The sequence below is a fragment of the Streptomyces sp. NPDC111656 genome (assembly GCF_055656965.1).
Window position 1 is genome coordinate 170,361 of the sequence record NZ_JBVKCA010000010.1, and the last position, 55,847, is coordinate 226,207.

54 protein-coding genes, 1 pseudogene and 1 riboswitch (2 of these 56 cut by a window edge) are annotated in these 55,847 nt (G+C 71.0%); of the genes and pseudogenes, 27 read left to right on the forward strand and 28 right to left on the reverse strand.

The features are described 5' to 3' along the window. Together ACZ7M3_RS28355 and ACZ7M3_RS28360 are read left to right on the forward strand one after the other, a co-directional pair. On the forward strand, positions 1-1,187 hold the 3' portion of the coding sequence (locus ACZ7M3_RS28355; protein ID WP_472066915.1) for a Cmx/CmrA family chloramphenicol efflux MFS transporter. It extends 43 nt beyond the left edge of the window; the window shows 1,187 of its 1,230 coding nt (coding positions 44-1,230); its start codon lies off the left edge, out of view; the stop codon is at positions 1,185-1,187. Between the two features lie 20 nt (positions 1,188-1,207). Continuing rightward, positions 1,208-2,311, forward strand: coding sequence for a GNAT family N-acetyltransferase (locus tag ACZ7M3_RS28360; RefSeq protein WP_472066699.1), 1,104 nt, complete (start codon positions 1,208-1,210; stop codon positions 2,309-2,311). A gap of 33 nt (positions 2,312-2,344) precedes the next feature. Here the strand turns inward: ACZ7M3_RS28360 and ACZ7M3_RS28365 are convergent, their stop codons facing one another. Then, entirely contained in the window at positions 2,345-2,611 is a 267-nt protein-coding gene (locus ACZ7M3_RS28365; RefSeq protein WP_054235190.1) for a DUF4031 domain-containing protein, read from the reverse strand. Continuing rightward, positions 2,608-3,003 (reverse strand): hypothetical protein, encoded by a 396-nt coding sequence (locus ACZ7M3_RS28370; RefSeq protein WP_355305848.1) that lies wholly within the window; start codon positions 3,001-3,003, stop codon positions 2,608-2,610. Before ACZ7M3_RS28370 ends, ACZ7M3_RS28365 begins: the two co-directional genes overlap by 4 nt. Before the next feature lie 55 nt (positions 3,004-3,058). On the opposite strand from ACZ7M3_RS28370, the gene ACZ7M3_RS28375 reads away from it, so the two are divergent. The 4 genes from ACZ7M3_RS28375 (at position 3,059) to ACZ7M3_RS28390 (ending at position 7,173) form a co-directional block, all read left to right on the forward strand. Beyond that, positions 3,059-3,982 (forward strand): MurR/RpiR family transcriptional regulator, encoded by a 924-nt coding sequence (locus tag ACZ7M3_RS28375; protein WP_472066701.1) that lies wholly within the window; start codon positions 3,059-3,061, stop codon positions 3,980-3,982. Positions 3,983-4,137: 155 nt separating this feature from the next. After that, positions 4,138-5,088 carry an N-acetylmuramic acid 6-phosphate etherase gene (murQ, locus tag ACZ7M3_RS28380; protein WP_472066703.1) on the forward strand — a complete coding sequence of 317 codons (951 nt, stop codon included), beginning with the start codon at positions 4,138-4,140 and terminating at the stop codon, positions 5,086-5,088. Between the two features lie 16 nt (positions 5,089-5,104). Next, complete coding sequence (locus tag ACZ7M3_RS28385; RefSeq protein WP_472066705.1) at positions 5,105-6,589, forward strand: PTS transporter subunit EIIC; 1,485 nt, start codon at positions 5,105-5,107, stop codon at positions 6,587-6,589. Further along, positions 6,586-7,173, forward strand: a complete 588-nt coding sequence (locus tag ACZ7M3_RS28390; protein WP_067371811.1) for a hypothetical protein — start codon at positions 6,586-6,588, stop codon at positions 7,171-7,173. Before ACZ7M3_RS28385 ends, ACZ7M3_RS28390 begins: the two co-directional genes overlap by 4 nt. Before the next feature lie 26 nt (positions 7,174-7,199). On the opposite strand, the gene ACZ7M3_RS28395 is transcribed toward ACZ7M3_RS28390, so the two are convergent. The 4 genes and pseudogenes from ACZ7M3_RS28395 to ACZ7M3_RS28410 all read right to left on the reverse strand — a co-directional run bounded on the left by ACZ7M3_RS28395 (position 7,200) and on the right by ACZ7M3_RS28410 (position 11,689). Next, positions 7,200-8,528 carry a phosphoribosyltransferase family protein gene (locus ACZ7M3_RS28395; protein WP_388398194.1) on the reverse strand — a complete coding sequence of 443 codons (1,329 nt, stop codon included), beginning with the start codon at positions 8,526-8,528 and terminating at the stop codon, positions 7,200-7,202. After that, a pseudogene (locus ACZ7M3_RS28400) lies at positions 8,515-9,706 on the reverse strand (CapA family protein). The gene ACZ7M3_RS28395 and the pseudogene ACZ7M3_RS28400 overlap by 14 nt, the downstream one beginning before the upstream one ends. A gap of 9 nt (positions 9,707-9,715) precedes the next feature. Next, positions 9,716-11,236, reverse strand: a complete 1,521-nt coding sequence (locus tag ACZ7M3_RS28405; RefSeq protein ID WP_472066917.1) for a subtype B tannase — start codon at positions 11,234-11,236, stop codon at positions 9,716-9,718. 210 nt (positions 11,237-11,446) lie between these two features. Then, positions 11,447-11,689 carry a hypothetical protein gene (locus ACZ7M3_RS28410; RefSeq protein ID WP_254649461.1) on the reverse strand — a complete coding sequence of 81 codons (243 nt, stop codon included), beginning with the start codon at positions 11,687-11,689 and terminating at the stop codon, positions 11,447-11,449. 146 nt (positions 11,690-11,835) lie between these two features. On the opposite strand from ACZ7M3_RS28410, the gene ACZ7M3_RS28415 reads away from it, so the two are divergent. The 5 genes from ACZ7M3_RS28415 (at position 11,836) to ACZ7M3_RS28435 (ending at position 14,872) form a co-directional block, all read left to right on the forward strand. Continuing rightward, complete coding sequence (locus tag ACZ7M3_RS28415) at positions 11,836-12,675, forward strand: helix-turn-helix domain-containing protein (protein WP_472066708.1); 840 nt, start codon at positions 11,836-11,838, stop codon at positions 12,673-12,675. Then, positions 12,659-12,841, forward strand: a complete 183-nt coding sequence (locus tag ACZ7M3_RS28420; RefSeq protein WP_472066710.1) for a DUF397 domain-containing protein — start codon at positions 12,659-12,661, stop codon at positions 12,839-12,841. The genes ACZ7M3_RS28415 and ACZ7M3_RS28420 overlap by 17 nt, the downstream gene beginning before the upstream one ends. 27 nt (positions 12,842-12,868) lie before the next feature. Then, positions 12,869-13,174: a hypothetical protein gene (locus ACZ7M3_RS28425; protein ID WP_472066712.1), complete on the forward strand. Its 306-nt coding sequence runs from the start codon at positions 12,869-12,871 to the stop codon at positions 13,172-13,174. Positions 13,175-13,301: 127 nt separating this feature from the next. After that, positions 13,302-14,135: a hypothetical protein gene (locus ACZ7M3_RS28430; RefSeq protein ID WP_472066714.1), complete on the forward strand. Its 834-nt coding sequence runs from the start codon at positions 13,302-13,304 to the stop codon at positions 14,133-14,135. Between the two features lie 62 nt (positions 14,136-14,197). Continuing rightward, complete coding sequence (locus ACZ7M3_RS28435) at positions 14,198-14,872, forward strand: Uma2 family endonuclease (protein ID WP_472066716.1); 675 nt, start codon at positions 14,198-14,200, stop codon at positions 14,870-14,872. Here the strand turns inward: ACZ7M3_RS28435 and ACZ7M3_RS28440 are convergent. The 6 genes from ACZ7M3_RS28440 to thrC form a co-directional block, all read right to left on the reverse strand. Beyond that, positions 14,860-16,446, reverse strand: coding sequence for a carboxylesterase/lipase family protein (locus ACZ7M3_RS28440; RefSeq protein ID WP_472066718.1), 1,587 nt, complete (start codon positions 16,444-16,446; stop codon positions 14,860-14,862). The genes ACZ7M3_RS28435 and ACZ7M3_RS28440 overlap by 13 nt on opposite strands. Positions 16,447-16,600: 154 nt before the next feature. Beyond that, positions 16,601-17,725 (reverse strand): NADH:flavin oxidoreductase, encoded by a 1,125-nt coding sequence (locus tag ACZ7M3_RS28445; protein ID WP_472066720.1) that lies wholly within the window; start codon positions 17,723-17,725, stop codon positions 16,601-16,603. A gap of 190 nt (positions 17,726-17,915) precedes the next feature. After that, a complete protein-coding gene (groL, locus tag ACZ7M3_RS28450) occupies positions 17,916-19,538 on the reverse strand; it encodes a chaperonin GroEL (protein WP_095853971.1) in 1,623 nt (540 codons plus the stop codon). A 355-nt stretch (positions 19,539-19,893) separates the two neighbouring features. Next, the gene (locus ACZ7M3_RS28455; RefSeq protein WP_019057200.1) at positions 19,894-20,100 is read right to left on the reverse strand and encodes a cold-shock protein; all 207 of its coding nucleotides are present in this window, start codon (positions 20,098-20,100) and stop codon (positions 19,894-19,896) included. A 460-nt stretch (positions 20,101-20,560) separates the two neighbouring features. Next, positions 20,561-20,836: a MoaD/ThiS family protein gene (locus tag ACZ7M3_RS28460; protein WP_351307986.1), complete on the reverse strand. Its 276-nt coding sequence runs from the start codon at positions 20,834-20,836 to the stop codon at positions 20,561-20,563. 114 nt (positions 20,837-20,950) lie between these two features. After that, entirely contained in the window at positions 20,951-22,279 is a 1,329-nt protein-coding gene (thrC, locus tag ACZ7M3_RS28465; RefSeq protein WP_472066723.1) for a threonine synthase, read from the reverse strand. Between the two features lie 17 nt (positions 22,280-22,296). Then, positions 22,297-22,443: riboswitch (SAM riboswitch) on the reverse strand. 179 nt (positions 22,444-22,622) lie between these two features. Between thrC and ACZ7M3_RS28470 the strand changes: the two genes are divergently transcribed. Then, positions 22,623-23,567: a glucosyl-3-phosphoglycerate synthase gene (locus ACZ7M3_RS28470; RefSeq protein ID WP_351307980.1), complete on the forward strand. Its 945-nt coding sequence runs from the start codon at positions 22,623-22,625 to the stop codon at positions 23,565-23,567. A 139-nt stretch (positions 23,568-23,706) separates the two neighbouring features. Further along, positions 23,707-25,104 carry an alpha,alpha-trehalose-phosphate synthase (UDP-forming) gene (locus ACZ7M3_RS28475; protein WP_472066725.1) on the forward strand — a complete coding sequence of 466 codons (1,398 nt, stop codon included), beginning with the start codon at positions 23,707-23,709 and terminating at the stop codon, positions 25,102-25,104. A gap of 7 nt (positions 25,105-25,111) precedes the next feature. Here ACZ7M3_RS28475 and otsB read toward each other — a convergent pair whose 3' ends face one another. The 3 genes from otsB to ACZ7M3_RS28490 form a co-directional block, all read right to left on the reverse strand. Then, complete coding sequence (gene otsB / locus ACZ7M3_RS28480) at positions 25,112-25,987, reverse strand: trehalose-phosphatase (protein WP_452975645.1); 876 nt, start codon at positions 25,985-25,987, stop codon at positions 25,112-25,114. Between the two features lie 63 nt (positions 25,988-26,050). Beyond that, a complete protein-coding gene (locus ACZ7M3_RS28485) occupies positions 26,051-26,278 on the reverse strand; it encodes a DUF3263 domain-containing protein (protein WP_067371767.1) in 228 nt (75 codons plus the stop codon). Positions 26,279-26,312: 34 nt separating this feature from the next. Next, complete coding sequence (locus tag ACZ7M3_RS28490; RefSeq protein WP_472066727.1) at positions 26,313-27,590, reverse strand: ABC transporter substrate-binding protein; 1,278 nt, start codon at positions 27,588-27,590, stop codon at positions 26,313-26,315. 149 nt (positions 27,591-27,739) lie between these two features. Here ACZ7M3_RS28490 and ACZ7M3_RS28495 point away from each other — a divergent pair, with 149 nt between their 5' ends. The 3 genes from ACZ7M3_RS28495 (at position 27,740) to ACZ7M3_RS28505 (ending at position 30,918) form a co-directional block, all read left to right on the forward strand. Next, entirely contained in the window at positions 27,740-28,696 is a 957-nt protein-coding gene (locus ACZ7M3_RS28495; RefSeq protein WP_472066729.1) for an ROK family protein, read from the forward strand. Beyond that, positions 28,696-29,841, forward strand: coding sequence for an N-acetylglucosamine-6-phosphate deacetylase (gene nagA / locus ACZ7M3_RS28500; protein WP_472066731.1), 1,146 nt, complete (start codon positions 28,696-28,698; stop codon positions 29,839-29,841). The genes ACZ7M3_RS28495 and nagA overlap by 1 nt, the downstream gene beginning before the upstream one ends. 147 nt (positions 29,842-29,988) lie before the next feature. Next, positions 29,989-30,918 (forward strand): 1-phosphofructokinase family hexose kinase, encoded by a 930-nt coding sequence (locus ACZ7M3_RS28505; RefSeq protein WP_472066733.1) that lies wholly within the window; start codon positions 29,989-29,991, stop codon positions 30,916-30,918. Positions 30,919-30,941: 23 nt separating this feature from the next. Here the strand turns inward: ACZ7M3_RS28505 and ACZ7M3_RS28510 are convergent, their stop codons facing one another. Beyond that, positions 30,942-31,928, reverse strand: a complete 987-nt coding sequence (locus ACZ7M3_RS28510; protein WP_472066735.1) for a carbohydrate-binding protein — start codon at positions 31,926-31,928, stop codon at positions 30,942-30,944. Positions 31,929-32,045: 117 nt separating this feature from the next. Continuing rightward, on the reverse strand, positions 32,046-33,770 hold the full coding sequence (gene cdgB, locus ACZ7M3_RS28515) for a diguanylate cyclase CdgB (RefSeq protein WP_472066737.1): 1,725 nt from the start codon (positions 33,768-33,770) through the stop codon (positions 32,046-32,048). A 443-nt stretch (positions 33,771-34,213) separates the two neighbouring features. Here cdgB and ACZ7M3_RS28520 point away from each other — a divergent pair, with 443 nt between their 5' ends. Further along, positions 34,214-34,723 (forward strand): flavin reductase family protein, encoded by a 510-nt coding sequence (locus ACZ7M3_RS28520; RefSeq protein WP_472066739.1) that lies wholly within the window; start codon positions 34,214-34,216, stop codon positions 34,721-34,723. A 33-nt stretch (positions 34,724-34,756) separates the two neighbouring features. Here ACZ7M3_RS28520 and ACZ7M3_RS28525 read toward each other — a convergent pair whose 3' ends face one another. The 3 genes from ACZ7M3_RS28525 to arfB all read right to left on the reverse strand — a co-directional run bounded on the left by ACZ7M3_RS28525 (position 34,757) and on the right by arfB (position 36,646). Then, a complete protein-coding gene (locus tag ACZ7M3_RS28525) occupies positions 34,757-35,731 on the reverse strand; it encodes a sigma-70 family RNA polymerase sigma factor (RefSeq protein WP_472066741.1) in 975 nt (324 codons plus the stop codon). 84 nt (positions 35,732-35,815) lie between these two features. Further along, positions 35,816-36,103 carry a hypothetical protein gene (locus ACZ7M3_RS28530; protein ID WP_067371743.1) on the reverse strand — a complete coding sequence of 96 codons (288 nt, stop codon included), beginning with the start codon at positions 36,101-36,103 and terminating at the stop codon, positions 35,816-35,818. Between the two features lie 114 nt (positions 36,104-36,217). After that, the gene (gene arfB / locus ACZ7M3_RS28535) at positions 36,218-36,646 is read right to left on the reverse strand and encodes an alternative ribosome rescue aminoacyl-tRNA hydrolase ArfB (RefSeq protein WP_054235131.1); all 429 of its coding nucleotides are present in this window, start codon (positions 36,644-36,646) and stop codon (positions 36,218-36,220) included. 204 nt (positions 36,647-36,850) lie between these two features. Here arfB and ACZ7M3_RS28540 point away from each other — a divergent pair, with 204 nt between their 5' ends. Both ACZ7M3_RS28540 and ACZ7M3_RS28545 read left to right on the forward strand, forming a co-directional pair. Further along, positions 36,851-37,426 carry a TerD family protein gene (locus ACZ7M3_RS28540; RefSeq protein ID WP_099942075.1) on the forward strand — a complete coding sequence of 192 codons (576 nt, stop codon included), beginning with the start codon at positions 36,851-36,853 and terminating at the stop codon, positions 37,424-37,426. 131 nt (positions 37,427-37,557) lie between these two features. Then, positions 37,558-37,698: a hypothetical protein gene (locus tag ACZ7M3_RS28545; protein WP_472066744.1), complete on the forward strand. Its 141-nt coding sequence runs from the start codon at positions 37,558-37,560 to the stop codon at positions 37,696-37,698. A 214-nt stretch (positions 37,699-37,912) separates the two neighbouring features. On the opposite strand, the gene ACZ7M3_RS28550 is transcribed toward ACZ7M3_RS28545, so the two are convergent. Continuing rightward, positions 37,913-39,526 (reverse strand): IS200/IS605 family accessory protein TnpB-related protein, encoded by a 1,614-nt coding sequence (locus tag ACZ7M3_RS28550; RefSeq protein ID WP_472066919.1) that lies wholly within the window; start codon positions 39,524-39,526, stop codon positions 37,913-37,915. A 306-nt stretch (positions 39,527-39,832) separates the two neighbouring features. Then, positions 39,833-41,266 carry a M1 family metallopeptidase gene (locus ACZ7M3_RS28555; RefSeq protein ID WP_472066746.1) on the reverse strand — a complete coding sequence of 478 codons (1,434 nt, stop codon included), beginning with the start codon at positions 41,264-41,266 and terminating at the stop codon, positions 39,833-39,835. A gap of 143 nt (positions 41,267-41,409) precedes the next feature. Here ACZ7M3_RS28555 and ACZ7M3_RS28560 point away from each other — a divergent pair, with 143 nt between their 5' ends. Then, complete coding sequence (locus ACZ7M3_RS28560) at positions 41,410-41,910, forward strand: hypothetical protein (RefSeq protein WP_099925574.1); 501 nt, start codon at positions 41,410-41,412, stop codon at positions 41,908-41,910. Positions 41,911-41,939: 29 nt separating this feature from the next. Here ACZ7M3_RS28560 and ACZ7M3_RS28565 read toward each other — a convergent pair whose 3' ends face one another. Continuing rightward, positions 41,940-42,644 carry a pentapeptide repeat-containing protein gene (locus ACZ7M3_RS28565; protein ID WP_355308740.1) on the reverse strand — a complete coding sequence of 235 codons (705 nt, stop codon included), beginning with the start codon at positions 42,642-42,644 and terminating at the stop codon, positions 41,940-41,942. A 184-nt stretch (positions 42,645-42,828) separates the two neighbouring features. Between ACZ7M3_RS28565 and ACZ7M3_RS28570 the strand changes: the two genes are divergently transcribed. Together ACZ7M3_RS28570 and ACZ7M3_RS28575 are read left to right on the forward strand one after the other, a co-directional pair. Then, positions 42,829-43,809 carry a zinc-binding dehydrogenase gene (locus ACZ7M3_RS28570; RefSeq protein WP_472066748.1) on the forward strand — a complete coding sequence of 327 codons (981 nt, stop codon included), beginning with the start codon at positions 42,829-42,831 and terminating at the stop codon, positions 43,807-43,809. A gap of 57 nt (positions 43,810-43,866) precedes the next feature. Further along, positions 43,867-45,375: an MFS transporter gene (locus ACZ7M3_RS28575; protein WP_472066750.1), complete on the forward strand. Its 1,509-nt coding sequence runs from the start codon at positions 43,867-43,869 to the stop codon at positions 45,373-45,375. 29 nt (positions 45,376-45,404) lie between these two features. On the opposite strand, the gene ACZ7M3_RS28580 is transcribed toward ACZ7M3_RS28575, so the two are convergent. Both ACZ7M3_RS28580 and ACZ7M3_RS28585 read right to left on the reverse strand, forming a co-directional pair. Further along, a complete protein-coding gene (locus ACZ7M3_RS28580) occupies positions 45,405-46,814 on the reverse strand; it encodes an NAD(P)/FAD-dependent oxidoreductase (protein WP_472066752.1) in 1,410 nt (469 codons plus the stop codon). A gap of 10 nt (positions 46,815-46,824) precedes the next feature. Then, positions 46,825-47,478, reverse strand: coding sequence for a rhomboid-like protein (locus ACZ7M3_RS28585; protein ID WP_355308737.1), 654 nt, complete (start codon positions 47,476-47,478; stop codon positions 46,825-46,827). Between ACZ7M3_RS28585 and ACZ7M3_RS28590 the strand changes: the two genes are divergently transcribed. Then, positions 47,477-48,478 (forward strand): aminoglycoside phosphotransferase family protein, encoded by a 1,002-nt coding sequence (locus ACZ7M3_RS28590; protein WP_472066754.1) that lies wholly within the window; start codon positions 47,477-47,479, stop codon positions 48,476-48,478. The two genes, ACZ7M3_RS28585 and ACZ7M3_RS28590, sit on opposite strands and share 2 nt — an antisense overlap. A 12-nt stretch (positions 48,479-48,490) precedes the next feature. Here ACZ7M3_RS28590 and ACZ7M3_RS28595 read toward each other — a convergent pair whose 3' ends face one another. Then, positions 48,491-50,272, reverse strand: coding sequence for an HEXXH motif domain-containing protein (locus tag ACZ7M3_RS28595; RefSeq protein ID WP_472066756.1), 1,782 nt, complete (start codon positions 50,270-50,272; stop codon positions 48,491-48,493). 11 nt (positions 50,273-50,283) lie between these two features. After that, the gene (locus ACZ7M3_RS28600; RefSeq protein WP_159064382.1) at positions 50,284-50,454 is read right to left on the reverse strand and encodes a hypothetical protein; all 171 of its coding nucleotides are present in this window, start codon (positions 50,452-50,454) and stop codon (positions 50,284-50,286) included. Positions 50,455-50,649: 195 nt separating this feature from the next. On the opposite strand from ACZ7M3_RS28600, the gene ACZ7M3_RS28605 reads away from it, so the two are divergent. From ACZ7M3_RS28605 to ACZ7M3_RS28620, 4 genes are all read left to right on the forward strand, one after another. Further along, the gene (locus tag ACZ7M3_RS28605) at positions 50,650-50,952 is read left to right on the forward strand and encodes a trypco2 family protein (RefSeq protein ID WP_355308734.1); all 303 of its coding nucleotides are present in this window, start codon (positions 50,650-50,652) and stop codon (positions 50,950-50,952) included. A gap of 3 nt (positions 50,953-50,955) precedes the next feature. Next, positions 50,956-52,071 (forward strand): effector-associated domain 2-containing protein, encoded by a 1,116-nt coding sequence (locus ACZ7M3_RS28610; RefSeq protein WP_472066758.1) that lies wholly within the window; start codon positions 50,956-50,958, stop codon positions 52,069-52,071. Positions 52,072-52,202: 131 nt separating this feature from the next. Next, positions 52,203-52,373, forward strand: coding sequence for a hypothetical protein (locus tag ACZ7M3_RS28615; RefSeq protein WP_177324000.1), 171 nt, complete (start codon positions 52,203-52,205; stop codon positions 52,371-52,373). Positions 52,374-52,390: 17 nt separating this feature from the next. After that, complete coding sequence (locus ACZ7M3_RS28620) at positions 52,391-54,205, forward strand: HEXXH motif domain-containing protein (RefSeq protein WP_472066760.1); 1,815 nt, start codon at positions 52,391-52,393, stop codon at positions 54,203-54,205. Between the two features lie 9 nt (positions 54,206-54,214). On the opposite strand, the gene fxsT is transcribed toward ACZ7M3_RS28620, so the two are convergent. Continuing rightward, positions 54,215-55,847, reverse strand: the end of a protein-coding gene (gene fxsT, locus ACZ7M3_RS28625) for an FxSxx-COOH system tetratricopeptide repeat protein (protein WP_472066762.1). 2,213 nt of this gene lie beyond the right edge of the window; the window shows 1,633 of its 3,846 coding nt (coding positions 2,214-3,846); its start codon lies off the right edge, out of view; its stop codon occupies positions 54,215-54,217.

The window sequence follows — 55,847 nt, forward strand, 5'->3', positions numbered from 1 at the left end:
TCGGGACCAGCGAGTTCATGCTCTCGGGGCTCCTGCCGCCCATCGCCGACGACATGGGTGTCACGATTCCGCAGGCGGGTCTGCTCATATCGGCGTTCGCCATAGGCATGGTCGTCGGCGCGCCGCTGCTCGCCGTGGCCACCCTCCGCCTCCCCCGCCGTACCACCCTCGTCGCGCTCATCGCCGTCTTCGGGCTCGGCCAGATCGCCGGCGCGCTGGCGCCGACGTACGCCGTGCTCTTCGCCTCCAGGATCGTCAGCGCCCTCGCCTGTGCGGGTTTCTGGGCGGTGGGCGCGGCGGTGGCGATCGCGATGGTCCCGGTGACCTCCCGGGCCCGCGCCCTCGCGGTGATGATCGGCGGCCTGTCGATCGCGAACGTGCTCGGGGTCCCGGCCGGTGCCTTCCTCGGCGAGCACCTCGGCTGGCGGTCCGCGTTCTGGGCCGTCGGCGCGGCCTCCGCGATCGCTCTGGTCGGGGTCGTCACCCTCATCCCCCGCATCCCGCTCCCCGACAAGAAGCCGCGGCTCAGGCGGGAAGTCTCCATCTACCGTGACGCACAGATCTGGCTCACCGTCGCTCTCGTGATGCTCGCCGCGGGCGGCGTCTTCTGCACGTTCAGCTATCTCTCGCCGCTGCTCACGGATGTCGCCGGGCTCGACGACGGCTGGGTGCCGAGCGTGCTCGCGCTCTTCGGGGTCGGGGCGCTGATCGGTACGACGATCGGCGGGCGGGTCGCCGACGCGCACCTCTTCGGGGTGCTCCTCTCCGGTACCGCGGCCTCGACCACCGTCCTCGTGGCGCTCGCGCTCCTGGGGCAGTACGCGTTCGCGGCCGTGGCTCTTTCCTTCCTCCTCGGCGTCACCTGCTTCTTCACCGCCCCGGCGCTCAACGCCCGGCTCTTCAACCTCGCCGGGGCCGCCCCCACCCTGGCTGGTGCCACCACCACGGCCGCCTTCAACCTCGGCAACACCGGCGGCCCCTGGGTCGGCGGCACGGTCATCGACGCGGGTCTCGGCTACGCGGCGACGGCCTGGGCGGGCGCGGCCATGACGGTGACGGGCCTGGGGGTGGCCGCGGTCTCGCTGCGCCTCCAGCGCCGTACCCGGGCCTCCCGCGTGGTGGTGTCCATGAACAAGAAGGCCGAAAAAGCCGACAGGACCAACAATCCAGTACGTAACGACGTCTGACCGCGCCTATCCTCAGCCGCATGCGATCCATGGGTGGGGACCAGGTGGAGGAAGCCGTCGCGGGCGCGGTCGCGCTGTTGCGGACGGTGGCCGGGCGGGACTGGGACGCGGTCGGGGCAGGCCGTCTCGAGTGGAGTTGCCGCAGGACCGCCGAGCACATCGCGGACGATCTCCTCGCGTACGCAGGCCAGTTGGCGGGGCGGGCCACCACGGCGTACGTGCCCTTCGAGATCACCCTGGACGACGGCACCGACAACGCGGGCGTCGTCGACGTGATCGAGACGACCGGCGCCCTGCTCGCCGCCGCCGTGCGCACCACGCCGCGCGAGGTGCGCGCCTTCCACCCCTACCCGTTCCGCAGCGCGAACCGCGAGGGCTTCGCCGCGATGGGTGTCACCGAGGTGCTGCTGCACACGCACGACATCGCGCAGGGTCTCGGGGTCGCCTACGAGCCGCCGGCCGAGCTCTGCGCGGACGTACTCTCCCGGATCTTTCCGCACGTCAGGCCGGGGTCCGAGCCGTGGCCCACGCTCCTGTGGGCGACCGGCCGCGGCGAGCTGCCCGGCCGCGCGCCGCTCACCGAGTGGCGCTGGAGCAACAACCTGGTGATCGAGGCCGGACGGCTCACCCTTCAAGGAGTCACCCCGGCGGCCGCCGCCGATCTGCGCGCGGGCGGCACCGGCGGCTTCGAGTGGATCGAGGGCGGCCCCTTCGACGGCACGCGGGACGCCGCCGGAATGGTCATGAAGGCGTACGAGAGCGGGGTGCACCGCCCGGAGTGGGGCATGTTCGTGCTCGTACGGACCGAGGACGGCCGGGCGGTCGGCGCGATGGGCTTCCACGGCGCCCCCGACGAGAACGGCCGCGCGGAAGTCGGCTACGACCTCGCCGAGAGCGCCCGCGGCCACGGCTACGCGACCGAGGCCCTGCGCGCCCTGGCCGCCTGGGCCCTCGCCCGCGACGAGCTCGACGTCCTCTTCGCGGCCATAGAGCGGACCAACGCGCCCTCCCAACGGGTCATCGCGCGCGCCGGATTCACCCGGGTGAGCGAGGACGAGGAGGAGTACGCGTACGAGCTACGCGCGCTGGATCCGTCGCTGCGGGTGTACGCCCGTACGGACTGACCTCCGCCCGCCGGGACGGGCCGACCGGTCCGCCTACCGACCGACGTACTTGCGCCGGCGCAGCCCCGCCCCGTACAACAGCCGCACCACCTCGCGGCTGCTGACCTCCACTGCCCCGGCGCGCACGGCGTCCGCGTACCGGTGGGAGGGCAGGTCGTAGTGATCGCGCTCGAAGGCGCGCGGAGGTACGCCCAAGTCCGCGGCGAACAGGTGCAGTTCGTCGTACGAGACGTCGCTGACCAGGTGCGACCAGAGCCGCCCGTGCCCCGGCCAGGCGGGTGGGTCGATGTAGACGGTCACGAGGACGGCATCTCGCCGGTCGCCGACCCCAGGCATCCCACGGACGCGACCTTCACGCCCGCCTTGTGGCAGACCCAGTGCGGATCGGGCCCGAGCTCCGGCTCGACGTCGAGGGCGTGCGGGTCGCCCGAGCCGCAGACCGGACACAGCGGCCACCGCCCGTACCGCTCCAGCAACGCGTCCTGTACGTCCTGGGCGACGAGCCCGGCCACATAGCCGACGCCCTCCGGCCACTGTTCGACCCACCATCGGCGCTGCACCACCGAGTCCTCGACGAGCGAGACGACATCCGCCTCGGCGACCTCTCCCGCGACGAGATCGGCGAGAACGAGGGCGCGGGCCGCGTGCAACGCCTGCTCCAAGGGGGTGACGGGATGGCTGGTGGGGTCCATGCACCCATTGTGCGCACCCTTGACCGCATACCCCAGCAGAAAATATCTTTCACAAGTGACCCCACACGTGAAGGAAATTTTCGCCGGTGAGGCTCCGCCCGCTCCCGCCGCCCTCGCGGCCAAGGTGCGGACGCTCGCCCCGTCGATGACCCGCTCCATGCAACGGGTCGCCGAGGCCGTCGCCGGCGACCCGGCCGGCTGCGCGGCCCTCACGGTCACCGGCCTCGCCGAGCTCACCGGCACCAGCGAGGCCACGGTCGTGCGCACCGCCCGCCTGCTGGGCTACCCCGGCTACCGCGACCTGCGCCTCGCGCTCGCGGGCCTCGCCGCCCAGCAGCAGTCGGGCCGCGCCCCCGCCGTCACGGCGGACATCGCGGTCGACGACCCCATCGCGGACGTCGTCGCGAAACTCGCGTACGACGAGCAGCAGACCCTCGCCGACACCGCGGCGGGGCTCGACACGGTCCAGCTGGGCGCGGCCGTCACCGCGCTCGCCGCCGCCCGCCGGATCGACATCTACGGCGTCGGCGCGTCCGGCCTCGTCGCCCAGGACCTGGCCCAGAAGCTGCTGCGCATCGGACTCATAGCCCACCCGCACAGCGATCCGCACCTCGCCGTCACCAACGCGGTGCAGCTGAAGGCCAAGGACGTGGCGATCGCGATCACCCACTCCGGCTCGACGGGCGACGTCATCGAGCCGCTGCGGGTCGCCTTCGAACGCGGGGCGACGACGGTCGCGATCACCGGCCGTCCGGACGGGCCCGTCACGCAGTACGCCGACCACATACTCACCACGTCCACGGCCCGCGAGAGCGAGTTGCGTCCCGCGGCGATGTCGTCGCGCACCAGCCAGTTGCTGGTGGTGGACTGTCTGTTCGTGGGGGTCGCCCAGCGGACGTACGAGACGGCGGCGCCGGCGCTGTCCGCGTCGTACGAGGCGCTGGCGCACCGGCACAGCCCTCGGCGCCGTATGCGGTAGCGCTCCGCTGGGAGCCTGTAAGAACTGGATGCCGTCGTCACTCTGCGGGCCCGTTGTGGCTGGTCGCGCCCACGCGGCGGAGCCGCATATGTTCGCAGCCCCGCGCCCCTGAGGGGCGAGCCTTCACCACCCCGCGTTGAAAAGAGCCGTTCGTCATGACCTTTTCCACCGCCGACGCCTCCTCCAACCACCAGTCCCTGCGGGCGGAGTTGGAGACGTTGACCACTGAGGCGTTCCGTCCTGAGCTGTCCCAGATCGACCGGCTGTCGACCCTGGAGATCGCGAAGATCATGAACGCCGAGGACGCGACCGTGCCGACGGCCGTCGCGACCCAGCTGCCCCGCATCGCCGCCGCGATCGACGCCGTGGCCGAGCGCATGTCCCGCGGCGGCCGGCTGATCTACGCGGGCGCGGGCACCGCGGGCCGCCTCGGCGTGCTGGACGCCTCCGAGTGTCCGCCCACCTTCAACACCGACCCGTCCGAGGTCGTGGGCCTGATCGCGGGCGGCCCGAGCGCCATGGTCACCTCGGTCGAGGGCGCCGAGGACTCCAAAGAGCTGGCCGAGGCCGACCTGAAGGAGCTCTCCCTGACCCCCGACGACACGGTGGTCGGTGTCTCCGCCTCCGGCCGCACCCCGTACGCCGTCGGCGCGGTCGAACACGCCCGCGCGCGCGGCGCGTTGACGATCGGCCTGTCCTGCAACGCGCACAGCGCGCTGGCCGCCGCGGCCGAGCACGGCATCGAGATCGTCGTCGGGCCCGAGCTGCTGACCGGCTCGACCCGCCTCAAGGCGGGCACGGCGCAGAAACTCGTCCTGAACATGCTCTCGACGATCACGATGATCCGTCTCGGCAAGACGTACGGGAACCTGATGGTCGACGTCCGCGCCTCGAACGAGAAGCTGCGGGCCCGCTCCCGCCGTATCGTCGCCCTCGCGACCGGCGCCTCGGACGAGGAGATCGAACAGGCCCTCGCGGCCACCGACGGCGAGGTGAAGAACGCCATCCTCACCATCCTCGGCGGCGTGGACGGGCCCACGGCGGCCCGCCTTCTGGAGGAGAGCGACGGCCATCTGCGCGCGGCGCTCGCCGCATCGACGGGCTGACCAGCACCCTCGGGGGGTGCGCACAACCAACGACCTCACCCCCCATGCCGCCACGGCCGCCGCGATCCTCCCCCTGGTCGGCGGCGCCGCGAACGTCACCTCCGTCGCCCACTGCATGACCCGCCTGCGCCTGGGCCTGCGGGACCGGACGCTCGTACGCGAGGACGCTCTGCGGTCCCTGCCCGCCGTACTGGGCGTGGTCGCGGACGACGACAGCTACCAGATCGTCCTGGGGCCGGGCACGGTCGCGCGGGTGACCCCCGAGTTCGAGGCACTCGTCACCGGCACGGCCGGTGCGCCGGTCAGCGGCACGGCCGACGCGCTGGCCGCACGCGGCGCCGAGTGGAAGGCGGCCCGGCAACAGCGCAACGCGACCCCCCTCAAACTCCTCCTCCGCCGGATCGCGAACATCTTCGTCCCCCTGATCCCCGCCCTGATCGGCTGCGGAGTCATCGCGGGCCTGGGCGGCCTGCTGGTCAATCTGGGGTGGCTGCCCTCCCTCACCCCCGCCCTCGCCGCGATCGCCTCCGGCTTCATGGCCCTGATCGCGGTGTTCGTCGGCCACAACACGGCGAAGGAGTTCGGCGGCACCCCGGTCCTGGGCGGGGCGGTGGCGGCGATCGTCGTGTACGCGGGGGTCGCGAAGGTGACGGCCTTCGGCATGACCCTGGCGCCGGGCCAGGGCGGGGTACTCGGCGCACTGGCCGCCGCGCTCCTGGGAACGTACGTGGAGAAGTGGTGCCGCCGCTGGGTCCCCGAAGCCCTCGACGTCCTCGTCACCCCCACCCTCACCGTCCTGCTCACCGGCCTGGTGACGCTCTACGTCCTGATGTACACGGCAGGCGAGCTGTCGACGGCCATCGGGACGGGCGCGAACTGGCTCCTCGACCACACGGGCGTCTTCGCGGGCCTGGTCCTGGGCGGCCTGTTCCTCCCCCTGGTGATGCTGGGCCTGCACCAGGCCCTGATCCCGCTGCACACCACCCTCATCCAGCAGCAGGGCTACACGGTCCTGCTCCCCGTCCTGGCGATGGCGGGCGCCGGGCAGGTCGGCGCGGCACTCGCGGTCTACGTCCGCCTCCACCACGACCAGTCCCTCCGTACGACGATCAGATCGGCGCTGCCCGCGGGCCTCCTGGGCGTCGGCGAACCCCTGATCTACGGCGTCTCGCTCCCCCTCGGCCGCCCCTTCGTCACCGCCTGCGCGGGCGGGGCGGCGGGCGGCGCGTTCGTCGGCTTCTTCTCGATGCTCGGCGACAAGATCGGCTCCACGGCGATCGGCCCCTCGGGCTGGGCGCTGTTCCCCCTGCTCAAGGGCACGGGCGGACTGGCCCTGACGGCGGCGGTCTACGCGGGCGGGCTGCTGACGGGGTACGCGGTGGGTTTCGCGGCGACGTACTTCTTCGGCCTCGCAAGGACGGTCGGGGGCACTGTCAGCGGCGTGTGCGATTCTTCGAAGGAGGGGCAGGACACCGACCCGGGAGGGAATCCACCACCGTGAACCACGCACAGCTGACCGCCCTCGGCCGCGCCCTGCGCGTGCTCGGCGAGCACGGCGACGCGCTGAACGCCGACACGCCCGACGCGAAGCTGCACGAGGTGAAGGCCGACCTGAAGCGGGCGCTGGACCTGCTCGAGGAGACGGTGACGACGGCGGTGCCCACGACGCGCTGCGCCGAGCACCCCAATGGCCCGGTGGACGAGGGCGCCGTCGACCTCTGTCTGCTCTGCGAGACACGGCGGCGCACCGCCCGCCGCACCGAGGTCAACGACGCCTTCCCGCAGGGCCGCCCCGGCGGCGCCGACGAGGCACCCGAGCGCACGATGTCCCGGTACGGCGTGCGGGCCGACCGTCCCCAGCCCCAGCAGCGCTGGCTGCCGGAGGTGTGGACAGGACAGGCGTGGCAGCTGTGCGGCACCCCGCGCCGCGACCGCGTCGAGGCGGAGCGGTATCTCGCCGCGGAGCGCCGCACCCCGCGCCCCGGCATGGCCTACCGCCTGGTCCACGAGTTCACGGACTACGAGGTGCTGCGCATCTGGGGCACACCGGTGAAGGTGGACATCGAGCCGATGGGCAACCTGTAGCCGATCCGGCCCCCTTGGTCCTTGCGTCAGGCGAGATGCCTGCTGAACCAGTCCGTGGCCAGCTCGGTGACCGATTCCAGGGTGCCGGGTTCCTCGAAGAGATGGGTGGCACCGGGGACGACGGCCAGCTGATGCTCACAGCTCAGGCGCGCCGCGGCCTGCCGGTTGAGATCCAGTACGACGTGGTCACGGCCCCCGACGACGAGCAGCGTCGGAGCCTTCACCTCCGGCAGCCTGGCGCCGGCCAGATCCGGCCTGCCCCCGCGGGAGACGACTGCCGCGACGTCCGCCGCGGGCTCCGCCGCGGCCCACAGCGCGGCGGCGGCGCCTGTGCTGGCACCGAAGTATCCGAACTCCATGCCCTGGATGCCGGGCTGCTCACGCAGCCATGCGGTCGCCTGGATCAGGCGGCGGGCGAGCAGCGCCGTGTCGAACACGTTGTCCCGGTTCACCGCCTCGGCCTCGGTGAGCAGATCGAACAGAAGGGTGCCGAGACCGGCGCGGTTCAGCCCGGTGGCGACGAAGCGGTTGCGCGGGCTCTTCCTGCTGCTGCCGCTGCCGTGGGCGAAGAGGACGACCCCGGGGGCGTCGCGGGGTACCGTCAGCCGCCCGTCGAGCGCGGCGCCCGTGGCCGGTATCCGGACCTCCCCGTCATAGGGCGCGGGAGCGTGCTCCGGGGAGGCGCTGCCCGCGGCCGGCGGTGCGTCGGACGTGGCGTGCGCCGCGCGGTTGTGCTCCAGGCAGGCGATGACCTCCTCGTCGCTCGTCTGCCCGAAGTCCGTGTAGAACTGGCCGATCGCGTAGAACAGCCGGGGGGTGTGCAGACAGACGCCTTCGTCCGCCGCGCCTCCGAGGCGGGACGACCAGTCGTGCGGCGCCACGGGAACCGCCAGCACGATCCGTGACGCGCCGCGGGCGCGCGCGATCCGACAGGCCGCGAGCGCCGTGGAGCCGGTCGCCAGCCCGTCGTCCACCACCAGGACCGTCCGTCCCTCGTACCGGGCCGGCTGCCGCTCCCCCCGGTAGCGGCGGGCCCGCTGCTGCAGGACGCCGCGCTCGTGTTCCTCCACCGCCGCCAGCGCACGGTCCGTCACACCCGTCCCCCGCAGCACCTCTTCGTTGATGACGCGGACGCCTTCCTCCCCGATGGCGCCCATGGCCAGCTCCGGCTGGAAGGGCACCCCCAGCTTGCGCACGAGACAGACGTCGAGCGGGGCGCCGAGGGCCTCGGCGACCTGCGCGGCGACCGGGACGCCGCCGCGGGGAAGTCCCACGACCACGAGGTCCTGGCCCTTGAGGTGGTGCAGCCGGGCGGCGAGCTGCCGGCCCGCATCGGTTCGATCAGCGAAGTACATGGTCGCCTCCCGGGGTGAGGTGAGCTCCTCGAGTCCCGAGTGAAGTAGTCGGGTCCGTACGGTCCGGAGCCGGGCGGGCGGTGAGGGTGCCGTCCGGGTCGAGTTCGACCCGTGAGCCGTAGGTCCGGCTGATCCGGCTCAGAACGTCCCGCACCCATCGCGAGTCCTCGACCGTCGCGCGCTCCAGCCGCATCCGCCGGGACCGCATCGGGACGATGCGCACGTCGTGGAACCTGCCGTCGACCGGGTCCACGGTGACGAAGTACAGCAACCGGAGGTCGTCCCGGTACTCCTCGTAGCCGCCGATGCCCTCGTAGTCGTTGATCAGGTCGCCGCAGCCGTGGGTGATGAGCTTTCCCCGGTACGACTCCAACGGCCGCGGATGGTGCGAGGAGTGCCCGTGCACGACGTCCGCGCCGCCGTCGACGAGCGCATGGCCGAAAGCGGACCTGGTCACGCGGGACGAGGTAGCCCCAGTTGGATCCCCAGTGGACCGAGACGACCACGATGTCGCCCGGCCGCTTGGCCGGACGCAGCCGGGTCGCGATCGCTGCCGCGGCGGCGTCCGTCTGCTCGGCGACGAAGTCGACCCCGCTGCGCTGTGCCGTGGCGGCCCAGCCGCGGGGTATACCGCTCGATGCCACGCCCACGGAGAAGACCAGGACGCGCCGGCCGCCGGTGACGGGGACGATCGCGGGACGCCGGGCCTCGTCGGCGTCCCGCCCCGCTCCCGGCGCGCGAAGACCCGCGTCCGCCAGGGTGTCGAGGGTCTCCTCCAGCCCTCGGCGGCCGTAGTCCAGCACATGGTTGTTGGCCAGGACGCACACGTGCGGACGGGCGGCGGCGAGGGCGGGCAGGTTGGCCGGGTGCATCCGGTAGTGGACCTCTTTGCCGGGCGCGGCCTCGTCGTTGCGCGTGACGGCGGTCTCCAGGTTGAGGATCCTGGCGTCGGGGGCCACCGCGGCGAGCACGTCCAGCGCGTCGCCCCAGGGCCAGGTGAAGCCGACCGGGCGGGGAATCACGCCGTTCGCCGCCTCGGCCAGCTCCACATAGGCGCGGGCATCCTTGACGTACGACTCCCGCAGCTTCGGATCGCCGGGGTGCGGAAGGATCTGGTCGACGCCCCGGCCGAGCATCACATCACCGGCCAGGAACAGCGTGACGAGGTCACCGCCCATGCCTCCAGGCTAGGGCCTGTAGCCCGACACCGTCGCGATCCACTTGACGAAGTCGCCCGGGTCGTTGTCCGCGCCGTGACCGGCGTCCCAGTAGTACGAGGTGTCGACGTCGTCGCCGAGGTTCTTCAGGCGGGCGGCGAGGTTGCTCGCGACGGTGAGCGCGGTGTCGCTGTCCTTGGTGCCGAGGCGGATCCACCAGTGCTTCGACCGGTGCTCGTTGACCTTGTCCACGAGGTGGTACATCGGGTTCATCAGATGGAGTTTCGCGGGGATGTCACTGTCGAGGCGCGCACTGGCACCCTCTTCGTGGCGCAGGCTGTAGAGGGTGAAGTGCCGGTTGGCGGTGGTCCCCGTACCGAACTCGTTGTTCTCGGGGGCGGACAGGTCGAAGGCGTCGAACGCCGGGGTGTCCTTCTTGCGGGCGCCCACGTGGGTGAGGAAGTCGGCCCAGGAGAAGGCCGCCCTGCCGCCGGACCACGTGATGAACGAGTTCGCGGCCAGATAGGTCGAGCGGTCCGCGTCCGACAGCGCCGCGAGGTACTGGGTGGCCGACGGCTCCAGGTGGGTCCTGACCAGGTACTCGTCGAGGTTGCGCGCCGTAAGGGTGCCGAAGCCCTTCGCCGTCAGCCTCAGGGAGGCGAGATGGTCGCCGTACGCGCTGCTCAGCGCCTTGGAGATGGTCTGGTCGACGACCGAGCCGCTGCTGAGCAGGTTGGCGCCCCAGTTCCACTCGTACGCCATGTCGGCGTGTTCGAGGTCGGTGATCGGGCACCAGGCACCGGTGGCGAAGATGGCGTCGCTCGCGTCGGCCGCGCCCAGCTCCCGCAGGTAGGAGTCGTAGACCGGACTGTCGCCGGACGCGCCGAGCAGCGAGGACAGCGCGCCACCCGCGCTGACTCCCGCGGAGACGATCCGGTCCACGTTGCCCGGGATGCGCCCCTTGTTGAACTTCACGTACCGCACCGCGGCCTTGAGGTCGACGATGGCGGCGGGCGCGGTGCCGTAGTACGTCCCGCTGGAGTCGACCAGCGACCGCCCGCGTGCGCCCGGCTCCACGACGACGTACCCGGCGGCGAGCGCCAGCTGCTGGCGGCTCGCGGCGGAGTCGGCGGCGGGAGCGGGCCCGCCCGGGCCGCCGGGGCCCATCCCACCGCCCGCGCCGATGCCGGTGGCGTTCGCGACGGACGACGGCATGTAGCCGCCGACCTGGTTGGCGAAGAGGATGGGAGCGCCGGACGCGTCCACGACGCTCCCGTCGATCTTCACCGGAACGCTGACGTTGAGGGACTGATAGGTGGCGTCCACCGGGTTGGCCACGTACGAGGCCACTTTGTAGAAGTGGTAGACGACCTCGTGGGCGGTGCCGGTGGTGTCCGTGATGCTGGTGGTCAACTCCGTGTAGCTGCTCGGATCGAAGACCAGGGAGGAGTCCGTGGACGCCGCGGACGACGCCGCGGACGTTCGGCTCGCCGCCCGAGCACCGGAGGCGAACCCGACCGCCGGCACCGCGGCACCCACGGTGAGCCCCATGACCACTGTCCTGCGCTTCACTGACTTCACGACCGTCTCCTGTCTTCGCGGCTCGTTCGAACAACGAGATCCCAGGACAACAGCCGTTTCTTAAGCCTTCCTTTGCGTCTCCAGTGACGGCACCGGGATCCGGCCACCGCCCTGACCAGCCACAACCACGGCCACCTTGCCGTGCCGGCCTCCAAACCGAAGCAATCGCCCACAAAATTGTCAGCAATTTTGGCGCGATCTCGCACGCTCGGACTCCCGGTTGGCCTCCCTGACCCGCGCCCGCAGCGCCTCCTCCGGCGCACACGCACGCAGCACGTCCGCCAGCCGCACCGCGGTACGCACGTTGCACCGCCCGAGCGCGACCAGCGCGAACGGCTCCTCGCTCGCACCGGTCACCGGGTCGACCCGCAACGAGGGCAGGACGATGCCGACGCCTTCCAGAGCCGCCTGGAGTTGTGCCACCACTTCTCCTGTCGACGTCGCATCCATGATCCCGCCTTCTCCACTCTGAGTGTTCACGTTCACCACACAGAGTGGCCAACTCGCCTCTAACCTGGCCAGAGACGGCGTCCCAACAACGCAGCGTGTGTGACAGGGAGTTGTTGTCCATGGCAGGTCCGAAGGATCTCGACCCCTCCTCGTCCCCCCGTGCCCTCCTGGGCGCCGAGCTGCGCCACGCCCGCGAGAAGGCGGGCCTCAGCCAGGAGGAGCTGGGCCAGCCTCTGTTCGTCAGCGGTTCGTTCATCGGCCAGTTGGAGGCGGGCACGCGGCGGATGCACCTCGAATACGCCCGTCAGATAGACGGGATCCTCGGCGCGAACGGCTTCTTCGAGCGCAACTGCAAGGCACTCGCGAAGTCCAGGTACCCGGACCACTTCGCCGAGGCGGCGGAGGCGGAGGCAATCGCGACGGCGATCAGGGAGTACGCGGCTCTGCTGATCCCAGGGCTGCTGCAGACGGAGGGGTACGCGCGGGCGGTGTTCCGGGCGTACCAGCCGACGGCGACGGAGGATGTGATCGACGAGCTGGTGGCGGCCCGGTTGGAGCGGGCGTGTCTCCTCGCCGATCCAACAACGCCGTTGTTGTGGGCGGTTCTGGACGAGGCAGTGCTGCGGCGGAAGGTCGGCGGTGTGCAGGTGATGGCGGGCGCCCTCCGGCACGTGGCGAAACTCGCCCGGCGGCACCGGATCATCGTCCAGGTGTTGCCGTTCGACGCAGAGGCCCATGCGTCCATGACCGGGGCTCTGACACTTCTGGACTTCGAGGAAGCCCCACCGCTCGCCTTCATCGAAGGACCCAGCATGGGACGGCTGGAGGACGACCCGGCCACGGTCACCCGCCACCAACTCACCTACGATTTGCTGAGGGCCAGCGCGCTGGCGCCGCAAGAATCCCTGGCCCTGATCGAGTCAGTGGCGGAGGATTACGCGCATGAAGATCAACCGTGAGTGGCGCAAGTCCACCTACAGCGGCGGCGAGGGCGGAAACTGCCTCGAAGTCGCCTCCGGTCACCCCACCGTCGTGCCGGTCCGCGACTCCAAGAACCCCGAAGGGCCCCGGCTCGTGTTCCGGGCCGACGCGTGGACGGCCTTCGTCGCAGATCTCAAGCGCTAAAGAGGGCACCCGACGAGGGAGTCGAGGATGTCACGCGCGGCGGTCAGGTCGTCGATCGACGCGGCCACCGCCCACGGCCTGGAGGTGGGCGCGCTGACCGCGGCGAAGGGTGCCGCCGACCGGGCCGTCGCCGCCGGCCACGAACCGGACGGACTCCCACGCCTGGCCACGGTCCTGCGCACCGGGAAGCCCCACGGAACTCAAGCCCCAAGCCCCGAGACCTCTCTGCAAGGAACGGGTGGAGGGCCCCAACCCACCCTCCCACCCTGGCGAGTTGACTTGACGCGACCGACTTGCCACGCACAGTCACCAGGCCTTAGCGTGCCCGAATAACGAACAACCCCCGCCCGGTGCTGGAACACCTGCGGGGGTTTGACCAACGAGACGATCGAGACATCGCCCCATGGCTGAAGCCAACTTTAGTGCTGTACCCCGCCCTGCGCACGCCCTCCCCCACCCAATGGCCAACCCGGGCTACGGAAAACGCAGCGCCCCGGACCAACGCCCCCGCACCAACCACGACTTCGCGCACCTCCCGCCCCGCGAGGCAGCGATCGCCGCGTACGTCGACCGGCTCCCCGACGGCGCCGACATCTCCGTAAAAACGCTGGCCAAAGAGCCTCCGTACGGCCAATGCGCCCTGCGCACCGCTCTCAACAACCTCACTCGGGCAGGCCACTTGCGCCGGGGGCGCGAACACCTGACCGAGTCGGGCGGCTCCCGCTGGGTCACCCGATCGTGGTTCACCCGAACGGCACGCGACGACGGCTGGTGGGCGACGTTCACACGGGGCGCACCGGGCGACGTAGCGCAGGAGCCCCCGAACCGGTCGTCCGCGCCCACCCGCTCCCGCGCCCACATCCTGCTGGCGGCACTGGGTCGCACGACCCCGGCCCTGTCCCTCTCGGCCCGGGACTGCGCCGACCTCGCGCCCCTGCTCACGGAGTGGTTCGCGAGGGGCGCCACCGAAGAGCAGGTACTCCGGGCCCTGTCCGCGGGCCTCCCCGTCCCCGTGCACAGCCCGGCCGCCCTCGTCCGCACCCGCCTGACCGCCAAGCTCCCACCGGAACCCGTACGAGAGACGCCACCACCACGCCCGCCCCTGCGCATCCTGGAGTGCGCGAAGTGCGGGGTCCCGGGCCGCCCGGAGGCCCTGCCCGGCGGCCTCTGCGGCCCGTGCCGGGGCGACACCGCCCCACGGCCCACCGGCCCCCTGACATCCACCGCGGTCCACGCCCACGCCGCCGCGGCTCGTGCGGCGATGGTCGACCGACGAGAAAGGGCACGCGTATGACCGCTCCAACGGTCCGGAAGCACACAGCGAGGGCACCATGGTGGGAAGGAGGCGACACCACCATGACCTTTGGCACCAGGCGCCCGCAGATGTCCGCGGAGGACTTCGAAGAGCTGGCCGGCAAGGCCCCGAAGAACGTTCAGCTCGAATTTCTGGATGGACGGCTGTACGTCAAGGGCGACCACATTGAAGTCGAGGACTTCGAGGAACTCGCCCGGAGGGCCCCTGAGGGCGTCAAGCTCGAACTGATCGATGGAAAGCTAGAGGTCAAGCCGTTGCCGGACAATCGCCACAGGGCCATCGTGGTGTGGCTCGTTCGACTGTTCATGCAACTGCGCCCCGAACTGGCCCTGTACCACGAACAGGACCTCAAGATCGGCACCTACCGCAAAGGGCACGCCACTGCGGACGCCGCATTGGCGCCGTTGGATCATTTCATCGCCCAGGACAACGACTGGGCCGATCCGGATGGCGTCCTCATGGTCGTCGAAGTGACCTCCCGTGATCGCGACACCGACCGGCGCGACCGCATCGACAAGGTCCGTGGTTACGCGGAGGCAGGCATCCCCGTCTACCTCCTCATCGATCGGGACAACGACACCCTCGTCGTGCACAGCGACCTGAAGAACGGGGCGTATCGGCAGAGCCCCTCATACCCGTACGGAGCCGCGGTCGAACTCCCGGTGCCCGTGAACATCACCCTGGAAACCGAGAAGCTCAAGGACTACGCCGACTGACCGATCAGTGGCAGCGCCCCGAAGTCATGGTGCTCCCAGAGCCGGCGCGAGGTCTCGTGCGGATACGCGGTGACGACCGACTCCGTGTCGAAGACCTGGGTCGGCCGCCGCTCGGTGTCGTACGCGGGCCAACCCGGGTCTCCGGTCGTGGCGAACGCCGTCCAGGCCGTGCGGAAGCGGGACGACACGGCCTCGGCCTCCGGGGACGACCCGACCCCGGCGAACAGCATCAGGCCGAGATCGGCGGCGAAGGTTCCGAACAGCAGCGGTATGTCGAGCCCGTGGCAGGCACCGAGCGCGCCTCCGTAGGCGGGCGCGGGCCAGGCCAGCTCGTAGACGTGCACGCGGCCACCGCCCGCGATCTGCGCCTCGGCCAGACGCAACGAGGGCATACGGAACACCGCGTCGGAGTGCACCCACTCGTAGAGCTCCTCGGGAGAGGCGTCGGGAAAGGCGGCGCGGTAGGCCCGCTCGCCGTCAGCCCCGAAGCCCGAACCCGGTCCCAGGCCCATTCCTATTCCCGGTCCCGGTCCCGGTCCCGGGCCGAAGGTGCGCAGTGCCGCCGTCGCCTGTTCATCCGTGATCGTCCCGAGTCGGCCGCCCAGCGCGGCGAACAGCCGGTACTCGTTCCGTGTGTGCCCGACGATCAGTTCCACGTCCCGTGCCGAGCCGGCCGCCAGCGCCTGCCAGGGGGCGGTCGGCAGTACCTCTCCGTCGACGACGGGCGAGAAAGCGGTGAGCGTGTGGGCGACCATGCCCCACCTGTCCTCGAACTCCCGCATCTTGGGCCCCAACGCCTCGCCCACGGCGGTCAGTCGGCGGGGATCCACCGAGGACAGGTCGGCGGCCGTCGGACGCAGACCCGCCTCGGCGGCGATGGCGGCGGCGATGTCGCGGGCGAGCTCGTCGGAGAAGAAGGGGCCGGGCATGCTCTGCGCGATCGCCCGACCGAACAGCCCCGCCGCGCCGGGCATGGCCAGCAACGAGGCGACGGACCCGGCGCCCGCGGACTCACCGAAGACGGTGACCCGGCCGGGGTCGCCGCCGAAGGCCGCGATGTTCTCCCGTACCCATTCCAGGGCCGCGACCTGGTCGAGCAGCCCCCGGTTGGCGGGGGCTCCGTCGATCCGGGCGAAACCCTCCACGCCGAGGCGGTAGTTGAGGGTGACGACCACCAGGTCGCCGTCGCGGGCGATGCGGCGCGCGTCGTATCCGGGGCTGCCGGAGTGGCCGAGCTTGTAGGCGCCGCCGTAGATCCAGACCATCACCGGACGGCGGGCGGCCGGGTCCGGGTCGGGCGTCCAGACGTTCACGGTCAGCCAGTCGTCGCCCATGGGGGCGTCGATCACCCCGGTACGGCCCTGGAATCCCGACTCCTGCGGGGGCGGCGGCCCGAAGGCGAACGCGTCGCGGGTGCCGTCCCAGGCGGTCACCGGACGCGGGGCGGCGAACCGCGCGTCCCCCACCGGCGGTTCGGCGAACGGAATGCCCCGGAAGACCACCAGTCCGTCCTCCCGGCGACCACGCACCGCACCGGCGTGGGTGCGCACCACGCTCGCTCCTGCTGACGTCACGACGGCTCCCCGGGTACAGGTGGAACGGAACGGTTCCTTGAGGGAACAGCGTGCTACGAAACAGCCAGGCGATCACCCCCCGGGGATGGGGAGGCGATCGCCTGGATGCGATTTCGGACAGGTCGGGTCACGTCAGGTCCGACCGGCCCGAGGCTCAGCTGAGCGTGCGCAGCGCCGCCGCGTCGTACGCCTTCAGCTCGTCGAACCGCCCGTCCAGCACCTTCGCCGCCCACTGCGGATCCTGGAGCAGCGCGCGGCCGATGGCGACCATGTCGAACTCGTCGCGCTCCAGGCGGTCCAGGAGTTCGTCGATGCCCTTGACCGGGGCACCCTCGCCCTGGAAGCCCTTGAGGAAGTCGCCGTCGAGGCCGACCGAGCCGACGGTGATGACCGGCTTGCCCGTCAGCTTCTTCGTCCAGCCGGCGAGGTTGAGGTCGGAGCCGTCGAACTCGGGGAGCCAGTAGCGGCGCGTGGAGGCGTGGAAGGCGTCCACACCGGCCTCGGCCAGCGGGGTCAGGATCGCCTCCAGCTCCTCCGGGGTCTCGGCGAGCCGGGCGTCGTACGCCTGCTGCTTCCACTGGGAGTAGCGGAAGAGGACTGGGAAGGAGGGCGACACGGCGGCGCGGACCGCGGCCGCGATCTCCGCCGCGAACTTCGTACGGGCCACGGGGTCGCCGCCGTACGTGTCGGTCCGGCGGTTGGTGCCCGACCACAGGAACTGGTCGATGAGGTAGCCGTGCGCGCCGTGCAGCTCGACTCCGTCGAAGCCGATGCGCTCGGCCTCGGCCGCGGCCTCGGCGAACGCCTCGACGACATCGTCCAGGTCCTGCTGGGTCATGGCCTTGCCGGTGACCTCGGCGTCCGCGGAGCCGATGCCGGACGGGCCGACGGCCGGCGCGTCCGCGAACGGCGGCTGTCCCGCCTCACGCACCATGCCGATGTGCCACAGCTGCGGGACGATCGTGCCGCCCGCCGCGTGCACGGCGTCGGCGACCTTCGCCCAGCCCGCGAGCTGCTCCTCGCCGTGGAAGCGCGGCACGCGGTCGCTCTGCCCGGCCGAGTCGTGGCCGACGTACGTGCCCTCGGTGACGATGAGGCCCACGCCCGCGGCGGCGCGGCGGGCGTAGTACTCGGCCACGTCCTCACCGGGGACGCCGCCCGGGGAGAACTGCCGGGTCATCGGTGCCATCGCGATCCGGTTCGGGACGGTCAGGCCGTTCAGCGAGACAGGGCGGGACAGGATCTCGGCCGCGCGGGAGGCGGGTGCAGTCGTAGACACGTGTGGGGGCTCCTCGGGTACCGGATGGTATGTGCGTATGCATCGATGGTGCGTCAACCACAACTCTCCGGCCGTTCATGTCATTCCGGCCGCCCGGCACCTCGCCCTGTGACCCCGGACACGCCCGAGGGCGGCACCCCCTGTTTCCAGGGAGTGCCGCCCTCGGCAGGAAAACCGATCCTCGGAAGGATCAGAAGTCCATGTCACCGCCCGGCATGCCGCCCGGAGCGGCCGCGGCGGCCTTCTCCGGCTTGTCGGCGATGACGGCCTCGGTGGTCAGGAACAGCGCGGCGATGGAGGCGGCGTTCTGCAGGGCAGAGCGCGTCACCTTCGCCGGGTCGATGATGCCCTCGGCGATCATGTCGACGTACTCACCGGTCGCAGCGTTCAGGCCGTGGCCGACGGGCAGGTTGCGCACCTTCTCGACGATGACGCCACCCTCGAGACCACCGTTGACGGCGATCTGCTTGAGCGGGGCCTCCAGGGCGAGCCGCACGGCGTTGGCGCCGGTCGCCTCGTCACCCGAGAGCTCGAGCTTCTCGAAGACCGAGGAGGCCTGGATGAGGGCCACGCCACCACCGGCGACGATGCCCTCCTCGACGGCCGCCTTCGCGTTGCGAACGGCGTCCTCGATGCGGTGCTTGCGCTCCTTGAGCTCGACCTCGGTGGCGGCACCGGCCTTGATGACGGCCACGCCGCCGGCCAGCTTCGCCAGGCGCTCCTGGAGCTTCTCGCGGTCGTAGTCCGAGTCGGAGTTCTCGATCTCGGCACGGATCTGGTTGACCCGGCCCTGGACCTGGTCGGCGGAGCCGGAGCCGTCCACGATCGTGGTCTCGTCCTTGGTGATGACGACCTTGCGGGCACGGCCCAGCAGGTCCAGACCCGCGTTCTCCAGCTTGAGGCCGACCTCCTCGGAGATGACCTCGCCGCCCGTGAGGATGGCGATGTCGCCGAGCATGGCCTTGCGGCGGTCACCGAAGCCCGGAGCCTTGACGGCGACGGACTTGAAGGTGCCACGGATCTTGTTGACGACCAGGGTCGACAGGGCCTCGCCCTCGACGTCCTCGGCGATGATCAGCAGGGGCTTGCCGCCCTGCATGACCTTCTCCAGCAGCGGGAGCAGGTCCTTGACCGAGGAGATCTTGGAGTTGGCGATCAGGATGTACGGGTCGTCGAGGACGGCCTCCATACGCTCCATGTCGGTGGCGAAGTACGCCGAGATGTAGCCCTTGTCGAAGCGCATACCCTCGGTGAGCTCAAGCTCCAGACCGAAGGTCTGGGACTCCTCGACGGTGATGACGCCTTCCTTGCCGACCTTGTCCATCGCCTCGGCGATGAGCTCGCCGATCTGGGTGTCGGCGGCGGAGATGGAGGCCGTGGAAGCGATCTGCTCCTTGGTCTCGACATCCTTGGCCTGCTCAAGAAGGGCACCGGAGACGGCCTCGACGGCCTTCTCGATACCACGCTTGAGAGCCATCGGGTTGGCGCCGGCGGCTACGTTGCGCAGGCCCTCGCGGACGAGCGCCTGGGCGAGAACGGTCGCCGTCGTCGTACCGTCACCGGCGACGTCGTCCGTCTTCTTGGCGACTTCCTTGACCAGCTCGGCGCCGATCTTCTCGTACGGGTCCTCGAGCTCGATCTCCTTGGCGATGGAAACACCATCGTTGGTGATCGTGGGGGCGCCCCACTTCTTCTCGAGGACGACGTTGCGGCCCTTGGGGCCAAGGGTGACCTTGACGGCGTCGGCGAGCTGGTTCATCCCGCGCTCGAGACCGCGCCGTGCCTCCTCGTCGAACGCGATGATCTTGGCCATGTGAAGTGGTCCTCCCGGACTGGGGTGGATTGCTCCGGACCGCGCTGGCGCCCGCGACGGACGGCCTGCCTGCCCCGTGGTTCCTTGCACCACCTGGCCTGCGGGCCTCACCGACCCGGTCCTTCGTTATCACTCTCACCTTCAGAGTGCTAACGCCAATGATTAGCACTCGCCCCTGCCGAGTGCAAGCGCCTTCCCTTGATCCGCAGGTGAGAAGGGGCGCGCAACCCGCGCGTCGCGCCGGTGCGCGAGCGGACCCACGACGGCGTCATGACAGTGCACGGACAGACCGAAGGGCTCGTACCCCATGGGATACGAGCCCTTCGTCACGTCGAACAGTCAGTCGGCGCGTGCTTCAGCTGGTCGCGAGCCGGACCATGTCCGCCTGCGGCCCTTTCTGGCCCTGCGAGATCTCGAAATCGACCCGCTGACCCTCTTCCAGGGTGCGGTAGCCGTCCATCTGAATCGCGCTGTAGTGGACGAATACATCCGCACCACCGTCGACCGCGATGAAGCCGTACCCCTTCTCCGCGTTGAACCACTTGACGGTGCCCTGAGCCATGCCTAACTCCCCTATTACTGGCCCTTGCACAGGACCGCACTTCGCGGACCCGGGTCAGACCTCACCCCCCAACGGTTGGGGGTGTGCGCCGGAACGCGTCGACCGCGGCTGAATGTATCTGTCCAACTGCCGTCTGCAACAGGTCAATCGGACGAGAATTCCGGGCACGGCTGATCGGGAATATAGGGAGAATTTGCGAAGATTCAGGGCAAGTCGGGCCCCATAAAAGCCGTATAAGGCTCAAAAGCGCGGGACACTTTGGCTACTTCTTGTCGGACTTCGGGCGCGAACTCATATGCGCCCGGCATGCAAAGTGGAGCCGGTTCCCCAACTGTACCCCGCTCAACCATACAGAATTGCCCCCTCCGCTTCTCTCACGGAGGGGGCAATTCGATGAACTCTCGGTAATTGGCATTACCAAGGGTAACTATCTCACCCTGGGTAACGGCACGCGAGGAGGTCAGCCACCGGCGACGGCGGGGATGATCGAGACGCCCACGCCGTCCGGCGTCGCCGTCTCCAGACCCTGCTCGAAGCGGACGTCGTCGTCGTTCACGTAGACGTTGACGAACCGGCGCAGCTTGCCCTGGTCGTCCAGGACGCGCGCGGCGATACCCGTGTGGTTCTTCTCCAGATCCGCGATGACCTCACCGAGGGTCCCACCCTCGGCCGTCACCTCGGCCTGACCACCGGTGTAGGTGCGCAGGATGGTGGGGATGCGGACGGAAACGCTCATTCTTGTGACCTCCGGTCAGGTAAGGGCTTTTAGGGGCGCGGGGTGTTGCTAAATATGCGGCTCCGCCGCGTGGGCGCGACCAGCGCCCACCGGCCCGCAGACGAACAACGACGCTTACGCGAGCCCAGCTTCCCTGAAGGACTCAAGGCTGGGGCGGATCGTCGCGGTGAGCCCGGTACCCGCCACCGCGTCCAGCGTCTTCAGACCATCACCGGTGTTCAGGACGACGGTGGTCAGACTCGGGTCGAGGAGCCCGTTCTCGATCAGCTTCTTGGTGACACCCACGGTCACCCCACCCGCCGTCTCCGCGAAGATCCCCTCCGTACGCGCGAGCAACTTGATCGCGTCGACGACCTGATCGTCGTTCACGTCCTCCACGGCCCCACCCGTACGCCGCGCGATGTCCAGCACGTACGGCCCGTCGGCCGGGTTGCCGATGGCGAGCGACTTGGCGATGGTGTTCGGCTTCTGGGGCCGTACGACGTCGTGGCCCGCCTTGTAGGCGACGGACACCGGCGAGCACCCCTCGGCCTGGGCACCGAAGATCTTGTACGGCTTGTCCTCGACCAGTCCGAGCTTGATCAGCTCCTGAAGACCCTTGTCGATCTTCGTGAGCTGGGAGCCGGAGGCGATGGGGATCACCAGCTGGTCGGGGAGCTTCCACCCCAGCTGCTCGCAGATCTCGTACGCCAGGGTCTTGGAGCCCTCCGCGTAGTACGGCCGCAGGTTGACGTTGACGAAGCCCCAGCCCTCGCCGGCCGGGTCGCCGATCAGCTCGGAGCAGAAGCGGTTCACGTCGTCGTAGTTGCCCTCGATGCCGACGAGCTCACCGCCGTAGATCGCGGCCATGACGACCTTGCCCTGCTCCAGGTCGTGCGGGATGAACACGCAGGAGCGGAAACCGGCCCGGGCGGCGGCGGCGCCGACGGCGCCGGCGAGGTTGCCGGTGGAGGAGCAGGAGAGGGTGGTGAAGTTGAAGGCGCGGGCCGCTTCGATGGCCTGGGCGACGACGCGGTCCTTGAAGGAGTGCGTCGGGTTGCCGGAGTCGTCCTTGACGAAGAGCTTGCCGGCCTCGACGCCCAGCGCGCGGGCGAGGTTGTCGGCCTTGACGAGCTTGGTCCAGCCGGGGTTGATGTTCGGCTTGTCGGCGACGTCGGCCGGGACGGGCAGCAGCGGCGCATAACGCCAGATGTTCGCGGGGCCCGCTTCGATGCGCGCCCGGAGCTCTTCGGTTTCGTAGGCCGAGAAGTCGTACGCGATCTCCAGCGGGCCGAAACACTCCTCGCAGGCGAAGACCGGGCCGAGCGGCACGCGGTGCCCGCACTCGCGGCAGGAAAGCGCGGCGGCGGGTCCGAGATCCACACCGACTACGGTGGTGGTGTCGCCCGCGACAGGGTTCGTGGTGCTTGCAACAGTCGAACTTGCAACAGTCTGCGCAGCCATGGAGGCGAGGCCCTTTCTCCTCATCTTCCTCACGACGCACTTCGCCGTGAGACGGATTTGGCACCTTCCCTAGCCGGGAGCCTCGCCACATCAATGTGACAGGACCAGCTGGAGGGTTGCCGGGGCTTCATCGGGCCGTATCCCTCTGCCCCTCTGGATGAGCGGTATTCGGTTGTGTCGTGCGGGTGGTGCGGTGGTCCGCAAATGATCTACGACATGCGATGGTCATCCGCGTTGTTCAAGACTGTAACCGAAGGCCAGGACAGTTGAGATAGTCGTCCGAACCGCGAGATGGATCACACCGTGAGACACCGGGTGATCAGACAGTGAGGAGCCGCAGACTGTGCTGAAGGAAACTGAGCGCTGGCTGAGCAATCGCTCCTGGTCCGTGACCGATCGCCCGCTCCACAGACTCATGTCCGCCAAACGGGCCACGGGCTCCTCGGTGAGCGTCGTCCTGCCTGCGCTGAACGAGGAGGAGACGGTCGGCGAGATCGTCGCCGTCATCCGCCACGACCTGATGCAGCAGGTGCCCCTCGTCGACGAGATCGTCGTCGTCGACTCGGGCTCGACCGACCGCACCTCGCAGGTGGCCGCCGCGGCGGGCGCGCGCGTGGTGCACCGGGACGAGATCCTGCCGCGCATCCCGACCGTGCCCGGCAAGGGCGAGGTGCTGTGGCGTTCCCTCCTCGTGACGAGCGGGGACATCGTCTGTTTCATCGACGCGGACCTGAAGGAGTTCTCCTCGGACTTCGTCTCCGGGATCGTGGGGCCGCTGCTCACCGAGCCCGGTGTGGACCTCGTCAAGGCGATGTACGACCGTCCGCTCGGCGGTGCGGCGGGGCAGGGCGGCCGGGTCACCGAACTCATGGCCCGCCCCCTCCTCAACATGCACTGGCCGCAGCTGGCCGGCTTCGTGCAGCCGCTCGGCGGGGAGTACGCGGCCCGCCGCTCGCTGCTCGAACAGCTCCCCTTCCCCGTCGGGTACGGGATCGAGCTGGGCATGCTGGTCGACGCCCTGCACCTGGTGGGCCTGGACGCGCTCGCCCAGGTCGACGTGGGCGTGCGCAAGCACCGCCACCAGGACGGGCAGGCGCTGGGCCGGATGTCCGCCGCGATCTACCGCACGGCCCAGCTCCGGCTGGCCCGCGGCCACCTGATCCGCCCGGCCCTCACCCAGTTCGAACGGAGCGGGGACGGTTTCGAGCCGCGTACCTACTCGGTCGACACGGAGGAACGTCCCCCGATGGTCGAAATCGCCGAGTACCAGAAACGCAGGGCGGCGTAGAAGCACCCCGTCAGGGGCGCGGGGCTGTGACACATATGCGGCTCCGCCGCGTGGGCGCGACAAGCCCCCACCGGCCCGCAGACGGCATACGGCTGAAGGGAACGTTTGAGCGTTTCGACGCCGGGCTAGGTTTCGAGGCATGGCTTCCCCCGCTTCAACGCAAGGCGCCCACAACATCCTCGTCGCCTCCAACCGCGGCCCGGTCACCTACGAGGTCCAGGAGGACGGCTCGCTGCGCGCCAGGCGCGGTGGCGGCGGGCTGGTCTCGGGCCTCTCCGCGATCGGGCCGGACGCGGGCGCCCTGTGGGTGTGCTCGGCGCTCGGCGCCGGCGACCGCGAGGCGGTCCGGCGCGGGGTCGCCGAGGACGGCGTACGGATGCTGGACATCGACGCCGACGTGCACGCGGACGCGTACAACGGCATCGCGAACTCCGTGCTGTGGTTCGTCCACCACATGCTGTACCAGACCCCGCTGGAGCCGGTCTTCGACGCGGAGTTCCGGCGCCAGTGGGCGTCGTACGAGGCGTACAACCGCGCGTTCGCCGAAGCGCTGGCCGCGGAGGCGGCGCCGGGCGCGGTGGTGATCGTCCAGGACTACCACCTGACCCTCGTCCCCGGGATGCTCCGCGAGCTCCGCCCCGACCTGCGGATCGGCCACTTCTCGCACACCCCCTGGGCGCCGGTCGACTACTTCCGGATGCTGCCCGACGACATCGCCGAACAGGTGCTGCGCGGCATGCTCGGCGCGGACCGGCTCGGCTTCCTGACTCAGCGCTGGGCGGACGCGTTCACCGCCTGCTGCGACGCGCTCGTCGGCGGGCTCGGCGACACCCGGATCGGCGTGCACGGGCTCGGCGCGGACGCGGACTTCCTGCGCAGGCGCTCACACGAGGCGGACGTCGCCGACCGCATGGCCGCGCTGCGCGAGCAGATCGGCGAGGGCCGCAGGACGATCGTGCGGGTCGACCGGACCGAGCTGTCGAAGAACATCGTGCGGGGCCTGCTGGCGTACCGGCAGCTGCTGGCGGACCACTCGGAGTGGCGCGAGCGCGTCGTCCACGTGGCCTTCGCCTACCCCTCGCGTCAGGACCTGGCCGTCTACCGCGACTACACGGCCGAGGTGCAGCGCGTGGCGACCGAGATCAACGACCGGTACGGGACGCCGGGCTGGACCCCTGTCGTCCTCCACGTCAAGGACGACTTCGCCCGCTCCCTGGCCGCGTACCGGCTCGCCGACGTCGCCCTCGTCAACCCCATCCGCGACGGCATGAACCTCGTCGCCAAGGAGGTGCCGGTCGTCTCCGACGAGGGGTGCGTGCTGGTGCTCTCCCGGGAGGCGGGGGCGTACGAGGAGCTGGGCGAGGACGCGGTGGTGGTGAACCCGTACGACGTGGTCGGCACCGCGCGGGCGCTGGACGCGGCGCTGACCATGCCGGTGGGGGAACGGGCGGAACGCACGAAGCGGTTGGCTGCCGCCGGGACGGCGTTGCCTCCGGCGCAGTGGTTTCTTGAGCAGCTGCGGGAGTTGGAGGGCTGAGTAGGGATCAACGGTCCAGGCGACTCGCCAATGCCTTCAGCAGGCGTACGACTCCCGCCGGGCCGTCGACCACGAGATCCGCCCGTTCGGCCAGTTCGGTGACTTCCGCGCTGCCGCTGCACACCAGCAGGCCCAGGACGCCGTCCGAGCGGAGTTTGTCGACGGCGGCGAAGGCGGGGAGGTCGCCCAGGTCGTCGCCGGCGTACATGACGGCTTCGGCGCGGACCTCGCGGACGTACTCCAGGAGGGCGACGCCCTTGTCCATGCCCGGGGGACGGAGTTCGAGGACCATCCGACCGGGTTCGACGATCAGGCCGTGACGGGTGGCGAGGTCGGTGAGGGGTTCGCGCAGTGCCTCGAACGCGGCCTGGGGGTCCTCCGCGCGGCGGGTGTGGACCGCGACGGCGCGGCCCTTCTCCTCGATCCAGGTGCCGTGCCAGGCGCCGATCCCGTCGAGGACCCCGGGCAGCTCGGCGCGGACGGCGGCGACGCCGGGGTGCGGGGCGGGGGCGTTGACGGTGCCGGTGCGGGCGTCCCAGCGTTCGGCGCCGTAGTGGCCGAGGACGACGAGGTGGTCGAGGCCCGGGACGCCCGCGAAGCCGCCGTGGCGGACCGCCACGCCGGCCGGGCGGCCGGTGACGACGGCGACGGAGGCGACCTTCGGGGCGAGGGCCGCGAGGGCGGGGACCGCGTCGGGGTGGGCGCGGGCCTGCTCCGGGTCGGCGACGATGGGGGCGAGTGTTCCGTCGAAGTCGAGCGCGATGACGGCCCGGTCGGGCCGGGTGAGGATGGCGTCGAGGCCGTCGCGTCCGGCGGGGGTCACGGGTGTCGGCAAGGGTTCCGTGACGTCCGGGGATTCCGGGTTTTCCGAGTGGCTGCCCATGCTCCGACCCTATCCGCGCGCCCCCGGGCGCACCCACGGCTCACCGAGTCACGTCGGGCGGTGTCAGCGTTCCGCACGGCGGGTGTCCCGGATGCGGCGGAGGCGGTTCACCGTGATCGGGTCGTGGGCGAGGGCGCGGGGGTCGTCGAGGAGGGCGTTGAGGAGTTGGTAGTAGCGGACGGGGGCGAGGCCGAGTTGCTCGCGTATCGCTCGTTCCTTCGCGCCGGGCCCCGCGAAGGAACGGCGCTCCATGGCGAGGATCCCCCGCTCCCTCCCGCTCAGTTCGTCCATGACCGCACCGTAGCGCCCGCCACCGACAGCGGAGCTACCCCGCGGAGTCCCTCGTGGTCGCCGTCTGCTGGAGCGAGCCGAGGATCCCGGCCGGGCTGCCGTCCGGGGAGACCGCCTTGCCGATCTGCTTCTTGATGTCGGCGCTGACGGCGGCCCAGGACGTCTTGCCGACCGGATAGAGCTGGGAGGAGGCGAGCTCGTCCAGGAACGGGGTGAGGTCCGCGTCGTCGCTGTCCGCCGTCATCGCCTCGGACGCGGACGTCGTGACCGGCAGCAGGTCGTACTCGTGCGAGAAGGCGAGCACGTTCTTCTCGCTGTAGACGTAGTCGAGGAACGTACCGATCTGTTCCTGGTGGCCGTTCTTCTTGAAGGCCATCATCCAGTCGGCGACACCCATCGCGGCCCGGGTCTTCCCGCTGACGCCGGGCATCGGCACCATCCCGAACTTCACGCCCTTGTCGGCGGCCATCTTCATCAGCGTGGGGTGCCCGTTGAGCATCCCGACCTCGCCGCGCGCGAACGCCGCGAAGGCGTCCGCACGATTGAGCTTCGCGGGCGCGACCGGTCCGGTCAGCCCCTTGCCGACCAGGTCGTCCTTGAGCCAGGTGAGGGTGGCGACGTTCTGGGCGGAGTCGAGGCTGTAGGTGCCGACGTCGTCGGTGTAGCCGTCGCCGCCGCTCAGCAGCCACTGCATGGTCTCGGCCTGCGCCTCCTCGGGACCGAGGGGCAGCGCGTACGGGATCTTCACTCCCCGGGCCTTCAGCGCCCGCGCGTCGGCGGCCAGCTCGCTCCAGGTCGTCGGCGCGCTGAGACCCGCGGCGGCGAACAGCTTCGTGTTGTAGAAGAGCAGCCGGGTGGAGGCGGCGAACGGCATGCCGTACTGCACCCGGTTCATCTTCCCCGCGTCGGTGAGCTGCGCGACGAAGTCGGCCTGGACGGGTATGGAGAGCACCTCTTCGGCCTTGTACAGCTCGCCCTTGTCGGCGTAGTCGGCGTACGCGCCGATCTGCGCCATGTCGGGGGCGTCACCCCGCGCCACCATCTCCTTGACCTTGCGGTCGACGTCCGTCCACGGGTAGACGGTGACCTCGACCTTGGTCCCGGGGTGGTCGGCCTCGTACGCCTTGACGAGCTTGTCCCAGTACTTCTGGGAACTGTTGGCCTTGGAGTCCCCGTAGTCGGCGGCCACGAGTCTGAGGGTCACGTCCCCGGAACCGGCCGAGCCGCCGCAGCCCGCGAGAGCCGCCGTCATGCCCAGCGCGGACGCCGCCGCGATCAGTACCGTCCTACGTCCTGCCCTACGCCGCTGCACCGCACTTCTCCCAACCCCCGGCCGCCCCTGTCCCGGGGCTGCCCGTCTTTGCTTCTGCGTTCATTGCATCCGTCTCGGAATGCGGATACAAGGTCTACACCACGCGAGTGGACTAGACCTCTCCTGGGGTAAGGGGCGACACTGTCCCCGTGAGACATGTCATCGCCCTCGATGTGGGCGGCACCGGGATGAAGGCCGCCCTGGTCGGGTCGGAGGGCGAGCTCCTCCACCAGGCCCGCCGCGCCACCGGCCGCGAGCGCGGTCCGGACGCCGTGGTCGACGCGATCCTCGACTTCGCGGCCGAGCTGCGCGCGTACGGCGAGCACCACCTCGGCGAGGCCGCGGCGGCCGCCGGAGTCGCCGTCCCCGGCATCGTCGACGCCGACCGGGGCGTGGCGGTGTACTCGGCCAACCTGGGCTGGCGCGACGTCCCGATGCGCCGGCTGCTCGGCGACCGGCTGGGCGGGGTGCCGGTGGCGCTCGGACACGACGTGCGCACCGGCGGGCTCGCGGAGGGCCGGATCGGCGCGGGGCAGGGGGCCGACCGTTTCCTGTTCGTCCCCCTGGGCACCGGCATCGCGGGCGCGATCGGCATCGACGGCGGTGTCGAGGCGGGCGCGCACGGTTTCGCGGGCGAGATCGGCCATGTCGTCGTACGCCCCGGCGGGACCCCGTGTCCGTGCGGACAGCACGGCTGTCTGGAGCGGTACGCGTCCGCCGCCGCCGTCAGCCAGGCCTGGTCGAAGGCCTGCGGGGACCCGGCGGCCGACGCCGCCGACTGCGCGAAGGCCGTCGAGTCCGGGGACGCGCGGGCGCGGGAGGTCTGGCAGGACGCCATCGACGCGCTCGCCGACGGGCTCGTCACCGCGCTCACCCTGCTGGATCCACGCACGCTGATCATCGGTGGCGGTCTCGCCGAGGCCGGGGAAACCTTGTTCACACCGCTACGGGCCGCCGTCGAGCGGCGCGTCACCTTCCAGAAACTGCCGTCCCTCGTCCCCGCGGCCCTCGGGGACACCGCCGGCTGCCTGGGCGCGGGCCTGCTGGCCTGGGACCTGCTGAATCAGCCGACCACTTCCCGACCGACTTCGGAGGTAACCACCTGATGGCCCCTAGAACGGTTCTCGCCGGTGCCAGGGTGGTACTGCCCACCGGAGTCGTCGACGACGGTCGTGTGATCGTCGACGGCACACGCATCGCCGGCAGCGCGCCCTCGTCGGCGCGGACACTGGACCTGTCGGGCCACTGGCTCGTCCCCGGCTTCGTGGACCTCCACAACCACGGCGGCGGCGGTGCCTCCTTCACCTCCGGGACCGTCGAGGAGGTCCTCCAGGGCGTCCACACCCACCGGCTGCACGGCACCACCACCCTCGTCGCCTCGACCGTGACCGGCGACATGGACGGCCTCGCCCAGCGCGCCGGGCTGCTCTCCGAGCTGGCCGAGCAGGGCGACATCGCGGGCATCCACTTCGAGGGCCCCTTCATCTCGCCGTGCCGCAAGGGCGCGCACTCCGAGGAACTGCTGCGCGACCCGGACCCGGCCGAGGTCCGCAAGCTGGTCGACGCGGCGCGCGGCCGGGCCAGCATGGTCACCCTCGCCACCGAACTGCCGGGCGGCATCGACTCCGTACGCCTGCTGGCCGAGCACGGGGTGATCGCGGCGATCGGGCACACGGACGCGACGTACGAGCAGACGGTGGAGGCCATCGACGCGGGCGCGACCGTCGCCACGCACCTGTTCAACGCCATGCCCGCGCTCGGACACCGCACGCCCGGCCCGATCGCCGCCCTCCTCGAGGACGAGCGGATCACCGTCGAGCTGATCAACGACGGCACCCACCTCCACCCCGCCGCGCTCCAGCTGGCGTTCCATCACGCGGGCGCGGACCGGGTGGCGTTCATCACCGACGCCATGGACGCGGCGGGCTTCGGCGACGGCCGCTATCGGCTCGGCCCGCTGGAGGTCGAGGTCAGCGAGGGGGTCGCCCGGCTGGTGGAGGGCGGCTCGATCGCGGGCTCCACGCTCACCCTCGACCGCGCCTTCCAGCGGGCGGTGACCGTCGACCGGCTGCCGGTCGAGGACATCGTCGCGGCCCTGTCCGCCAACCCGGCCCGCCTGCTCGGCCTGTACGACAGGGTGGGCTCACTGGAACCGGGCAAGGACGCCGACCTGGTGGTCCTGGACGCGGAGTTCGCCCTCAAGGGCGTGATGCGCCGGGGCGAATGGGTGGTTGACCCACAACTGGGCTGATTCGCCCTTCGGTTGGAACGCGATGTGACGTACGGCGGTCGTCCCGGGACTGGGCCGACCGCCGTTGTCTTTGGCATGATCGAGCCTCCGGATTCTCCGGGACTCGAAACTGTCGGCCAGCGCATTCATCGGGGGAGGTCGGTCCAGGTGATCCTCACGGTCACACCGAACACCGCTCTCGACATCACCTATCGCGTACGGTCCCTGCGCCCGCACACCGCGCACCGGGTGACCGAGGTGACCGAACGCCCCGGCGGCAAGGGCCTGAACGTGGCCCGGGTGCTCGCCGCCCTCGGCCACGAGGTGACGGTCACGGGCTTCGCGGGCGGCGTGACGGGCCGCGCCCTGCGGGACCAACTCGCGGACACCCCCGGGGTGCTGGACGCGCTGATCCCTGTCGCGGGCTCGACCCGCCGCACCATAGCCGTGGTCGACACGACGACGGGTGACACGACTCAACTCAACGAGCCCGGCCCGCAGATCACCTCCGCCGAATGGGCGGCCTTCCAGGAGGCGTACGAGGTGCTGCTGCGCTCCGCCTCGGCGGTGGCCCTGTGCGGCAGCCTGCCACCGGGGGTGCCGGTGGGCGCGTACGCGGGGCTGATCCGCACGGCCCGTGCGGCGGCCGTCCCCGTCCTCCTGGACACCAGCGGCGAACCCCTGCGCCGGGGCATCGCCGCCCGTCCTGACATCGTCAAGCCGAACGCCGACGAGCTGGCCGAACTCACCGGCTCCCACGAGCCGTTGCAGGCGACCCGGGACGCCCGCAGGCGCGGCGCGCACGCCGTCGTGGCCTCACTGGGCGCCCAGGGCCTGCTCGCCCACACCCCGGACGGCCTCTGGCGCGCCACCCCACCGCGCCGCGTCCACGGCAATCCGACCGGCGCGGGTGACTCGGCGGTCGCGGGCCTGCTGTCGGGACTGGTGGAGCACCTGCCATGGCCCGACCGCCTGGCCCGGGCCGTCGCCCTCGCCACGGCGACCGTACTGGCCCCCGTGGCGGGCGAGTTCGACCGCCAGGCGTACGACACCCTGCTCGACCAGATCACGGTCACGGCGGACGCCACGGCAGCCTGACAGCCGCCGCCCGGAACGCCCCGCTACTTCGTGACCTGGCCCTGCTTCAGCGACAGCTGGTCGAGGAGGACGTTGCAGCTGTCGCCGTCCCCGCAGGAGATGGTGATCGTGTTGGTGCCCTTGGTGAGGGTGGGCCACGAGTAGGTCTTCGTCCAGCCCTTCGCGAAGTCACCGTCGGCCGCGTGCGCGTAGTTCTTCATGCCCAGCTTGGAGCCGAACACCTTGCCGTTGACGGTGAGCGTCATCGAACCGTCGGCACCGGCCGCGCTGTAGCGGGCGAAGAGGGTGTAGGTACCGTCGTCGGGGATGCCGTTGACGGTCCAGGTGACCGCGGCTCCGGCGTTGTTGAGGCCCGTCACGTATGTGCCGCCGTCGGACTTGGCGCCCGCCACGTCCGACGCGGTCGTGACACCCGTCCCCAGGTTCAGGGCCTTCGCGTCGATCTTCGGGAGCTCACCGGCGGACGCCGGCTGCGAGGCCGACGCGCTCGGGGAGGCGTTCTCGGAGGCCGAGGGCGTCGAGTCGCCGCCCGCCGTGTCCTTGCTGTCGTCGTTCGAGTCGCCGTTCATCATGGCGACGCCGATACCGATGACGACGGCGGCGACCACGGCGATGGCGCCGATCAGCAGGCCCTTGGTGTTCGGTCCACGGCCGCGGCCGCCGCCTCCCGACGACTGCCGACCGGTCGGAGCCCCGCCGGGGACCGTCTCGGGCGCCGCGTAGTGCGCGTTCGGCTGCCCGTAGGCACCCTGCTGCGGCACCTGGCCGTACGGTGCCGTCGGGGCGGCCTGCTGGCCGTACTGCGCGGTCGGAGCCTGCTGGCCGTAACCGGGCTGCTGCTGTCCGTACTGGCGTTCGCCGACCGCCCGCACCCGGTTGACCGAGCCGGGGTAGCCGTAGCCGCCGCCTCCGCTGGGCGGAGTGGCGCCGTTGGCCTGACCGTCGGCGTACAGATAGCCGAACGGGTCGTCGTCCTCGGGCGTGCTCGCGCCGTTGTTGCCGGGCGTCATCCCTTGGTCTCCTCAACAAGTGCGGTTCAGATGCGGTACATGGATGAATAGCGAGCCTACCCGCTCCCAGGGGACCAAACGGGTGGGCTTCACCGCATCAACCCACTGACCTGTGACTTATCCGGCACGCCGATGCTGTTTGGGACGAGACCGTTTCTCGACATACATCCGTTCGTCAGCGGATTTCAAGACCTCGTCCGCCGTCATGCCACAGTGTGCCCACCCGATGCCGAAGCTGGCGCCCACCCGGACGGCCCGGCCGTCCACACGGATCGGCGGGATGATCGCGTTCCGCAGCCGTACGGCGAGGTCAGCCGCGTCCGCCCGGCCGAGCCCGTCGGCGAGCACCACGAACTCGTCACCGCCGAGCCTGGCCACCGTGTCGCCGTCCCGGACACCGTTGGTCAGGCGTCGGGCGACCTCGATGAGCACCGCGTCGCCCGCGTTGTGCCCGAAGCGGTCGTTGATCGACTTGAAGCCGTCGAGGTCGCAGAAGAGCACCGCGAGCCCCTTGGTGCCGTCGTCCGTCTCACCCTCGGGCGCGATGGTGTGCACATGGTGGTCGAAGGCGTCGTACGCGTCGAAGCCCGGCCCGAGGTCGAACCCGTGCCCGCTCCCGGTGCCCGCGGCGCCCGCGCCGCCGCCGAGGTGGTTGTCGAAGGAGTTGTGCTCGGCCGCCTGGTCCGCGAACGGGCCGTGCCCGTACGCCGCGTCCAGCGACTCGACCGTGCCCGGTTGAAGGGCCCCGGGGCGCCGGCAGAGGCGGGAGCCGAGGCGGGAGCGCAGCTCGGCCGAGTTCGGCAGGCCGGTGAGCGAGTCGTGCGAGGCGCGGTGGGCGAGCTGGAGTTCGCGGCGCTTGCGTTCCTCTATGTCCTCGACGTGCGTGAGCAGGAAGCGGGGGCCGTCGGCGGCGTCCGCGACCACGGAGTTGCGCAGCGAGACCCAGACGTAGGTGCCGTCGCGGCGGCCGAGTCTGAGCTCGGCGCGCCCGCCCTCGGCGGACGTCCGGAGCAGGGTGCCGATGTCCTCGGGGTGCACGAGGTCGGAGAAGGAGTAGCGGCGCATCGCGGAGGCGGGCCGGCCCAGGAGGCGGCACAGGGCGTCGTTGGTGCGCAGGATGCGGCCGTGCTGGTCGCCGCCCATCTCGGCGATGGCCATGCCGGAGGGGGCGTACTCGAAGGCCTGCCGGAAGCTCTCCTCGCTGGCGCGCAGTGCCTGCTGCTCCCGCTCGAGCCGGACCAGGGCGCGCTGCATATTGGCTCGTAGACGCGCGTTGCTAATGGCGATGGCGGCCTGGAAGGCGTACATCTGAAGCGCCTCGCGTCCCCACGCGCCGGGACGCCGCCCGTTGCGCGGCCGGTCCACGGACAGGACGCCGATCAGCTCACCGGTGCTGCCCCCGGAGATTCCCGGGGTGTACATGGGGGCGAAGAGGCGGTCGGAGGGGTGCCACTCGTCCTCGAAGCGCGGCGCGGGCCCGTCGGTGTACCACTGCGGTACGTCGTCGTCGTCGAGGACCCAGCCCTCGGTGTGCGGAATGAAGCGCAGATCGCCCCAGGCCTCGCCCATGTTCAGCCGGCGGTCCCAGGACTCGCGGGAGCCGACCCGGCCGGTGATCAGCGCCTCGGCGGCGGAGTTGCCGGCGAGCGCGGCGACCACGAGGTCGCCGTCGGGGCGTACGAGATTGACACACGCCAGCTCGTAGCCGAGGCCCGTGACCACGCCGTCGGCGACGGTCTGCAGCGTGTCCGCCAGGCTCCGCGCGGTGTTCATGTCCGCCATCACCTGATGGAGCTGCCGCAGGGTCGCAAGACGGACGTAGGGCTCCGACTCGGTCTCCATTCGCCCTCCCCTCGAGACCTCGCAGCAACTCCAGGGTTGTCTTCGGCGTACCTGGTTCTCTTACGGTTCTCTCGCGTACTACTTGGTAGCTTCGTGCATAGCTTCCACGCCACTGAATCACAGCGCGCTGCTCACTCGGTACACAGGGTCAACAAAATATGGCTCCTGTGACTCAAGTCACAGCGGAAGGTGAGCAATTGAGTGGGGTTTCTGCATTTCCCCCGTGTGTTTACTGAACGCTTATTTGGACGCTGTGTAGACACTGTGAGCAGTTGTGTCCGTCCCGAGACCTAGGGCCCGGCTCAGGACCAGACTTAGGACCAGACTTAGGACCCGACTCGGACCGAGGCCCGATGTGGCTCCCCGGGGTCGGAGACTAGCGTTTCGGCGTGCTGAACACTCCCTCTGCCGCTCCACTCACCCCTTCCGTGCATGCTGAGGGGGTGAGCAACGACGAGTTCCGTGCCGCCATGTCCCGGCTGGCCGCGGGTGTGGTCCTGGTGACCGCACATGAGCCCGCGCTGGACCCGGAAGGCCCCGGCGGCGAGGACGTCGGCATGACGGCGACGGCCTTCCTGTCCGTCTCGCTGGACCCGCCACTCGTCATGGTCAGCCTGCGTGAGGGCTCCCGCATGGACGACCTGCTCGACGAACAGCCCCTGTGGGCCGTCTCCGTGCTCTCCGAGAGCCAGCGCCACATCGCGGGCCGCTTCGCCATGAAGGGCCGCATCAGCGACCGTCTGCTCTTCGAGGACATCCCGTACGTCCGCGGCGAGGCGTCCGGGGCACTCCTGGTCGGCGGCGCCCTGACGACCCTGGAGTGCCGCACCGAGCAGCGGGTCGCCGCCGGTGACCACACCCTCGTCATCGGGCGGGTGCTGGCCGCGTCGGTACCGAGCGGGGACGGCGGACCGCTGCTGTACTTCAAGGGGCGCTACCGGCAGTTGGGCTGACGCCCTTTCTTCGAGTTCTTCGAGGGCCGGGGGCTACCGGTCGAGGACCGTGACGTCCAGCCCGGCCAGCCGCTCCGGGTCGTTGAGGATGTCGATGACGGCGATCCTGCCGTGCACGACCGTGAAGGCGAGGACACCGACGGGGCGTCCCTCCACGACCACGACCACACCCGCGGCGCCGTTGACGAGCGCGGGCCGCGCGATCCGGGCCAGGTGCGCGTACCCGCTCGCCCCCGAGGCCACGGCGATCGCACCGGCCGTCACCCCGCCCTCGCTCCGGGCCACCACGTCCGGGGCGAGCACGGCGACGAGCGCGTCGAAGTCGCCCTCCCGCGCCGCCGCGAGGAACGCGTCCACGACCGCCCGCTGCCGCCCCAGGTCGGGATCGGGCACGGGTGCCCCGCCCTGGACCCTGCGCCGGGCCCGGCTGGCGAGCTGACGGGACGCCGCCGACGTACGGCCCACGAGGGGCGCGATCTCCTCGAAGGGCACCGCGAACAGGTCGTGCAGCACGAAGGCGAGACGTTCGGCGGGCGTCAGCGTCTCCAGTACGACCAACAGGGCGAGGCCCACCGAGTCGGCGAGCAGCGCCTCCTGTTCGGGGTCGATGCCCGAGACGGGGCTGAGCACCGGCTCCGGCATCCGGACACCGGGCCCCTCCGCCAGGGGGCCGAGCGGCTCCTCACCGCGGCTTCGGCGGGAGCGCAGCATGTCGAGACAGACCCGGCCGACGACGGTCGTCAGCCAGCCGCCGAGGTTGTCGACCCGGTCGGCGTCGACGCGGCTGAGCTTGAGCCAGGCCTCTTGGACGGCGTCGTCGGCCTCCGAGAGGGAGCCGAGCATGCGATAGGCGACGGCGCGGAGGTGACCGCGGTGGGATTCGAATCGCGCGGCGAGAAATTCGTTCGCGTGCGCGCCGTCCTTCGCGTTCTCGGCCTTCTTCGCGTTCGCGTTCTTCGCATTCTTGTCGTCATTCCCGTTCTCTCCGGGAAATTCGCTGTCGCTCATACGTCACATCTCCTGGTCGCCGCCGCGGTCCGGCACGGACTTGCCCGTCATGGCATTGACGGACCGCGACCCCCTGATGTGACGTCACGTCTCCGGGACGGCGCTCAGTCGCAGTCGGCTGCCGTCCCCGGAGCGCTCCACTTCGACCTCGTTCACGGAATCGTCCGCGAAGCGGAGGGTGAAGTACGGACTGGCCTCGATCAGGAACTGCATGTCCTCACGCGCGCCGCTGTCCAGCGGCGCGGAGACGACGGCGTCCCACGCACGGGCGTCGGGCACGGCGGCCTGCCGCAACCGGACGGGGATCCGCGCCAGGCAGGTCGATCGATTGGCCCACCACTCCAGGTGCGCCCTGTCCTCGTATCCGTCCATTCCATGAGATTAGCGACAACTCGGCACAAAGGCCTGTCACCTCATACCCACGCAGTGGCCGACACGCCCGCGGAAGACACACCCACGGAAGACACGCGGGTGCCTCGGGTGCCCCTAACCCCAGTCGCGTCCGGAGCGGCCCCGCTTGGTGTCGGAGCGCTGTTTCTTCTCGCGCAGCCGCCGCTCGTTGATCCCCCGGGGGATGCGGGTGGCCCGGCGGGGCTTGGGCGGTGGGGCGGTGGCCTCGGCGAGCAGGGAGGCCAGCCGTACGGCCGCGGTCTCCCGGTTGCGCCACTGCGACCGGTGCTCGGACGCGCGGACGCCGATGACGCCGTCGACGAGCCGCCCGGCGAGCTTGGCGAGGGCGCGCTCCTTCCAGACCGGGGGCAGCGCCTCGGTCTTCGCGAGGTCGAACCTCAGCTCGACCTGCGAGTCACTCGTGTTGACGTGCTGTCCGCCGGGCCCGCTGGAGCGGGAGAAACGCCACAGGAGCTCGGCCTCGGGGAGGGAGACGGAGCCGCGGATGACGTAAGGACCAGGCATGGGTCCATGGTCGCGTGGATGTCCGGTCCACGTCACCCCGTTTTCGCCGTCAGGTGTCCGCCAAGAGGGTAAAGAAAGTAAAGAGGGCAGGAACCTTCGACACCCCTCTCGGCGTTCTTAGGTGTAGCTGTAGCTTCGTGCCCGTACGAAGCCCAAACGTACGAGCACTGTGCACGTACGCAACGAGGGAAGGGACTCCCAACAATGGCTGTAAGCCTGTCCAAGGGTGGCAACGTCTCGCTCACCAAGGAGGCTCCGGGCCTGACCGCCGTCACCGTGGGCCTCGGCTGGGACGTCCGCTCCACCACGGGCACCGACTTCGACCTCGACGCCTCCGCCATCGCGGTCAACACCCAGGGCAAGGTCTACTCGGACGCCCACTTCATCTTCTTCAACAACAAGCAGACCCCGGACCAGACCATCGTCCACACCGGCGACAACCGCACGGGCGAGGGCGCGGGCGACGACGAGGCGATCAACGTCAACCTGGCGGGCCTCCCCGCCGACATCGACAAGATCGTCTTCCCGGTCTCCATCTACGACGCGGAGACCCGCTCGCAGAACTTCGGCCAGGTCCGCAACGCCTACATCCGCATCATCAACCAGGCCGGCGGCACCGAGATCGCCCGCTACGACCTGTCTGAAGACGCCGCCACCGAGACCGCCATGGTCTTCGGCGAGCTCTACCGCAACGGCGCGGAGTGGAAGTTCCGCGCGGTCGGCCAGGGCTACGCCTCGGGCCTCGTGGGCATCGCCCAGGACTTCGGCGTCAACGTCTGATCCGTACGAGGCGGTTGAAGGAGCCCCTGGCCCGGGACACCGGGCCAGGGGCTCCTCGCGTTCCAGGGCCCCCGACCACCTCCGTCGAGACCTGAGCATCCCCTGCGGGGAACAGTGACTAGCCTGCCCGCGTGATTCTCGAAGCCCTCGCGCCCGACCACCCCATCCCCGTCGCCCTCCTCACCGAACTCACCTCCCTCTACGCCTTCCACCATGAGTTCTTCTGCCTGAGTGGGGATTCCCGCGACGCCCACGACATTCAGCCGGAGTAGGACGCGGCGGGGGTCGGCGCATCCAGGGGTGGAGGTGCTACTCGCGCGGAGTGCGGGGCGGCTCGTCGGAGTCGCGATCACGCCCACCCGCCATCCCGACCCGACCGATCCGGACCCGTGGATCGGGCTACTGATCGTGGACGCGAGGGAGCAGCAGAAGGGGCCCCACGAGCCGAGACGCCGCACAACTCGCCGTCCTCGACAACAACCGTTTCTAAAGACTGAGCGGGAATGAGTCCTGTTGCCAGAACCCATGCTCAGCCGAACGCCCCGAACGGTGTTGGGCGTTCTGGTCTCCCGCGTTCGCTCCGCATCCGGCGCCGACGGATCGTGTCCGCGGTCCTGGAATGCGGGGGCGGGTTCCCTCACGCCCAGAGACCTCCGGTCGAGCCTGGACGGTCCGATGCCCGCACTCATCGCTCTGGTGAGTGCGGGGCGGTGCCGTCCGTCGCCGGATCGGATGTCCCTGGGCGCGCCTTCCGATCGCCACCGCGGCTGCGTCATGGCGGGTGGTCTTCCGCTTGCTGCTAGTAAGGGGTTTCTGCCAGTGCTGGGCGCCCCACCGGGAAGTGTAGGCCGGGTCGACGGCCACGATGGCCAGGTCCTGTTCGGCGGCCATGGAGACGAGGCGGGCCTTGAGTCTGCCGGTCGGCATCCCGGAGATCAGCCTGCGGAACTGCTTCCTGCGGCCGTGTTTCTCGCGGGTCTTCTCGGCTGTGAAATCCAGGTCTTCGATACCGATCGCGCTCACACCGACCCGCTTGGCCCAGTGCAGCAGCCGGGTGACGGCGTGCCGCAGCTGCGCGTCCCGGTGCTCGGCGGTGCCCGACAGGTCGAAGTGGAAGCGGTGCGGGTGGCCGACCGGGTTGCCGTGCCGGTCCAGCTGGTAGGCGGCGAAGTGGTCGGCGTTGGTGTCGACGCCGACCATGCCACGTGCGCGGGCCGCCTCGAACGGGATGGTCTGCACGACCGGGCGCTGCCAGGAGGCGGTGAGGTACCAGCGTCCGGGGGTGACGTCCAGGTGGATGCGGTAGGCCACAGCCCGGTCGGCGGTGATGCGGTCGGCCCATTCCTCGCCCCGGTGCCGGAAGCGTACGGGGGCAGCCAGGATGTACCGGCCGCGCGGGGCGTTGGCCAGGTGGGCCAGCGGGGTGGGGAGTTTGATGCTGACCACACCGTCGGGGGTGACACGGATAGTCTCGTTGCCGTACCGCTTTCCGCTCTCGCCGTCCGCGGCGAGGAACCAGCGTTCGGCCTCCCACCGCTGCCGCCACTCCCACTCGGTGAGCTGCGCCTCGGCAAGGTGGTGGCGGGCGTCAAGGAGTCGTTTCCCGCCCCGTACCACCCGTACCCGGCCGGCTTTCCAGTCTGCGCGGGCCGCCTCCAGGCGGGCTTCGAGACAGGCCAGGCGGCGGGACTTCGCATGCCACTCCCGCCGAGAACGGTAACCGCCCGGCCCACGCTTCGAGCCGCGCTCGCCGACCGGCAGCGACAACCGGTGCCGCAACATACGGATACCGGCCTCGAGGCCCTGGATGTGCGCGAGCTGACAGCGACGCGACAACGCCCACTGGTCATGCGTGTGCTTGGTGAGGCTGCCCGCCCAGCGCGAGGAGGAATGGCGGGTCAGCGCCCGCTTGCGCGCCGCCCACCGGTCGCCGTCATGGTCCACAGCGTCCGCGCACCGGGTCTGGAGATCCTTCGAGGCCAGACGCCCCAGGTGCTCGCTCACCGCACGCAGCACCTCCTCATCACCGACGGTCAAACCCTTGAGCCGGTCCCGGACCGCGACCCCCGCAGGACCGGGCACCACGAACGACGCCGCCATCTCCCGCACCCGCCCCACCTGTTCACCCCCTGCCCAGCCGAAACCCCGTCACCCCACCCAACGAGCACCACACGAAACAGTCACGCATTCGACGAAAGAACTCCCGTTCTCCCACGGCCCGACCGCCGACGCTCGTTCATACTCATTAACACGCACTCAAACTCAGCCGAGCGGCAACAGGTTCAACCCCCGGGGGCCTCGCCTTCTGGACCGCCCTCGGCTACGAGACCATCGATCACCGCGAGGACCGCCGACTGGGCCGCCCCTGCGCGGTACTGCGCAAAGCGCTGGACGGGAGGACCTGAGTCACGCCCGGGACGGCTTGCCCTCTCCGTACAGCCAGTCCTTCCAGATGCCGCTGAAGTCCGTGTCCGGGGCCTTCTTCTCGACGTAGGCCGTGAAGTCGGCCGTGGACACGTTGGCGTGGCGGTGGGTGGCGGCCCAGCCCTGGATGATGTCGTAGAACGTGTCGTCGCCGACGGTCCGGCGGATCTTGTGCAGGACCATCGCGCCACGCTCGTAGACGGGCGGGTCGGAGATGTGGGCCGCGCTGGAGGGCTTGGCGGGCGGGAAGGCCCAGACCGCCTTGTTCTTCTCGGGGGTGTCGTAGTAGTCGCCCCGGTAGAGGGAGTTGAAGATCTCGTCGGCGCTCTCGCCGTCGTGGTCCTCCTGGTACAGCCACTCCGCGTACGTGGCGAAGCCCTCGTTGAGCCACATGTCCTGCCAGGACTTGGGCGTGACGGAGTCGCCGTACCACTGGTGGGCCAGTTCGTGGACGAGGGTGCCGGTGTCCGGGGCGCCGGGGAAGACGGGGCGGGTCTGGGTCTCCAGGGCGTAGCCCGCGTCGTCGCGGCGGTCCACGATCGCGCCCGTCGAGGGGAAGGGGTACGGGCCGAAGTTGTACGCCTCCCAGTCCATGATCTCGGGGATCTCGGACAGCACCTTCTTCGCGGCCGCGGTCTGCGTCGGGTCCACCGCCACGTACACGGGCAGGCCGTTCTTCGTCGTCGAGCGCGTGATGACGTACCGGCCGATCGCGACCGTGGCGACATAGCTCGCCATCGGTTCGGCCGTGTGCCAGGTGAAGGTCCTGCGGCCGTCGGCCGCCGTCGTCTCGCTCGTCAACTCGCCGTTGGAGACCACCCGCAGGTCCTTCGGGACGGTGACGGCGATGTCGTACGTCGCCTTGTCGGAGGGGTGGTGGTTGCCGGGGAACCAGGCCATCGAGCCGGTGGGTTCACCGAGGGCGAGGGCGCCGTCGGCGGTGGGCAGCCAGCCCTCCTGCGAGCCGTCCCGGTCGGTGAGTGTCTCGGGGGTGCCCGAGTAGCGCACCGTCGCGCGGAACGTCTCGCCCTTGTCGAGGTCGGTGTGCGGGCGCACGGTCAGCTCCTGGCCCGCCCGGTTCCAGCGGGCCTCCTTGCCCTCGACGGTGACGGCGGTGACGTCCAGGCCCTTCAGGTCCAGGTTGAGGGCGCTGAGGTTCTGGGTGGCCCGGGCGGTGATCTCGGCGGTGCCGTCGAGATGGTGCGCCTTGGGGTCGTAGGAGAGGGTCAGGGCGTAGTGCGTGACGTCGTAGCCTCCGTTGCCCATCTTCGGGAAGTACGGATCCCGGACCCCGGTGGCACCGGGCTTGCCGTACACACCACCACCACCGCCGCCGCACGCGGTGAGGGTGAGCGCGAGAGCGAGGGCGAAGGCCGGGGCCGGAGCAGAGCGGACGGTGACGGAAGATCGGGGCACACCAGCGATCCTACGAGGCCCCGACAACCCCACTCCAGGCCGCGCGCCCCGGCCGAGGGCCCGGCCGCCGACCGGTGGGGGCCGGTCACGCGCGCGCCGCGGAACCGTGTCCGCTCCCCCAGGCCCATGACACCATCACCTACGTGCTCGACATCGGCTACGCCCTCTCCAACCGCTTCCCCGACCCCCCGCAGACCGACTACCGCCGCGCGGACGTCCACGCGCTGCGGCACGACCTGTTCTGCGGTGACGTCTATCTCGCCGACACCAAGGCGGACCGGGAGCTGTCCACGGCCTGGGGATGGGTGCCGGTGCTCGACTTCGCGTGGGCCCTGTGCGACATCGTGGAGCAACTCGACCGGGACCCGCGCGGCAGCCGGGCCTCGCGCCCCCAGCACGCGGAGCTCGACTTCACCGAGTCGACGGACCGCATGCTCTTCGAGCGGCGCTTCGGCTGGGTGGACATCGAGGCCGACTGGATGCCGGGCGACGAGAAGCCGCTGACCTTCTCCCACTCCGCACTGCGCCGCGAGGCCCGCGACTTCCTGCACGACCTGATCGCCGACCTCACGGACCTGCACGACGACCTCGCCGAGAACCCGGCGATCTGGACCCTCCAGGCCCGCTTCCCCCGAGTGGGCTGAGACCCCCGTACCCCCCACTCGCCCCCGGCTCAGGACGCTCCCGGTCCCGGCCCCCCGTCCACCCGCACCCCCAGCGCCGCGGCGAACACGGGCGCCAGGTCGAGCAACTGGCTCGGACTGATCACCGCCCCCGCCAGCCGGTCCACGCCCCGCGCGATGTCCAGCTCCGCCGCGTGGCGCAGGTCCACGTCCGTCAGGGTGGCCGCGGTGAGGTCCGCCCCCTTCAGGACGCAGTCCACGAACTCCACGCGCTCCAGCCGGGCGGCCCCGAAATCCGGCTCGACCAGCACGCATCCCTCGAAGACGACGTCCTTGAGCCGGGCCTTGCGCAGGTTCAGATAGTCGATCTTGCCGCCGCGGATCAGGACCCGCTCCAGCACCGCCCCGTGCAACTGCACCCCGCCCAGGCGGGCGTCCACCAACTCGACGTCGCGCCAGGTCGACTCGGCGAGATCGGTGCCCACACCCCGTATGCCCGTCAGGACCGAGTCCAGCAGGCGCGCGTGGTGCAGTCGCGTCTCGTCCAGCGCGCACCCCGTCAGGGCGCAGTCCATGAAGGTCGCTCCTCCGCCGTCCTGCCCGACGAAGTCCGCCTCCCGGAACTCCAGCCCGTCATAGTCCCCGTCCGGCTCCAGCTCGGAGCCGTCATGGGGTTCCAGCGGCGGCAGCCGCACCTCCGGCCGCCGCGCCCCCTGGCCCCGCCCGCTCGCCCCGCCCGCCGCTTTTCGCACCATGCCCCCATCCTGCACTCCGCCACTGACAACGCCCCCGACCCGCGCCTCCGACCACGCACACCCCTCACCCGCGCCTTGACCTCAAGCGCGCTTGAGGCTGAACGCTGAGCCGCACCACCACCGGGCGATCAAGCACCAACCGAGCGATCAAGCACGCCTCAGGACGTCAGCGAGGGAGACCGTCATGCACGCCATCCGCCTGCACACCTTCGGCCCGGCCGAGAACCTCACCTACGAGAAGACCGAGGATCCCGAGCCGGGCCCGGGGCAGGTCCGTATCGCCGTGGCCGCGGCCGGTGTCCACCTCCTGGACGCCGCCCTGCGCGCGGGCGCCCGGGGCCCTGCGCCCGCCCCCACCCCGCTGCCCACGATCCCCGGCCGTGAGGTCGCCGGCACCGTCGAGTCCCTCGGTGCGGGCGTCGAGGGCCACTGGCTCGGCAGGCGCGTCGTCGCCCACCTCGGGTTCACCCCCGGGGGCTACGCCGAACTGGCCGTCACCGACGTCGACCGCCTGCACGAGATCCCGGAGAACCTGGACTTCGCCCAGGCCGTCGCCATGATCGGCACGGGCCGTACGACGATGGGGATCCTCCAGTTCGCCGAGCTGGGCCCCGGCTCCGTGGCCCTGATCCCCGCCGCCGCGGGCGGTATCGGCACCCTGCTCGTGCAGTACGCCCGGCACACGGGTGCCACCGTGATCGGTCTCGCCGGCGGCCCGGAGAAGGTGGCCCGCGTCCACGAGAACGGCGCCGACCTGGCCGTCGACTACAAGGACGGCGGCTGGCCGGACCGGGTCCGCGCCCATCTGGGCGGGAAGCCGGTCACCGTCGTCTTCGACGGCGTCGGCGGTGACGTCGCCCGCGCCGCCGTCGACCTCCTCGGCCCCGGCGGGAAGCACCTCGTCTTCGGCTGGTCCGGCGAGGGCATCCAGAGCGGCGGGCCACTGCTCGTGGAGGGGGTGTCCGAGCAGGTCCTCGGCCCCGTGATGCTGCGCGCGGCGGGCGGTCCCGACCCCGTCCGCACGCTGGAGCTGAGGGCTCTCGCCGAAGCCGCCGCGGGCCGCCTCACCCCGGCCGTGACCCGTTTCCCGTTGGCCGCGGCGGCCGAGGCCCACCGGGCCCTGGAGACCCGCGCCACCCTCGGAAAGGTGGTTCTGGAGCCATGAATCGGGATCACGATCCGGAAAGATGCGATACATACCAATTCATGGTCTTCTGGGCAAGTGAGCCGCACCCGATCAGGTGAACGCGGCGCCCCTGGTACCTCCCAAGGCGCCGACTCCCGCCGCTGGTGGGGCCTGGTGGTCATCGCCCTCGCGCAGCTGATGGTCGTCCTCGACGCGACCATAGTGAACATCGCGCTTCCCTCCGCACAGCGCGCTCTGGGCATGTCCGACGGCAACCGGCAGTGGGTCATCACCGCGTACACACTGGCCTTCGGCGGTCTTCTGCTGCTCGGCGGCCGGATCGCGGACCTCGTCGGCCGCAGACGCACCTTCGTCTTCGGCCTCATCGGCTTCGCGGCCGCCTCCGCGATCGGCGGCGCGGCGGCCAACTCCGCCATGCTCTACGGCGCCCGCGCTCTCCAAGGCGCCTTCGCCGCCGTCCTGGCCCCCTCCGCGCTCAGCCTGCTGACCACCACCTTCACCCAGCCGAAGGAGCGCGGAAAGGCCTTCGGCGTCTACAGCGCCCTCGCGGGCAGCGGCTCGGCGATCGGACTCATCATGGGCGGGCTGCTGACCGAGTACCTGAACTGGCGCTGGTGCCTGTACGTCAACATCCCCATAGCCGTCGTCGGGGTCTTCGGCGCGTTCGCGCTGCTGCCCGACCCCCCGGGCAACGCCCGCGCCCGGCTCGACATCCCCGGTGTGCTGCTCGGCTGCGGCGGACTGGTCACGATCGTCTACGGAGTCAGCGAGGCGGAGCCGCGCGGCTGGACGGACCCGCTGGTCCTTGCCCTCCTCGCGGGCGGAATCGTGCTGCTGACCGCGTTCGTGTACTGGCAGACGAGGGCCCCGAGCCCGCTGCTCCCGCTGCACATCATCAAGGACCGCACGCGCGCGGGCTGCTTCCTGACGATGGCCCTCGCCGTCATCGGCATGTTCGGCATTTTCCTGTTCATGACCTACTACCTGCAGGTCGTCCTCGGATACTCGCCCGTGTGGGCGGGCCTGGCCTTCCTGCCCATGACCGCCGCGATCGTCATCTGTACGACGCAGATCTCGGCGCGACTGCTGCGCCGCGTGGCACCGCGCGTACTGATGGTCCCCGGAGCGCTCCTCGCGGCTTCCGGGATGCTGTTCTTCACCCACCTCACGGTCGACGCCGACTACGCGGGCCGACTGCTGCCCGGTCTGATCCTGATGGGCCTCGGCATGGGCCTGATCTTCATGCCGGTCTTCGCCACCGCCACCGCCGGGGTCGCCCCACAGGACTCCGGCGTGACCTCCGCGACCGTCAACACCTCACAGCAGGTGGGCGGTTCGATCGGTACGGCCCTGCTGAACACGATCGCCACCACCAGCGGCGCGGTGTACATCGCCGCGCACCTCGCCAACCCCGCCCGGAAGGCCCTGATCGTCCGCGAGGGCATCGTGCACGGCTACACGGTCGCCATCTGGTGGGCCGCCGGAATCATGCTCCTGGCCGGTCTGGTCGCGGGCCTCATGGTCACCGCGAGGACCCCCAGACACGCGACCGCACCGGCCCCCGTGCCCGAGTCGGTCCCCTGAACCGGCTTCCCCAGCTCCCGCAGGGGTGGTCAGTGCCGGCCCGCGACGCGGTCCGCCACCCGTGCGAGCCGCGACGACTGCGCACTGTGTGTGGTGAGTTCGCGGCGGTCGGCCGTGCGGTAGGTGGCGTACATGCCCTGCACGCCCAGCCAGCGAAACGGCTCCGGCTCCCACTTGCGGACCTTGTGGTCGACCCACGGGAGGGCGGTCAGGTCGGTCGGGCCCGCCTGGCCCGAGTCCTGCTGGATCAGGTCCCGCAGGGTGCGCGCGGCGAGATTCGTCGTCGCGACGCCGGATCCGACGTAGCCGCCCGCCCAGCCGAGGCCGGTGGAGCGGTCCAGGGTGACGGTGGCGCACCAGTCACGGGGGACGCCCAGGACGCCCGACCAGGCGTGCGCCACCCGTACGCCGGCCAGGGAGGGGAAGAAGCGGACCAGGATCTCGTGGAGGGCGTCGATGGTCGCCTGCTGGGTGCGGCCGTCGTTGTCGGTGCGCGAGCCGAAGCGGTAGGGGACACCCCGGCCGCCGAGCGCGATGCGGTCGTCGGCGGTGCGCTGGGCGTACATGTAGGCGTGCGCCATGTCGCCGAGCGTCTCGCGCCCCTCCCAGCCGATCGTCGCCCACTGCTCCGGGGTCAGCCGCTCGGTCGCGATCATGGAGGAGTTCATGGGCAGCCAGGTGCGCTTCTGGCCCTTCAGGGAGGCCGTGAAGCCCTCCGTGCAGCGCAGGACGTAGGGGGCGCGCACCGTGCCGTACGGCGTGACCGCGTGCTTCGGGCGGATCTCCGTGACCGGCGTCTTCTCGTGGATCGTGACGCCGAGTGCCTCGGCGGCCGCCGCAAGCCCCTTGATGAGCTTCACCGGGTGCAGACGCGCCCCGTGCGGGGTCCAGGTCGAGCCGACCGCGTCCGCGACCCGGACGCGCTCGACGGTCTCCCGGGCGCCGTAGAGCTCGCGGTCCTTCTCGCCGTAGGAGAGTTCGTGCGCGTGGAAGGCCTTCAGGCGGGCCAGCTGGGCGGGCGTGTAGGCCACTTCGAGGACGCCGCCCTGGTGGACGTCCGCCTCGATGCCCTCTTCGGCGGTGACCCGGACGACCTCGTCGACCGTCTCGTTCATCGCCTTCTGGAGACGGACCGCCGCCTCGTGGCCGTGCAGCTTGGCGTACCGGTCGCGGCCCGCGATGCCGTTGTAGAGCCAGCCGCCGTTGCGCCCGGAGGCGCCGTAGCCGCAGAACTTCTGCTCCAGGACGGTGACGCGCAGGAAGGGGGCCGCCTTCTTGAGGTAGTACGCGGTCCACAGGCCCGTGTAGCCGCCGCCGACGATCACGACATCGGCGGTCGCGTCGCCCGACAGGGGCTCGCGGGGCTCGGGCAGACCGTCGTCCGCGTACCAGAAGGAGATGCCGCCGTTGGCCGTGCCGCTTCCCGTGCTGCTGCTCATGGGCGGGACGTTAACCCCTGAGGGTGGCCAGTGTCTCCTTCGGATTCCATGCTTTTCCGCGGCCTCTGACCAGCGGATAGCAGCAGAGGCCGATCAGGATCGATATGAAATGCCCGAAATCGGTGAAGGTGCGGCCGGTGACCAGCGGCAGGCCGTAGACCGCGAGGACGACCGCCAGACAGAGGTACCGCCACGGCACCGTGACGCGGTAGGTGAGGACCCCTATGACGCCGGCCAGCGCGTAGCTCACCCCGATGTCCAGGGTGTCGACCGCCGAGTGCGGCGCCGCCCCGCGCTTGATCGCGCCCAGCAGCGCTCCCTCGCTGATCAGCGTCGCCAGGACGTGCGCGGCCACCGCGACCGCCAGCCAGCGCAGCGTGCCCAGCCAGCGCTCCGCCTGGGCGTGGAAGGCGGTGAACAGGACGGCGTACGGCAGCCAGAGACCGCCGTCGATCCACATCGCACTGGTGATCAGCACCCGTACGGGGCTGTCCGACAGCTCGTGAATGTTCGTGGACCGCTGGCGCAGGAAGTCCTCTTCGAAATCCGGAGACATGTGGTGCAGAGCCACTGTGGTGACGAAGAGGATCGCCAGCCACACGTAGGTGCCGGGGGCACTGCGTATGTAGCTCCCGACGCGGTGCAGGGCCCCGTCAATGCGCATGAGCCGCCTCACCGCCGCACATAGGCTCGGCTCTGTGATCGACGTTCCGGTGGGTCTGGCCGCCTCGCAGGACAAGTACAACGGAGCGGCGGGGCGCGCCTTCGTCGCCGGGCTGCCCGAGCGGGCCGCGCACTTCCTGGAGCGCTGGGAGCTGCGCCTCGACGGCCCCTCCATGCACGGTGTCACGGCGCTGATCCTGCCGGTGCTGCGGGCCGACGGCACCCCGGCCGTGCTCAAGCTCCAGCTCCTGGACGAGGAGAGCGCGGGTGAGCCGGCCGCCCTGCGTGTCTGGGACGGTGGCGCGGCCGTACGCCTCCTCGCCCACGACGAGGCCACCTGCACCCTGCTGCTCGAACGGCTCGACCAGACCCGCATGTTGACGCACCTCCCCGACACACGCGAGGCCGCGCTGGTCGTCGCGCGGCTGCTGGCCCGGTTGACGGCCGTGCCGGCGCCGGAGGGGATGCGGCGGCTCGGTGACATCGCGGAGGCCATGCTGGAGCGGGTGCCGGGGGCCCTGAAACTGATCGCGGACCCGGCCGAGCGTCGTCTCGTCGAGGACTGCGCGGCGGCGGTGCGCGAGGTGGCGACCGAGCCGGGTGACCGTCTCCTCCACTGGGACCTCCATTACGACAACGTCCTCCAGGACCTCCAGGACCTCCGCGACCTCCACGACCTCCGCGGCCCCGACGGTCTCCAGGACGGGGACGCCCGCTCCGTCGGCCACGGGCCCTGGGTCGCCATTGACCCCAAGCCGCTCGCGGGCGATCCCGGCTTCGACCTCTGCCCGGCGCTCGGCAACCGCTTCGAGCCCGCCGAGATCCGCTGGCGCTTCGACGCGATGACCGACGTCATGGGCCTGGATCGCGAGCGGGCCCGTGCCTGGACCCTCGGTCGTGTCCTACAGAACACTCTGTGGGACATCGAGGACGGCCGCCCGCTGGAGGCGGTCCAGCTGGAGATCGCGCGTCGGCTGCGGGACGCCCCGCGCGGAGCCTAGGTCCTCCCCGGCTCAGGCTCCGTACGCCAGGGCGCGCCCCAGTGCCAGCGGATCGGCCTGCCCGTTCAGTTCGCCGTACAGGGCCATCGCCAGTTCCGGACGGGCCAGCAGACCGTCTCCCGCCGGGTCTCCGGCGGCCCGCGCGGCGAGGCCGAGCCCGGCCCAGGTCTCGGGGTCGCCCTCGCCGCGGCCGATGCGCGCACGGAACGCGCTCAGGGCCTCGGCGGTGCGGCCTTCCACCAGGGCGATGTCCTCGAGGCGCGCGCCGGCGACCACCGCGCCGGGGTCGTCCCGCAGCGCCGCGAAGCCCGCGGGGTCCGCCAGCAGCCATCGCAGCAGCACCGCCCGGGTGTCGATGCCCCGCGCCGGACTGCCCGGCACGGGCACGGGCACGGGCTCGGGCTCGGGCTCGGGCTCGTCCGTCGCCTTGGGCAGCCGGCTTCCGTCGGCCCAGGCTGCCGCGTGGGCGCGGAGGGTCCCCGGCGCGGGCCGCAGATGGCAGGCGCGCCAGGTGGCACGGTGGTCGGCGACCGCCAGGGCCGCCGCGGCCCGGAACCGGGCGTCGACCGGTTCGTCGAGCCAGGGCTCGATGCGCCGCGTCAGCTCGGCCACCAGCCGCCGCCCCAGATCGTTGAGCCCGTCCGCCGAACCGACGGCGCGCAGCGCGTACGCGGTCTGGCTGCGCCACAGCGCGAACTCGAACTGTCCGAGGGCGTGGCCGCGCCGCCGCCAGAACGCGGTGACACCGAAAAAGGCGTACACGCCCTGGAGCAGCCCGCCCAGGGGACGGGGGTCGTCGCGCCAGGGGGCGTAGTGGAGCCGGGTGCCCTGGTCGTCGTACAGGGTGAACAGGTGCATGAACGCGCTGAGCTTGTTGTGCTGGAACTCGTGCACCAGCGTCGAGGCGAACTGCTCGGCGTCGTCCGGGGCCGAGGCCAGGGCGGTGCCGAAGGCGTCGCCCGAGGACGCGCTGTGCGGCCTGAACCTCTCGGCGCGCGGACGGGGCACCACCGACACCAGCCCGCCGGCCAGGGCCTCGGCGACCTCGGTGTCGGTGCGCCGCAGGATGTCCCAGGCGGGGCCGAACAGGTCCTGCCACTCGGCGGTGGAGTCGATCGGTTCCACCCCGGTCGGTCCGCGCAGGTCGCGGTAGGGGTCGGTGTCGTCCAGGAGCAGGGTGCAGCCGTCGGCGCGCAGCTCGGTCAGGGCGTGCCAGTCCGGCCCCCCGAGTGGGCGCCCGGCGATCCGCACGGATCCCGCCGAGGCGCTGACCTCGGCCACGTCCCAGTCCGCCCGGCCGGGCACCCGCATCGCCCCGAGCGCGGGCAGGACCACCCAGCCGTGGCGGACCGGGACGTCGGTACGGAACTCCAGGCCGACGCGGACGGCCGCGGCGGCGGCGATCGCGTGGAGGTACCCGGTGTCCGCCCAGAGGGGTGCGTCGTCCTGGGCCGTCCCGCGCAGCCGGCGCAGTGTGTGCGCCGCCCACACGCCCACGGCCGGATACGCCAGCAGGTCTTCCACCGCCTCCTTGGACACGGCCCAGGCGCGCGACAGCAACTTCCAGCCGTCCGCCAAGGGGGACAGGGGGCCTGCCGGTGCCGTCGCGGCCGAGTCCAGCAGGGCCCGGACGACCAGCAGCCGCCAGCTCCGCTCGCTCACCCGCAGACGGTCCACCGTCGCGGGGCCGCCCCCACCGCACAGCAGTTCGTCGAACGACTGCGGAGGCAGGACGTGGGGCAGGGCGTGCGACAGGACGTGGGGCAGGGCGTGGGACCGGGCCGTCTGGTGCACCTCTCGCGCCGCTACGCGTCGCGCTGCGGGTTGTAGCCGCCGAGGCTGCTCGCGGGGTCGTCGATACGGCTGAGCAGTCGGCGCATGGAGCCCTGCGCGGGCGGCAGGTCCAGCTGGGGCCAGGCGTCCAGCGGAACGTCGCTGAGGTCGATCAGCTCGGACTCGACTCCGGACTTCTCCATGGCGGCGCCCCTGTGACAGTGAGGTGATGCGTTCAATGCCTTAGATATCACTGAATATGGCGTTTCCAGGGATTTCAGGCTACTTGGGTGACCCTATTGCATCAACGTCGTCACACAGGGCCACAGCGCGGAATCGGCCCGGATCGGGTGACGGAAGGGCGGTGGGAGCACGGGCGGTGGGGGTAGGGACCGGGTGTGATTGAACTCGCTGAACTGATCGAGGAGTTGCGCAGGGAACTGACCGCGGCCCGGACGGCCGCGGAGGGGGAGGATCTGTACTTCGAGGTGGGTCCGGTGGAGCTGGAGGCGGCCGTGGTCGTGGAGCGGTCGGCGACGGCGGGCGGCAAGATCCGCTTCTGGGTGGTGGAGGCGGGCGCGGACGGACGGGTGGCGGACAGCGTCACGCACCGGGTGAAGCTGACGCTCGACCCGCGCACCCACAGCGGCGGCGGACGGGCCCCGTGGGTGGGCGGGGACGAGACCGAACGAGAGCGCTGAGCCGTGGCGGCACAGGATCCGCGCCGCGGACTGGATCCGGTCCGGGTGGCGGAGGTGATGGTGCGACCGCTCGCGGGGCGGGGCCCCGGACGGCGCGGTTCCGGCTACCGGGTGGGTCCCTGGTGGGTGCTCACCGCCGCGCACGTCGTCCGTGACGCGAGAACGGGAACCACCGACGTACGGTTCGAGGCCGACCGCGCCGACGAGTGGACCGTGGCCGCCCGGGTGGTACTGGCCTCGGAGCAGGCCGACGTGGCGCTCCTGGAACTGGACGGATCCGCGCCGCACGGCGTCCACGCGGCCGCGACCGAACCCCCCTCGTACGGGGCCGTGCCCGACGCGGACCTCGTGCTGCCGTGCAGCGCGATGGGCTTCCCCCGGTTCAAGCTGCGTGAGGACCGGATGCGACGGCTCGACGACGGCTCGGCGTCCCAGTACCGCGACTCCTGTCACGCGACGGGCATGACCTCGGTACTGTCCAACCGCCGCGAGGGCACGCTCGAACTCGCCGTCACCCCGCCCGAGTCGGACGCCGAGCCGGACCGGTCGCCCTGGGAGGGCATGTCGGGCGCGGCGGTCTGGCACGACGACGCGATCGTCGGCCTGGTCAGCGCGCACCACCGCACGGACGGTCTCGGCCGCCTCGCCGCCGTCCGCGTGGACCGCTGGTACGAGCTGTTGACCAGGTCCGAACTGGCCCTGCTGCACGAGTGCGCCGGCCTGCCCGCGTCGGCGCCCGAGCTGCCCCGCATCCCGTCCGCACGGCCCGCCGCGGCGGGCCCGGTCACCCTGGCCGATCTGCGCGACGACCTGCCGCTGCGCGAACTCGACGGCCTGGTGGGCGCGTTGACGGCACTGCCCACGGTGAGCGACCGCACCACCCTGGCCCTGGTCCTGGGCAGCATCAACCCGGCCGTCGCGGCCATGAGTCCGAGGACACCGGCGCTGAGACCGGACGTGTTCGCCATCCTGCGGACCTGCCTTCGCTACCCGGGGACCTTGGACCAACTCCTCGAAGCGATACGGTTGATGGAGGGCCACTCCGCCGGGGTGGCCCGCATGGACGAAGAGGCGGTGGAGTTGTCCCGGCGCCACCGTCGAGCCGGTGAGAGCCGCTGACCTGATATCGCGCCGCCCCACGGGTGCGGGGTTTCATCCTCGGCACGGCGGGCCATTATCAGGGGGATGTGAGCAGCCCGCATCCACAAATGCAGCCGGGGGGAAGGGGTTTGGCCGTCATGGAGCCGTCTGTGGCCGCCGTCGAGTCCAGCCTGGTCGATCTCGCGGGGGTATCTCTTGAAACGCTGCGCTCCATTGACAGCCGGGTCCTCGCCACGTCGCTGGAGGAACTGCAGCGAAGAATCGACCACCAGATGGCCAGCGTCAGCGGAATCGACGGCGGTGCCGAGCGTTTCGACTGACACCGCCGGGGTCGCTCGTGAGTGCTGAGCCGTCCCTGCCGCATCATCGCCTGCCGCCGGACAGCCTGGCCGAACTGGTCCGTGGTGAGGGCGGCCCCGCCACCCTCACCTCTTTGCTCGGGGCCGAACGCAGCCGTCGTCTGCTGTTGCTGAGGATGCTCGACGACGCCACGGATCTCGGCCCCGCGTGGGACCTCCTCAGCCAGGCGCAGCAACGCGCGCCCGCCCTTGTCGACGACCTGCTCATGTATCCGCAGACGGGCATGTGGCTGGCCACCGCGCTGCACCGGCTGCGGGGGACGGCGTCCGAGGCGGAGCCGCCGCCATGGGTGGTGCTCGGCCACTTCTCGGCGCTCGCTGCGGCGGCAGCGCTACGCGCGGAGCTGGACTTCGGCATCGAGGTGCCGGTGCGGCACGGCCGGGTGCCCTTGCCGACCCTGGGCTGTGCGGTGCTGCCCACGACCGAACCATGGACGACGGCCACCGTGCGGGCCGAGGCCGGGCGCGCCGTGGTGGAAGCGTCCGGGGCCGGGGTCGTGATACCGCTCCCGTTCGGTTCGGCGGGAGCGGGGTGGCATCCGGTGCGCCGGCTGACGGTCGGCCCGGCAGGCGGACGGCTCGAGATCGCGCTGGACGACGTGGATCCGTACCGGACGTATCCGCAGCCGACCGAGCCGCGTCCCCTGTCCGAGGAGGCCGCCGCGCACTGGGGGCAACTGCTGGAGCGGGCCTGGGCGGTGTTGCTGAGAGAGCAGACCGACACGGCGGAGGCGATGCGGCGGAGCGTGTTCTCGCTGACGCCGACAGCGGCCAGGGAAAGGTTTCGGCCACGCAGTGTGACAGCTGGGGAGGCCTTCGGGGGCATCGAGGCCTCGGAACCGGACGACGCCATCGAACTGGCCGTCACCCTCGTGCATGAGTTCCAGCACACCAAACTGGGCGGACTGCTCCATCTGACGCCCCTGCTGACGGACGGCTCCGACGGAGGTACGGAGCTGTGGTACGCGCCTTGGCGGGACGATCCCCGGCCTCTTGGGGGGCTGCTGCAAGGCATTTACGCGTTTGTGGGGATCACCCGCTTCTGGCGCGCGCACCGCACGGCCGCAGCCGCGCAGACCGCCATGGCGCAGTTCGAGTTCGCGCTGTGGCGGACCCATGTGGCGACGGCGATGGAGCAGATCCACCGGCATCCGCGCTTCACACCGCTCGGCACGGCCCTGCTGGACACGCTGCGCGACCACTGCGCGCAGTGGCTGGCGGAGCCGGTTCCCGAGGAGCAACGGGCCCTGGCCCGGTTGTGCACCGACGACCACGTCGCGCGCTGGCGGGCACACCACCTGCGGCCCGCCGCGCCTGCGGTCGACGCGGCCGTACGCGCCTGGCTGGACGGGGCGAGCGGCCCGCCCGGTGCCCTGGCCGCCGAGCCCGAGGTCGTGCCCGATCCCTCGGCGCGCTGGCTGGACAGCCTGGCGATGCTCGTCCGCTACCGCCTCAACGACACGAACGACGACCGGCCCTCGCCCGACTGGCCCGAGAAGGCCGCGGCCCGCGTCACCGGAGCACTGGCCGGCGACGCCCTCCTGGCCGCGGGCGACGCCACGGCGGCCCGGCACGCCTACCTGGCGGACCTGGCCGCGCAACCCGACCGGGCCGGAGCCTGGGCCGGCCTCGGCCGTGCCCTCGCCGCGGCGGACACCGAACCGACGGCGGCCCACCTGCTGTGCCACCACCCCGAACGGGCGCGAGCGGTGCACCGCTCCCTGCGGCAGGTCACGGACACCCCACCGGACCCCATCCGCCTCGCCACCTGGCTCGGCTCGGCTCCGGCCTGACCGGGACGGTCACATCGGCATCGGGTCGATGTCGCAGTCGGTCCGCTTCCTGGCGCGGGCCTGCACGGTCGCCGGGTGGGGAGCGGACTCGGCGGACCTGAGGCGGGGCCCGTCCAGGACCCTCTCCATACGGCTCAGGGTGTCCGCGCGCAGCGCCTCGCCCGCCGCCTCTTCCCCGAGGGCGACGAGGTCCAGGGAGAGGTTCGCCGCACCCACCAACGTGGTCGGGTGGTCCTCGCCCAGCCGCGTCCGGCACAACGCAACGGTCTTCTCGCCGAGTTCGCGGGCTTCCTCCACCCGCCCCAGCGCACTCAGATCGCTCGCCAGGTTGATGGCACAGGCCAACACGATCGGATGGCTCTCCCCGAGGCGCCCGGTCAGCGACTCCAGCGCCGCCTCGTCGAGTTGCCTGGCCTCCTGCGCCCGTCCCAGCAGCCGCAGCGTCACCGCCAGGTCGACGTCGGCAGCCAGGACATGGGGGTGGTCGTGCTGGTAGATGGTGCGGAAGCGTTCGCCGGCCTTCTCGCCGCGCTCCCTGGCGGCCTCCAGCTGACCGTTCTGCCGCAACGCCACCGACAGGGCGAGCGCGGCGGTCAGGGACTCCGGGTGCGTGTCGCCGTAACGGCGGGTGAACTGGTCGAACGTGTCGCGCGCCAGTTCCAGCGCGGTGGTGTGGTCGCCCTCCTTGCGGCAGGCCTCGCTCAGCTGCCGCACGGTCCGCAGAGTCGTGGGGTTACCGGCTCCGAAGGCCGCCCGGTAGCCGTCGACGACCGCCTGCTGCAGCGACCGCGCGCCGACGTAGTCACCCGTCTCGCGCACGTCGACGGCGACGCTCGCCTCGGTCACCAGTGCCTGCTGGTGATCGCGGCCGAACAGCCGTGTCTTCATCGCGTGCGTGTGCCGGTCCAGTTCCAGCGCGCGCTGGAACTCGCCGACCAGCCGGAGGCTCACCCCGAGGTTGTGAGCGGTGACCAGCGTGGTGGGGTCGTCCTCGCCGAAGGCGCGCCGAGCACGCTCATAGGCCATCTCGTCCAGTTCGGCACCGGCACCGAAGTCCCCTTGGTGGCGGCGTACCGCGGCTTCGAGGTTCAGCGCCACCAGTGCGTCCTCGCGCGTGTCCTCCTGGTTCGCGGGCGCGGTGCGGTCGTAGACGGCCCTGAGCTGGGCCACGAGCCGGGAGGCGTCGTCGTAGCGCCCGACCATCAGGTACAGGAAGCCCAGCCACCAACCCATCAGAAGCGTCTGCTGGTCCTCCTCCCCGAACAGCCGCTGCCACACCTCCCAGGCCTGCTCCGAGAACTCACGGGCGACCTTGTGATCCCCCCAGTACCAGAGGTACTTGGCGACGTTCATCACGAGCTCGCGCACCCACGGCTGGTCGGACTCGACGGCGCCCGACGCGATGACATGGCCGTAGAGCTCGGCGTAGCGCGGCCAGTTGGCGGACTGGTTGGGTCCCTTGGGGTCGGAGGCGGCCAGAAGGGTGTGGGCGCCATTGCGCATGCGGTTCTGTTCCTCGGGGGTCATGCGGTTGATCAGCACGGCCTGCACCAGGCGGTGCATCTCGATCGAGTTGGTCCGGTGGTCGATGCGGGCGAGAGAGTAGCGGTTGATCTCCCGAATGGCGCGGGCGAGCCGCATC

What these genes read in the sequence shown, in the direction of transcription:
- ACZ7M3_RS28360 (WP_472066699.1), top strand. Translation starts at nt 1,208, where the DNA reads ATGCGATCCATGGGTGGGGACCAGGTGGAGGAAGCCGTCGCGGGCGCG.
- cdgB (WP_472066737.1), bottom strand. Translation starts at nt 33,770, where the DNA reads ATGGAGACCGAGTCGGAGCCCTACGTCCGTCTTGCGACCCTGCGGCAG.
- ACZ7M3_RS28570 (WP_472066748.1), top strand. Translation starts at nt 42,829, where the DNA reads ATGCACGCCATCCGCCTGCACACCTTCGGCCCGGCCGAGAACCTCACC.
- ACZ7M3_RS28460 (WP_351307986.1), bottom strand. Translation starts at nt 20,836, where the DNA reads ATGAGCGTTTCCGTCCGCATCCCCACCATCCTGCGCACCTACACCGGT.
- ACZ7M3_RS28585 (WP_355308737.1), bottom strand. Translation starts at nt 47,478, where the DNA reads ATGCGCATTGACGGGGCCCTGCACCGCGTCGGGAGCTACATACGCAGT.
- ACZ7M3_RS28590 (WP_472066754.1), top strand. Translation starts at nt 47,477, where the DNA reads ATGAGCCGCCTCACCGCCGCACATAGGCTCGGCTCTGTGATCGACGTT.
- ACZ7M3_RS28485 (WP_067371767.1), bottom strand. Translation starts at nt 26,278, where the DNA reads ATGGACGAACTGAGCGGGAGGGAGCGGGGGATCCTCGCCATGGAGCGC.
- ACZ7M3_RS28435 (WP_472066716.1), top strand. Translation starts at nt 14,198, where the DNA reads ATGACCTTTGGCACCAGGCGCCCGCAGATGTCCGCGGAGGACTTCGAA.
- ACZ7M3_RS28430 (WP_472066714.1), top strand. Translation starts at nt 13,302, where the DNA reads ATGGCCAACCCGGGCTACGGAAAACGCAGCGCCCCGGACCAACGCCCC.
- ACZ7M3_RS28510 (WP_472066735.1), bottom strand. Translation starts at nt 31,928, where the DNA reads ATGACGCCCGGCAACAACGGCGCGAGCACGCCCGAGGACGACGACCCG.
- ACZ7M3_RS28530 (WP_067371743.1), bottom strand. Translation starts at nt 36,103, where the DNA reads ATGGACGGATACGAGGACAGGGCGCACCTGGAGTGGTGGGCCAATCGA.
- ACZ7M3_RS28455 (WP_019057200.1), bottom strand. Translation starts at nt 20,100, where the DNA reads ATGGCTCAGGGCACCGTCAAGTGGTTCAACGCGGAGAAGGGGTACGGC.
- otsB (WP_452975645.1), bottom strand. Translation starts at nt 25,987, where the DNA reads ATGGGCAGCCACTCGGAAAACCCGGAATCCCCGGACGTCACGGAACCC.
- groL (WP_095853971.1), bottom strand. Translation starts at nt 19,538, where the DNA reads ATGGCCAAGATCATCGCGTTCGACGAGGAGGCACGGCGCGGTCTCGAG.
- ACZ7M3_RS28525 (WP_472066741.1), bottom strand. Translation starts at nt 35,731, where the DNA reads ATGAGCGACAGCGAATTTCCCGGAGAGAACGGGAATGACGACAAGAAT.
- ACZ7M3_RS28370 (WP_355305848.1), bottom strand. Translation starts at nt 3,003, where the DNA reads ATGGACCCCACCAGCCATCCCGTCACCCCCTTGGAGCAGGCGTTGCAC.
- ACZ7M3_RS28565 (WP_355308740.1), bottom strand. Translation starts at nt 42,644, where the DNA reads ATGGTGCGAAAAGCGGCGGGCGGGGCGAGCGGGCGGGGCCAGGGGGCG.
- ACZ7M3_RS28405 (WP_472066917.1), bottom strand. Translation starts at nt 11,236, where the DNA reads ATGGGGCTCACCGTGGGTGCCGCGGTGCCGGCGGTCGGGTTCGCCTCC.
- ACZ7M3_RS28425 (WP_472066712.1), top strand. Translation starts at nt 12,869, where the DNA reads ATGTCACGCGCGGCGGTCAGGTCGTCGATCGACGCGGCCACCGCCCAC.
- arfB (WP_054235131.1), bottom strand. Translation starts at nt 36,646, where the DNA reads ATGCCTGGTCCTTACGTCATCCGCGGCTCCGTCTCCCTCCCCGAGGCC.
- ACZ7M3_RS28600 (WP_159064382.1), bottom strand. Translation starts at nt 50,454, where the DNA reads ATGGAGAAGTCCGGAGTCGAGTCCGAGCTGATCGACCTCAGCGACGTT.
- ACZ7M3_RS28415 (WP_472066708.1), top strand. Translation starts at nt 11,836, where the DNA reads ATGGCAGGTCCGAAGGATCTCGACCCCTCCTCGTCCCCCCGTGCCCTC.
- ACZ7M3_RS28580 (WP_472066752.1), bottom strand. Translation starts at nt 46,814, where the DNA reads ATGAGCAGCAGCACGGGAAGCGGCACGGCCAACGGCGGCATCTCCTTC.
- ACZ7M3_RS28420 (WP_472066710.1), top strand. Translation starts at nt 12,659, where the DNA reads ATGAAGATCAACCGTGAGTGGCGCAAGTCCACCTACAGCGGCGGCGAG.
- nagA (WP_472066731.1), top strand. Translation starts at nt 28,696, where the DNA reads ATGGCCCCTAGAACGGTTCTCGCCGGTGCCAGGGTGGTACTGCCCACC.
- murQ (WP_472066703.1), top strand. Translation starts at nt 4,138, where the DNA reads ATGACCTTTTCCACCGCCGACGCCTCCTCCAACCACCAGTCCCTGCGG.
- thrC (WP_472066723.1), bottom strand. Translation starts at nt 22,279, where the DNA reads ATGGCTGCGCAGACTGTTGCAAGTTCGACTGTTGCAAGCACCACGAAC.
- ACZ7M3_RS28475 (WP_472066725.1), top strand. Translation starts at nt 23,707, where the DNA reads ATGGCTTCCCCCGCTTCAACGCAAGGCGCCCACAACATCCTCGTCGCC.
- ACZ7M3_RS28540 (WP_099942075.1), top strand. Translation starts at nt 36,851, where the DNA reads ATGGCTGTAAGCCTGTCCAAGGGTGGCAACGTCTCGCTCACCAAGGAG.
- ACZ7M3_RS28550 (WP_472066919.1), bottom strand. Translation starts at nt 39,526, where the DNA reads ATGGCGGCGTCGTTCGTGGTGCCCGGTCCTGCGGGGGTCGCGGTCCGG.
- ACZ7M3_RS28395 (WP_388398194.1), bottom strand. Translation starts at nt 8,528, where the DNA reads ATGTACTTCGCTGATCGAACCGATGCGGGCCGGCAGCTCGCCGCCCGG.